This is a genomic window from Mycolicibacter algericus DSM 45454, from assembly GCF_002086455.1.
Taxonomy (GTDB): domain Bacteria; phylum Actinomycetota; class Actinomycetes; order Mycobacteriales; family Mycobacteriaceae; genus Mycobacterium; species Mycobacterium algericum.
Genome location: NZ_MVHC01000011.1, coordinates 57,672 through 112,642, shown reverse-complemented (window position 1 = coordinate 112,642; position 54,971 = coordinate 57,672). Strand labels below are relative to the sequence as shown.

The window sequence follows — 54,971 nt, the reverse complement described above, 5'->3', positions numbered from 1 at the left end:
GTCTTTCCGCCCGGTTGCTCGGTGCGGGCGGCCCAGGTCACCGGCAGCCCGTCGAGCGCACCGCTGCTGCCGCTGCCAGGACCGCCCCGGGCCGCCGGGTCCGCGATCGCCGTTCACCTGGCCAATCTACGCACTCGGGACCTGCGCGGCGGCTCGTGCCGTGGTGTGGCGTCTACACGAAAAAATCGCCCCCGAATGGGTGACAAACACCATTGGCGACGACCGGTCCGCACCCCGACGATGGTTTTACCCACACAACAACGTCGAGCCGACCCGGATCGACGACAGCCCGCCGACCACGGAAGGACCGCGAGCTGAACGGATCGGCATCGAGCCCGGTGTGTCGATCCTTCCCGATTCCTGCTGGACCCGGAGTTGATTTCGCCTCCGGTTGGTGACGGCCGTTTCAGGCCGAGCGCGACGGCAGCGAACCGATCCGAAATGGATGGAAGGAACCCCCAGGTGCCCGATGAAAGCGCTGGCGAGCAACGCACCGAATCGCCTGACACCGGCAAACTACGCATTCGCAAGCTGTACGACAGCGAGACGAAATTGTCCTGGGTTCTGGCCGGCCTGGCAGGACTGCTGGGAGCTACGGCGTTCACCCATTCCGCCGGCTACTTCGTCACCTTCATGACCGGCAACGCGCAGCGCGCGGTGATGGGCTACTACGCCGAGGACGACTGGGCCGCGTCATCGCCCTGGCTTGCGGTTTCGGCCGCCCTGCTGCTGGTGGCCTTCGTGGGCGGCGTGATCAGCGCGTCGCTGTGCCGGCGCTACTTCTGGCCGACCCGACCGCATTCCACCACGGTATTGACCACGCTGGCGCTGGTACTCGCCACGCTGCTGGACGGGTTCCTGCTCGGCGGACCGGAGCTTCCGCTGCCGTTCTTCCCGATCATCTTGATGACGTTCGGCATCGGCGCGTTGAACGCGACCTTCATCGACAAGAAGGGCGAGGTGTCGATCCCGCTGAGCTATGTGACCGGCACCCTGGTGAAGATGGGCCAGGGCATCGCGCGGCACCTCCTCGGGGTAGACGAGATCACCGCCTGGCTGGGCTACTTTCTGCTGTTCGGGTTTTTCGTGCTCGGCGCCGGGATCGGTGGGGCTATCGGTATGGTCGCCGGCGGTACCTACATGCTGGCGATCGCCAGCCTGATCTGCGCGCTGACCACCGTATACACCTACTTCTACGCCGACCGTCGTCAGATCTTCCAATAAGTCGCAACCAAACCCGGTACGTCGCACCCAAACCCGGACCTCACATTTTCTCAGGTGACGTTAGCGGTATTCCCATCAACTTGTTATGTTGAACGCGCCAGTTCGGCCACTGTCGCGGAAAGAGGTCTACCCACGATGACTCGTGCGCCCAGTCGGAGGCTAAACCGTGGTGTTGTCGGTCTGGGTGCGGCGGTGGCGGCGTTTCTGGCGTTCGGCGTGACACCGCTGGCCGCGGCGCCGGCGGCCGCCGCCGACAGCTTCGACGACGTGTTCGAGCTGGCATGGGCGCCGTTCCTCGATGAGGCCACCGGCGGCACGGACTGGGCTGCGGTCTTCGACCCGGCGTCGTGGGAGGCGTTCTTCGGGCAGCTGAACTTCGATGGCGTGCTGCCCGGCGCGGCAGCTGCGGAGCCGAGCCTGTTCGCCCCGGACCTCACGGCGTTGATGCACGACTGGGTTTACACCCCGCTGTACACCGGTATCGACGACCTGGTAGGCAGCTCCTGGATGGCGCCGGTCGTCGACGGGCTGAACCAGCTCAGCGGGGCGCTGGGGCTGGGCCTGATGATCGGTGACGGGACGGCCGGCACGGCGGAGTCCGCCGCCGGTGGAGCGGGCGGCTGGTTGTTCGGTGACGGTGGGGCCGGCTGGGACAACAGCGAGGTCAACGGCGTCGGTGGTGCCGGTGGCGCGGCCGGGTTCTTCGGCAACGGTGGCTCCGGTGGCTCCGGTGGCGAGGGCGGAGCCGGGGGCGTCGGCGGGGCCGGCGGCTGGTACATGGGTGTCGGCGGCGCCGGCGGCTCCGGTGGCGACGGGCTGATCGGCGGTAGCGGTGGCGACGGTGGTCTGGGCAGGGGATGGGCGCTGGGCGTCGGCGGGGTCGGTGGCGACGGTGGCGACGGCACCCACATCGGCGGCAACGGTGGCGACGGCGGCAACGGCTCGATCTGGTTCGGCGGCGGCGGCGACGGCGGCGACGCCGGCAACGGCGTCTACCACGGTCCGGGTGATCTGCCCGGCCTGGGCGGGGCCGGCGGCCTCGCCGGCGCTTTCGGCACGCACGGCGCGGTCGGCAACTTCGGCACGCTGGACGACGCCCCGGAGCGGGGCCCGGCCGAACTCGCCACCGCCGGCAACTGGATCGTCGACCACGACGGCCGGGTGGTCATCCTGCAGGGCGTCAACCAGGTGTATAAGTCGCCGCCGTTCTCACCCGGCGGCAACGGCTTCGACGACGACGATGCGGCGTACCTGGCCGCCAACGGCTTCACCGCGGTGCGGCTGGGCATCTACTGGGCGCAGATCGAACCGCAGCCCGGGGTCTACGACATGGAGTACCTGGAGTCGGTCAAGGAGACCATCGAGACCCTCAAGGCGCACGGCATCGTCAGCATCCTCGACATGCACCAGGATCTCTACAGCTCGGAGATCGGCGGCAACGGCGCACCGGACTGGGCGACGATGTTCAACCCGGACGACAACGACACCAGCGCACCGTTCCCGTTCGGCTACGCCCTCAACCCCGCGCAGAACCAGGCCTGGGATGCGTTCTGGGCCAACGAGAAAGTGGACGGCGTCGGGCTGCTGAACCACTATTCCCGGATGTGGCAGACCGTCGCCGACTACCTGGGCGGTACCCCGGGTGTCGCCGGCTACGAGATCATGAACGAGCCGTGGCCGGGCACCCCGTGGCTGGGCAGCTTCCTCGGCAACGCGCACTTCGACCGCGAGACGCTGACCCCGTTCTACGACCAGGTGACCTCGGCGATCCGGTCGGTCGACCCGAACACGACGGTGTACTACGAGCCGAATGTGCTGTTCGGCAACGCAACCGCGGTGACCCACATCGGTCCGGTCGACGACGACAACACGGTGTTCGCGTTCCACGACTACTGCATCTTCGACGCCCTGGGTGGTGGCAGCTCCTTCGGCTGCTCGCTGTGGGACGGGATGATGATGAGCGGCGCCCAGCACTACATCGACCGCTACGACGTCCCGGGGATGGTCACCGAGTTCGGCGCCACCCGCAACCTCGACACCATCGCCAGTCAGCTGAACTCGATCGACCCGCACAAGTTCGGGTGGCTGTACTGGGGCTACACCAACGAGGCGGGGTCACTGGTGCACAACACCAACGTGGCGCCGACCGGGGACAACGTCGACGAGGCCGTTGTGGCGACGCTGGCCCAGCCGTACCCGCAGGTGATCGCCGGCGTTCCGAACAGCTGGTCGTTCGCAGACGGCGTCTTCTCGTTCAGCTACTCCACGGCGATGGCCGACGGCTCGGGCAGCTTCGGCGCCGGGTCGGAGACACAGATCTCGATCCCGCAGATCCAGTTCCCGAACGGCTACCAGGTCAGCGTCACCGGCGGCACGGTGGCGTCGGAGGACAATGCTCCGGTGCTGGTGATCGAATCGGTCGCCGGTGCCGGCACCGTCACCGTCACGGTGACGCGCGTCGCGGGGGCATAGCCGGCATCTTCCCCCGCCGAGATTGCAACCATGGAGGAAAAAGCCGCGAATTCCCTGCATGGTTGCAATCTCGCGATGGGAGGGCGGGGAGCGAGGGGCGGGGAGCGGGGCGTCAGCGCAGCCAGCCCAGCTGATCGGCGAACAGCGAGTACCCGACGAAGGCGACGGTGTCGATCAGGCCGTGGGCCAGTACCAGCGGCCACAGCCGGCCGGTGCGCTGCCAGGCGTAGCCGAACACCAGACCCATCGCGACGTTGCCCAGCCCCGCGCCGAACCCCTGATAGAGGTGATAGGCACCGCGCAGTAGCGCCGACCCGGCCAGCGCCACGGTCGGGGGCACCCGCAGCTGCCGCAACCGGGTCAGCAGGTAGCCGACGACGATCACCTCTTCGGCGAAGCCGTTGGCGAAGGCGATCACGATCAGCATGGGGGCGCGCCACCAGGTGTCGTCGACCGCCGCGGGGACGACATCGGCGTTGAGACCCAGCGTCCGCGCCAGCAGATACAGGCCCAGTCCGGGCAGCCCGATCAGGGCAGCCAGTCCGAGGGCGCCGGCCAGATCGGTGCGGCGGGGCAACCGATCCAGCCCGATACACCCCGGTCGGTAGCCGCTGCGCCACAACAGATACAGCGCCAGGGCGCCCCAGGCGAACAGCTGCGCGGCCCAGGCCGCGTTGAGGCCGAAGTCGATGAAGTCGAAGTACGATCGGCGCGGGTTCAGCGGGATCCGCTGGGCGCTGAGGTCGCGCAGCACCGCGTCGGTGAGCTGCAGGATCGCGGTGACGGCGCTGAGCCCGAAGGTGACCGCCAGCACCACGGCGACCTCCAGGCGCAGTGCGCGTCGCTGGTCCGCCGGCTCGGTCACCCCGACACGGTATAACCGCTACGGACGACGGGGCTGCAGTCCGTTGAGGAACGGGCAGCCCATCAATGCGCGCACCGCCCGGTTCAGGCTCAGTACGTCCTCGACCGGACGCGGGAAGCTCAGCCGCACGTCGTGGTCACCATCGGCGGCCTCGATCCGCAGCCACATCCCATAGCGGTCTACCGCGAGGGGGCGGGGCCGCCCGCGGCGCAGTTGCGGCGGCAACTTGGTGGTGGCCAGCCGGGCTAGCAGTTCGGGGTGCGCCGAATCCAGGTGCTGCAGCCAGTGCGCCTCGATCGCGCAGAACGGGTCGGGGCGGGCGGCCAGCAGCTCATCGACGGCGACCGACTCGGCGCCCGTCGCATCGGCCAGCACCGCCGAGTCCGGCGTGAGCCGCAGCAGTGCGTAGCTGACGTCCGTGGGGGCCGCGACCGCGGACGGCCGGGCCGTCGAACGCGGGGAGATCACCTGCAGCAGAGCTGGATTGGGGTTGACCGCGGCGATACGGTCGAGCAGTGCGGGGATCTCGGACTCGGGGACCGTCAGCAGTCGGCCGCGGATCCACGCCAGCGCGCGGACCCGTTCACGCAGCCGTAGCGGTGCGTGGTCGGTCAGCTCCAGCATCGCCGCCACCCCGGTGCCGGCGGCCTCGGCGACCGGATCGCCGACGGGGACCGCCACCACCATGGATCCGTCCGGCAACAGCTGGCACACCGGCGCGTTGACCGGCGCGGCGTCGGTGGAGTCGGCGATCGCAAGCAGTGCCTGGCCCCGGACACAGGCGCTGCGGATCCGCTCCGCGGACGTCGGGACGGTTACCGCTGTGGTGGTGGCCATCGATCACCCTTTCCGTAAGTGAGGTAAGCCTAACTTAATTAACGGTCGGGTCCGGCGCAACCGTTTCGCGGATTCCTTCTCCACGCCGCGCTCGGGGCGACCGCCCCGAACCGCCGCGGCCGATAGGGTTGAGCGGTGACCCGCATCAGCTATCTCGGCCCGGCGGGGACCTTCACCGAAGCGGCGCTGCTCGCGTTGACCGGCGCCGGATTGGTTCCCGGCCGTGGCCATCAAGACCATCAAACGGTGCCGGCCGAGACCACCCCGGCCGCGCTGGACGCCGTGCGTACCGGCGTCACCGAGTACGCCTGCGTGCCGATCGAGAATTCGATCGAGGGCGGTGTGACGCCCACCCTGGACGGCCTCGCGGTCGGCTCGCCGCTGCAGATCTTCGCCGAAACCACCCTCGATGTCGCGTTCTCGATCGTGGTGGCGCCGGGGCGGGCGCCCGGTGACATCCGCACGGTGGCCGCCCACCCGGTGGCCGGCTCCCAGGTGCGACGCTGGCTGGCCGAGCACCTCCCGCGGGCCCATGTCGTGCCGGCGAACTCCAATGCGGCTGCCGCCCAACAAGTCCGCGACGGACAGGCAGACGCCGGGGTGAGCACCGCGCTGGCGGCGCAGCAGCGCGGGCTGGTCACGATGGCCGACGGTGTCATCGACGAACCCAACGCGCGGACCCGCTTCGTGCTGGTGGGCGCGCCCGCGCCGCCGCCGCGGCGCACCGGCGCCGACCGGACATCGGTGGTGCTGCGGCTGGACAACGCACCGGGCGCCCTGGCGGCCGCGCTGACCGAATTCGGCAGCCGCGGAATCGATCTGACCCGGATCGAGTCCCGCCCGACGCGCACCGAGCTGGGCACCTACCTGTTCTTCCTGGACGCTGTGGGACACATCGACGATCCCGCCGTCGAGGCCGCGCTGCAGGCGCTGCGTGGCAGCTGCGCCGACGTGCGGTACCTGGGCTCCTGGCCCGCCGAGCCGTGCGGCGGAGTGGAGGCGAGGACATGAGCGGCCGGCTGGTGCTGCTGCGGCACGGTCAGTCGTACGGCAACGTCGACCGTCGGCTTGACACCCGGCCGCCCGGGTCCGAACTGACGCCGTTGGGCCGGGATCAGGCCCGGGCGTTCGCCGGGAACGGTCTGCACCGTCCGGCGTTGGTCGCCCATTCGGTGGCGGTGCGCGCGGCCCAAACCGCCGCGGAGGTCAGTGGACCGTTCGGCGTGACCGCCCGCGCCATCGAAGGCATTCACGAGGTGCAGGCCGGCCATCTGGAGAACCGCAACGACGACGACGCGATCGCCGAGTTCAACGCGATCTATCAGCGGTGGCACTGCGGCGAGACCAGCGTCGCGTTACCCGGCGGCGAGACCGCCGAGCAGGTGCTGGACCGCTACCTGCCCGTGGTCACCGAGCTGCGGATGCGTTACCTCGACGACGACGACTGGATCGGGGACATCGTCGTGGTCAGCCATGGCGCGGCGATCCGGCTGGCAGCCGCCACACTGGCGGGGGTGGACCGCAGCTTCGCGCTGGACCACCACCTCGGCAACGCCGAGGCGGTGGTGCTGTCGCCGATCACCGACGGCCGGTGGAGTTGCGTGCAGTGGGGCTCGCTGACGCCGCCGTTCTATCCCGAACCCGATGCCGACCCGGTCGGCGACGCGCTGCGCTCCGACACCGACCCGATGGGCTAGACCAGCGCTAAATCGCCAGCGCGTAGACCTCGGCGCAGCGGCAGCCGACCGCCTCGCAGTCGAGCGCGAACGAATGCGCCATCAGCTCGCCGGGACAGCCGTCCTCGGTGCACTCGGCGGTGTACAGCACATGGTGGATGAGCGTGCCGTGGCAGTGCTCCAGCCCCGCCCGGCAGGCTCGGCAGTGGTCATCCATGGGTCGTTCATAGCACTGCCTGCCGACAGCATCGTTCCGCCGCGCCGCGGCCGCGCCCTTCAACCCCAGCCGAGTTCGTGCAGCCGGTCGTCGTCGATGCCGAAGTGGTGGGCGATCTCGTGGATCACGGTGATCCGCACCTCCTCGACGACCTCGTCATCGGAGCCACACATCTCCAGCAGCGCGTCGCGGTAGATCGTGATGGTGTCCGGCAGCGACCCGGCGTAACTGGAGTCCCGCTCGGTCAGCGCCACCCCTTCGTAGAGCCCGAGCAGGTCGGGCTCCTCGTCGTTGCGGCCCTCTACCAGGATGACGACATTGTCGAAGGCGGCGGCCAGTTGGGCGGGAATCAGGTCCAGCGCGTCGGAGACGAGTTCGTCGAACCGGCGCGGGTCCATCTGCACACTCACCGCGGCTGGCTACCAGCGGGCAATTGGTTCAGCCGCTCCGCGGGAATCGACGGCGGCGGCACCGGGGGCTGGCCGTTGATCAGCAGCGGCCCGCGAGCACTGTTGAGCAGGGCCGCCCAGCCGCCGTTGCCCAGCGTGGCGCCGAGGCTGCACGCCACCTCGCGGCTGCCCGCCGACCAGCTCGGCAGGGAGATGGTGGCGTAGGTCAGCGTCAGCGTGGTGTCGCGCAGCTGCACCGGCGCCAGGTAGGCATCGGTGAGCCGGGTGCAGGTCTCCTTGATGAACGCGTCCTGCTCGGGTTCGGGAGGCAGCGCGTCGGGGAACCGCTCCGCCAGATTGACGGTGCCGGTGACCTCTTTGGTGTGGGGTGCGGCGCAGTCCACCGGAACGTCGTTGGGCTGATTGGTGGCCGGGTCGATGCCCAGGCAGGTGCCCGGCGGCCAGACCTTGGACTGGTCGATGTCGGCGACCTTGCCGGTGAAGGCGATCTGTTGGCCACCCACGCCGGGAAGCTGCAGGCCGCACAGCATTCGGCGCTCACCATGCTGCCGCCAGGCCCGCTCGCCGGCCCACAGCATGCTGGCGACGAACTTGCTGTGCGGGTCGAATTTCGCGCCGAGGTAGCGGCGCACCGAGGACTCGCACTGCTCCTGGGTGATCTGCTCGATACGGGCCGTCGACGGCGGCGGGGCCTCCGGGCCGTACTCGGCGCCGGGGAACATCTTCATGTCCACCGGCCCGGCGACCTCGAACTTGTGCTCCTCGGCACAGCTGACCACCGTCGCGCCGTCCAGGTCGTCCTCCGGCCAGTTCAGGCAGTCGCCGGCGACCGCGCGGTCGATCGCCTCGTTGCCCTTTCCGACACCGATCCCCAGGCCGGGCCCGGGGCCCTTGCCGCCCGCACCGGGTGGCGGCTCGGCGCTCAGATGGCCGAGCAGCCCGCCGGGCCCCTCGCCCAGTACCGGAACAACGGTGACCAGCCCGGCGATCAGCAGCCCGCCCAGCGCGGTCAACAGCAGGGTGCGGCGGGTTGCGGCGGCATGTAGCGTGCGCAGCCAAGACACCCGCTTGGCGGGTGGATTTTCCTGGTCGGCTGCCTTCGACATCCGGTCCATTCTGACAGGCAGCCGCCAGCACGTGACAAATGATGCGAAAGTGATGCCGCTGACCGGGCTGGGCCTGGTTGTAGGGTTGCGCCGTGATCGACCTGAGCTTGCTGCGTGAAGACCCCGACCGCGTCCGCCGCTCCCAGCTGGGCCGCGGCGAGGACCCGGCCCTGGTGGATGCCCTGCTGGCTGCCGACACCGCTCGGCGCACCGCGATCTCGGCGGCCGACACCATGCGTGCCGAACAGAAGGCGGCCAGCCGGTCGGTCGGCGCGGCGTCGCCCGAGGAGCGTCCCGTGCTGCTGGCCCGGGCCAAGGAGCTGGCCGAGCAGGTCAAGGCCGCCGAAGCCGCCCAGGCCGAGGCGGAGGCGACGTTGCGCGACGCGCACCTGGCGATTCCCAACGTCGTCATCGACGGGGTGCCCGCCGGCGGGGTGGACGACTACACGGTGCTCGACGTGGTCGGTGAGCCGCCGGCGATCGAGAACCCTCGGGACCATCTGGAGCTCGGCGAGTTGCTGGGCGTGATCGACATGGGCCGCGGCGCCAAGGTCTCCGGGTCGCGGTTCTACTTCCTGACCGGCGCCGGGGCGCTGCTGCAGCTGGGCCTGCTGCAGTTGGCGCTGCGGCTGGCGGTTGAGAACGGATTCACGCCGATGATCACCCCTGCGCTAGTGCGGCCCGAGATCATGTCGGGCACCGGGTTTCTCGGCGCGCACGCCGAGGAGGTGTACCGGCTCGAGGCCGACGAGCTGTACCTGGTCGGCACCTCCGAGGTGCCGCTGGCCGGCTACCACGCCGACGAGATCCTGGACCTGTCCGGGGGGCCGCTGCGCTATGCGGGGTGGTCATCGTGTTTCCGCCGGGAGGCCGGCAGCTACGGCAAGGACACCCGCGGCATCATCCGGGTGCATCAATTCGACAAGGTCGAGGCGTTCGTCTACTGCCGGCCCGCCGAGGCCGAGGCGGAACATGAGCGGTTGCTGGGCTGGCAGCGCGAGATGCTGGGCCGCATCGAGGTGCCCTACCGGGTGATCGACGTCGCCGCGGGCGATCTCGGCTCGTCGGCCGCGCGCAAGTTCGACTGCGAGGCCTGGGTGCCGTCGCAGGGCACCTACCGGGAGCTGACCTCGACGTCGAACTGCACGACGTTCCAGGCGCGCCGGCTGGCCACCCGCTACCGCGACGACAACGGCAAGCCGCAGACGGCCGCGACGTTGAACGGCACGCTGGCCACCACCCGGTGGCTGGTGGCGATCCTGGAGAACCACCAGCAGCCCGACGGCAGCGTGCGGGTGCCGGCGGCGCTGGTGCCCTACGTCGGCGTGGAGGTGTTGGAGCCGTCCGGCTCCTGACCGGCGTCGGCGTCAGGCGGTGAAGAGCCGGCGCGAGCAGTCCAGCAGCATCCGGTGCAGCTCGTCGTTGGCGACATCGGCGACCGTGGGGTCGGCGGCCGCCCCGAGGATGCCGGGAACCAGCATGGCGATCGCGATGAGCGTCGCGGGGTCGGGCTCAGGTCCGGCCAGGATTGCCTGCAGGCGTCGGGAGGCGTCCCGGAATTCCCCGGTGGCCTCGACCACGCCCACCACGGCCGGGTCGGTATGGGCCAGGGCGGTGGTGCGGCGATGGCGGACCGCCAGCTCGATGAGGCCGCTGATGGTGGCCTCGCGCTGAACCTCGCGGGACTGGATCGCCTCGGCGATATTGACGACCCGGGCGATGTCGTCGAACACTGGACGGAAGACGGCGACGACGATGTCGTCCTTGGAGTGGAACTGGTAGTACACCGCCGACTTGTTGACGCCCAGGCGGTCGGCGATCATCTGCAGGGTCGTGCCGCTGACCCCGTGTTCGGCGAACAGCGCCTGCGCCGCGTCGAGCACGCGGTCTCGTGCGAAACCGCGCGGAGCCAACGTCTTCGCCACCGCGTACCTCCCGGCCACCCAGAGTGAGCCACACCGGCCAATTGAACTAACTACTCGCTTGAATCTACTTTACTGTTCGTATAACTTCACCTTCGACGATTAAGACTGCAGGCCAGGGGAGGGAGCGTCGCCGATGCTGAAACCACAGGTCCACGAGTCGGCGGAACGCGCCCGATGCAAGCGCTGAAGCGCGGCTGGCTGCCACTGCTCATCGTGGTGGTGCTGGTGCTCGGCACGCTGACCGTGCTGCGGCTGCGCACCTTCTTCGGCGGTGAGGATTCCAGCCTGATCAGCACCAAGGTCGACGACACCAAGCCCTACAACCCGAAAGTCGTCACCTACGAGGTCTTCGGCGAGCCCGGTGCGACCGCCGACATCAGCTACCTCGATCTCGACAGCAGGCCGCAGCGCGTCGACGACGCGGTGTTGCCGTGGGCGGTGACGTTGAGCACCACCTTGTCGGCGGTGTCGCCCAACCTGTATGCGCAGGGCAAGGGCTCCACGCTGGGGTGCCGCATCAGCATCGACGACGAACTCAAGGACGAACGAACCGCCACCGGCGCCAGCGCCATGACCTTCTGTCTGGTCAAAGCCGCATGAGCGCGCGGCCGAACCCGCATGCCGCCGAGCGCGGTCGGATCGCCAAATGGATTCGGCGCCTGGCCATCCCGATCATGCTCGGCTGGATCGGGATCATCGTCCTGGCGAACGCGACCGTTCCGCAGTTGGAGCAGGTCGCCGAGACGGCCGCCGTGCAGATGACGCCTGAGGAGGCGCCGTCGATGATCGCGGTCAAACGTCAGGGCCAGCTGTTCGAAGAGTTCAGCTCCAACAGCTCGGTCATGCTGGTGCTCGAGGGCGACGAACCGCTGGGCGCCGACGCTCATCACTACTACGACGAGATCATCGCCAAGCTCAAGACCGACACCGTCCACGTCGAACACATCCAGGACTTCTGGGGCGATCGCCTGACCGCCGCCGGGGCGCAGAGCCCCGACGGCAAGGCCGCATACGTGCAGATCTACACCGCCGGCAACCAGGGCGAGGCGTTGGCCAATGAGTCGGTCAAGGCCGTACAGCAGGTGGTCGACAGTGTGACGGCGCCGCCGGGCGTCACCGCCTATGTGACCGGTGGTGCCGCGCTGGCGGCCGATCAGGACAAGGCCGGCACCCGCAGCATGCACGTGATCGAGGGCCTGACGTTCGTGGTGATCATCACCATGATGCTGCTGGTGTACCGATCCATCACCACCGTGCTGCTGGCGCTGTCGATGGTGGTGACCGGTCTGATGTCGGCCCGCGGCATCGTCGCGTTCCTGGGCTATCACGGGCTGATCGGGCTTTCGCCGTTCGCGACCAGCTTGCTGGTGACGCTGGCGATCGCGGCCGCCACCGATTACGCGATCTTCCTGATCGGCAGGTACCAGCAGGCTCGCGCTGCCGGCGAGGACCGGGAAAGCGCCTACTACACCATGTTTCGCAGCACCGCGCATGTGGTGCTGGGCTCGGGGATGACGATCGCGGGGGCCACCATGTGCCTGCACTTCACCCGGCTGCCGTACTTCCAGTCGTTGGGTATCCCACTGGGTATCGGCATGACGGTCGTCGTCATCACCTCACTGACGATGGGGTCTGCCGTCATCTCGGTGGCCGGCCGGTTCGGGACGCTGCTGGAACCCAAGCGGGCCAGCCAGGGCCGAGGCTGGCGCAAAATCGGTGCGGCCGTGAGCCGTTGGCCCGGGCCGGTGCTGATCGCCGCTACCGCGGTCGCCATGGTCGGCATCCTGGCACTGCCCGGTTATGAGCCGGGTTACAACGACCGCGCCTACATGCCGGCCGACCTGCCCGCCAACCAGGGCTTCCTGGCCTCCGACCGGCATTTCCCCTCGGCGCGGATGAACCCCGAGATGCTGATGATCGAAACCGACCACGACGTACGCAACTCGGCCGACTTCTTGATCATCGAGCGAATCGCCAAGCGGGTCACCGCCGTGCCCGGCATCTCCCGGGTCATGTCCATCACCCGGCCGCAGGGCATTCCGATGGAGCACTCCACGTTCGGCTATCTGCTCGGCATGCAGTCGGTGAGCCAGGAGATGACCCGGAAGTTCAACGAAGACCGCACCGCCGAGATGCTGGCGCAGGCCGAGGACATGCAGGTCAACATCGACACCATGACCAAGATGATCGAACTCATGGAGCAGATGAACGCCACCATGGGCCGCATGGTCGGCAAGATGCACTTGATGGTCTCCGACATCGAGGAACTGCGCGACAAAATCGCCAATTTCGACGACTTCTTCCGGCCGATGCGCAGCTACTTCTACTGGGAACCGCACTGTTTCGACATTCCGGTCTGTTATGCGCTGCGGTCGGTCTTCGATGCCATGGACGGCGTCGACACCATGACCGACGCCTTCAAGGGGATCCTTCCGGACATGGACGCGATGGCCGCGCAACTGCCGCAGATGCTGGCGTTGATGCCGCCGATGATCCAGATGATGAAGAACGCCAAGGCCATGATGGAGTCCACCTACGCCACCCAGAGCGCACTGGCCAAGCAGCAGGAGGAGGCTCAGGGGGATCCCGCCGCGATGGGGGAGGCCTTCGACAAGGCCCGCAACGACGACTCCTTCTACCTGCCGCCGGAGATCTTCGACAACGAGGAATTCCAGCGCGGCATGAAGATGTTCATCCCCCCCAACGGTCACGGGGTGCGGTTCATCATCACCCACGAGGGCGACCCGCTCAGCGCCGACGGCATCGAGCACATCGACGCGATCAAGCTCGCGGCCAAGGAGGCGATCAAGACCACGCCGTGGGAGGGCTCCAAGATCTACGTCGGCGGCACCGCCGCGATGTTCAAGGACATGCAGGAGGGCTCCGATTACGACCTGATGATCGCCGGAGTGGCGGCGCTGTGCCTGATCTTCATCATCATGCTGATCATCACCCGTGCCGTGGTGGCCGCGCTGGTGATCGTGGGCACCGTGGTGGTCTCGCTGGCCGGCGCCTTCGGTATGTCGGTGTTGGTGTGGCAGCACATCATCGGGCTGCCGGTGCACTGGATGGTGCTGGCCATGGCGGTGATCATCCTGTTGGCCGTCGGCGCCGACTACAACCTGCTGCTGGTGTCGCGGCTGCGGGAGGAGATCCACGCCGGGCTGCACACCGGCATGATCCGGGCCATGGGTGGCAGTGGGTCGGTGGTGACCGCCGCCGGACTGGTGTTCGCCTTCACCATGATGACGATGGCGGTGAGCGAACTCCGGGTCATCGGACAGGTCGGCACCACCATCGGTATGGGGCTGCTGCTCGACACGTTGATCATCCGCTCGTTCATGACGCCGGCGATCGCCACGCTGCTCGGGAAGTGGTTCTGGTGGCCGCAGGTGCCGCGGCTGCGGCCGCCGCCGTCACCGTGGCCCGCACCGCTGCAACGGGATCCGCATGAGGCGCTGGTGGAATCCGGCGGCGGGTCCCACCGGAAGTGGTGAGCGTCCTCAGGTCAATGGCGCCATGATCCGCCGTGCGGTGTCGAGCAGGATACTGTGCAGCTGCTCGTCGTCGATGTCCTCGAGTTCGGGATCGGCTGCGGTGGTGAAGGTTCCGGCCAGCAGTGTGGTCGTGATGATGCGGTCTTCGGCGGTCGGGGAGGGGCCTTGCAGGAGTGCCGCCGCCGCATCGTGGGTTGCCATGAAGTCCTCGCGCGAGCGCACCGCATATTCCACGGCGCGGTCGTAGAACAGGAAGGTGAGCCGGCGGTATCGCACCGCCAGCTCGACCACGCCGCTGACCGTCACGTCGCGCTTGCCCTGCGCGGTCGGCATCGCCTCGGCGATCTTGATCACCCGCACGATGTCATCGAACATCGGTTCCACCAGGGCCATCACGATGTCGTCGCGGGAGCGGAATTGGTAGTACACGGCCGGTTTGCTCACGCCCAGCCGGTCGGCGATCATCTGCAGCGAGGTGCCGCCCACGCTGTGCTCCATGAACAGGTCCAATGCCGCCTGCAGTACTCGCTCCCGCGCGGAGCCGCGCGGCGCCACCGGCTTGGCCACGACATCCCTCCCGTCGTCGCGGCCAAGCCTAGCGCGCTGGGGTTTTCGGAGCGGGCCTGCTACGTGGTTGCGGTGGCGTGGCGGCGCTGGCGTTCCATGGTCGCGAAGTAGAACGCGTAGGCGAACGCGCAACTGGTGAACAAGCTCGACACGAAGTACAGCCACGGGTGCCGTAGGCCCCGCCGGTAGCCGTCCACGACTGTGAACAGCGGCAGCAGAATGACGTTGATGATGGTGTAGTCCTGGCTGGCCGAGCCGGCCGCCGGGTTGGTGTACATCAGCTGGATGTACTGGGTCCAGCTGCCCGGCCCCCAGATCGGGTTGTGGTTGGGGCCGCCGGCGTACTCGTTGACGAAGCGGATGTTGAAGTACCAGCCCAGCCCGATCGAGGCGATGCCGATCACGTAGTACACCACCTCCATCGGCGAGAACTGTCCGCCCTGAGGCGGTTTCGCGAAGACCGCGCGGTTGGCCGCCACGATCCAGCCGACGGTCGCCAGGCCCAGCACTGCATGCACGAGGAGCGAGATCATGCGCTCAGTGTCACCACGACTCGCGAGTTTTGTCAATATTGTCATTCTGGACGTGCCGGGCGCTGCGGTACGTTTAGCCGCATGCCCCGAGCGCCGCAGACCGCGCGCAGCGAACGCACCCGCGAAGCACTGCGTCAGGCCGCGCTGGTGCGATTCCTGGCCCAGGGCGTCGAGGACACCTCCGCCGAGCAGATCGCCGCCGACGCCGGCGTCTCGCTGCGCACCTTCTATCGGCACTTCACCTCCAAGCACGACCTGCTGTTCGCCGACTACGACGCCGGCCTGCAGTGGTTCCGCAGCGCACTGGCGGACCGGCCTCCGGGCGAGCCGATGGTCGAGTCGGTGCAGGCCGCGATCTTCGCCTTCCCCTATGACGTTGAGGCGGTGACCCGTATCGCCGCGCTGCGCGCCGAGGAACTCGACCCCGAGCGGATCGTGCGGCACATCCGGCAGGTCGAGGCCGACTTCGCCGACGCGGTGGCCGAGCGGTTGCGGGCTACCCAGGGGCCCGCTGACCCGCTGCGGATCGCGGTGACGGCTCGCTGCATCGCCGCGGCGGTGTTCGCCGCGATGGAGGTCTGGATGCTCGACGAGGATCGCTCGTTGGCTGAGCTGGCCCGGATGTGCCGGACCGCACTGGATTCGCTGGCCAACCGCTAGTTACGTCAATATTGACAAAACCTCGCCCGCCGTGTCAGCCTCGGCGCAACGGAAGGCGGGTGCGCGGGTGAGTTTCAAGGCCGATTACGACGCGATCGTCATAGGCGCCGGGCACAACGGGCTGGCGGCGGCGCTCATCCTGCAGCGCGCCGGCCTGCGCACGCTGTGTTTGGAGGCCGGGCGTTACCCCGGCGGGATGGCCTCGACGGTGGAGCTGTTCGACGGCTATCGGTTCGAGATCGCCGGTTCGGTGCAGTTCCCGACGTCGGCCGCGGTCAGTGCCGAGCTGGGTCTCGATGCCCTGGACAGCATCGACCTCGAGGTGATGTCGGTGGCGCTGCGCGGTGTCGGCGACGACCCGCTGGTCCAGTACACCGACCCGATGAAGCTGTTCACCCACCTGTCCGAGGTGCACGGCGCCGATGCGGTCAACGGCATGGCGGGCCTGCTGGCCTGGAGCCAGGCCCCCACCCGGGCGCTGGGCCGCTTCGAGGCCGGCCGTCCGCCGAAATCACTTGATGAGATGTATGCCTGCGCCACAAATGAATTCGAGCGCTCGGCGATCGACGACATGCTGTTCGGCTCGGTCACCGACGTGCTCGACCGTTACCTGCCCGACCGGGAGAAGCACGCCGCACTGCGCGGATCGTTCACGGTGCTGGCCGTCAACACGCTCTACCGCGGGCCGGCCACGCCCGGCAGCGCCGCCGCGCTGGCCTACGGACTCGGCGTTCCCGACGAGAACACCGTGCTGATGAAGAAGCTGCGCGGCGGGATCGGGGCGCTCACCCGGCACTTGTGCGACACCTTCACCGGGTTGGGCGGTGAGCTGCGGCTGCGCAGCAAGGTGGCCGAGATCCTTGTTGGCGATGGGGCGGTGTCCGGCGTGCGTACCGAAGCCGGCGACACGCTGAGCGCCCCGGCGGTGGTCTCGGCCATCGCCCCCGACGCCACCGTCACCGGGCTCCTCGACTCGGCCGCCGTGACCGACGACGTCCGCGCCCGCTACGCGCGCACCGATCACCGCGGCTCGTACCTGCAGATGCATTTCGCCCTCGACGAAGCCCCGGAGTTCGCCCCGCCTTACCAGGCGCTCAACGACCCCGCCATGCAGGCCTCGCTGGGGATCTTCTGCACGCCCGAGGAAGTGCAGCAGCAGTGGGAGGATGCGCGGCGCGGCGTCGTGCCGGCCGATCCGACCGTCGTATTGCAGATCCCGTCGCTGCACGACCCCGATCTGGCCCCGCCGGGCAAGCACGCCGCGTCGGCGTTCGCGCTGTGGTTCCCGATCGAGGGTGATGGCAACTATGGCGAGATGAAGGTCGAGATGGGTCAGCGGGTGATCGACAAGATCACCCGGCTCGCACCGAATTTCGAGCGCAGCATCAGCCGGCACACCACCTTCACCCCGCGCCATATGGGCACCATGTTCGGCGCCCCCGGCGGGGATTACTGCCACGGCCTGCTGAACCCGGACCAGATCGGGCCCAACCGGCCCGGCGCCCGCGGCTTCCTGGGGCAACCGCTGGTCGACGGGCTGTACCTGGGCAGCGCCGGCTGTCACGGCGGCCCCGGCATCACCTTCATTCCCGGCTACAACGCCGCGCACGCGGTGCTGGCCGACCGTTGAGCGCACGCTGGACGCGAAATACCCTTCAGCCGGCCAGCAGTTCGTCGAGCAGCTCCTGGAACGCCGTCGGATCCACCGGGGTGAACGCCGGCTGCGGCCAGCCGGCGTCGGCGAGATCCAGGGTGATCAGCGTGCTGCGCAACGGCCGCTTGACGTCCAGCGGCAGCCAGCGCCGCAGGTCCGAACTGCCCCACAGCCGGAACCGGTGCGTCAGCATGCCCAGCGGCTCGGCGCGATAGCCGCGGATCGCCGACAACGGGATCACCTTCGAGGTGCCGGACGGAAAGTGGTAGCGGCGCAACGTGATCGCCCGGCCGTCCAGGGCGACCAATCCGTCGTCGTAGGAGCCGGTCACAGCTTCTCGCAGCGCAACTCGTGCCCCTTGGCGGTCAGGCAGCGCCCGGTGCGCAGGTCCCATTGCCAACCGTGCTGATTGCAGGTCAGCGTCTCGCCGTCGACCACCCCGAACTTCGACAGGTCGGCCTTCATATGGGGGCAGCGGCGCTGAATCTGCCAGCCGGCCAGGGTGATGGTCGCCGAGTCGTCGTGGCTCTCGCCGAACCAGCCGTCGGCGTAGACGATCCGGTCGGTGGTGAGGCACTTGAAGAACGTGTAGAGGTACTCGTTGTAGCCGCCGACCCGCCAAGCCTTGAACCGGGTCGACAAGAAGATGGTGTTGACCCAGTCGGGTTCGTCGTCACGCAGCACGGTGCGCACCAGCTCGGGTGGGATGGCGAAGCCGTACCGGAACTTCTCGCCCGGAACCGGTTCGCGCACCATGCGTTTGGGAAAGTCCAGCACCACCGTCTCGGTATGCCCGGGACCGTCGAGCACCAGCTCGACCGGATAACCGATGCCGTCGCAGATCTCGTTGCTGCGGCCCATGATCGGCTCGAACAGGGCGCGCAGCCCCTCGAGCATCGCCGGGCCGGCCGCCGGCGCCCAGGACGCCTTCTCGGCGGCCAGCACCGGCGCCATCCGATCGGCGTAGGCGGCGATGTAGGCCGCCTTGCCGGCTGTGAAGATCGTCTCGACGTCGTCGGCCGGATGGGTCAGCGAATCCAGTTGCGCTCCGGTGAAATCCGCCGTGGTGCCGGGAACCATCAGCAGCCCGCCGTCGTGGCCGTTGCGCCGCAGCTGATCCAGGAACACCAGCTGGTCGGGGAAGATGTTGGCCGGATCGCCGTGATCGTCGTTGAGATGGCGCAGCTCGGAATCCAGAAAGCACGGCGGGCCGGCCGAGGGCACCACCCATCGGGCGCCGACGTGGGCGACGTACTGCCGGGCGCGGTCCATCTGGCGTTGCCGCTTCTGGGTGCCGAACGCCTGCTTCGCGCGGGCCGGCATGTCGTAGACCATCGGGTACCAGATCGCCCCCGAGTACTGCAGCAGGTGCACGTCGATGCCGTCGAACTCGTCGAGCACGTCCAGGTCGATCGGCCGCGAGTCGTTCATGTTGAAGACGGTGGTCACCCCGTCGCAGACCACCAGCCCCGAGTCGCCGATCGGGCCGTCGGCCGGGGCGCGCAGCGCGATGATCATCACGTCCAACTCGCCCTTGGGGCCCGTCACGGTGTGCCGCACCGAGTCGGAGGTCTCGAAGAACCGGTGAAAACCCAGCGCCTCCAACTCCCGGCGCAGGTCCGGCACCGGATAGTCGGGCAGCAGCACCGTCGCATCCTTGTTGACGTGGGCCGCCAGGTGGCGCGGGTCGAAGTGGTCGTGGTGCAGGTGCGAGATGTAGAGGTAGTCGCAGTCGCCCAGGGCGTCCCAGTCCAGCGCGGAGTTGTCGGGAAACGGGAACCACGACGCGAAGTAGGCCGGGTTCACCCACGGATCGCACAGAATGCTCCCCGCGGCGGTGTCGATCCGGAAGCCGGCGTGTCCGACGCTGGTGACCCGCACTTGCACCTTCCCGACGCTGTAACCGATACCTCCCGAGCTTAACGGCGGCACGCCCGCCGGCATCGCCCAGGCGATCGCAACCGCGGCGGAGCCGGACGAAGCGGGCCGCCGTATGACCTAGGCTGGACGACTGTGGAGCCGTGGTACGGGAGTGTCGCTACCGTTGCGCGCACGTTGTGGCGCTTTCAGGGTGTGAAGATCACCGTCACCGGTGCGGAGCACGTCCCCCCCAGTGGCGGCGCCGTGGTGGCGATCAACCACACCGGCTACCTCGACTTCACGTTCGCCGGGCTGGCCGCCTACCTGGGCAAGCCGCGCCGGCGGTTGCGGTTCATGGTCAAGAAGGAGATGTTCGACAACCGGTTCGTCGGCCCGGTCATGCGCGGCTGCCGGCACATCGCGGTGGACCGCGGCCAGGGAGCGGACGCCTACGCCGCCGCCGTCGAGTACCTCAAGGCCGGCGAGCTGGTCGGGGTGTACCCGGAGGCGACCATCAGCCGCAGCTTCGAGCTCAAGGAGTTCAAGAGCGGCGCCGCCCGGATGGCGGTCGAGGCGCAGGTGCCGATCATCCCGCACATCGTCTGGGGCGCCCAGCGGATCTGGACCAAGGATCACCCCAAGCGGCTGGGGCGCACCAAGGTGCCGATCTCGGTGGCGATCGGCGAGCCGATACCGCCGACGCTGCCGGTCGAGGATCTGCGGGCACTGCTGCAAACCCGCATGCAACACATGCTCGAGCAGGTGCAGGACGCGTATCCCGAGCATCCGGCCGGGGCGTATTGGGTGCCGCACCGTCTCGGCGGCGGTGCCCCGACCCCCGCCGAGGCACTGCGGCTCGACGCTGAAGAGGCCGCCCGCAAGGCCGCGAAGCGCGACGCCCGAAATCAGCAGCCCCCGACCGCGACGGGCGGCTCGGAGTAGCCCTGGCATGCAGCCGGTTTTTCGTGCGCTGGAACTGGCAGCGGTGACCATGGTGAAGGTCTCCGCCACCCGACTGGATTTCGAGGGCCTGGAACACATCCCGGCCACCGGCGGCGCGGTGATCGCCATCAACCACACCGGCTACGTCGACTTCCTGCCGGCGGCACTGGCGGTGTATCGGCGGAAACGTCGGATGCGGTTCATGATCAAAGCCGAGATGCAGCGGGTGAAGGTGGTGAATTACCTGATCAACCACACCGGGACCATCCCGGTCGATCGGGGCGCCGGGTCGCACGCCTACCGGCATGCGGTGGCCGCGCTGCGCTCCGGCGAGGTGGTCGGGGTGTACCCGGAGGCGACCATCAGCCGCAGCTTCGAGCTGAAAGACTTCAAGTCCGGGGCCGCCCGGATGGCCCTCGACGCGCAGGTGCCGATCGTCCCGCTGATCGTGTGGGGCGCTCACCGGTTGTGGACCAAGGATCACCCGAGGGCGCGGCTGGTCGCCAGCAAGATACCGATTACCGTCCTGGTGGGCCCGCCGCTGGCCCCGGCAGGCGACGCGGCCACCCTCAGCGCCCGGCTCCGCGCGGCGATGGTGCCGATGCTGGACCGGGCACAACGGGAGTATCCGCACCCGGCGGGTGAATACTGGGTGCCGCGACGACTGGGCGGCAGTGCGCCCACTCCGCAGGAGGCTAGGGTTCTCGATGAGCGGGAGCTGGCTGAACGGATGCGCAAAGGGGCGGGTCAGGGCCGACCGGACGCATCGAGCACGGAGTAGTAGCGCATGGCCGAACCACTGTTCCGAACCCTGGAGATGGTCATCCCGCCGCTGGTCAGGGCCAACGGGCCGCATCCGACGTTCGAGGGGCTGGAGAACGTTCCCGAATGCGGCGGTGCGGTGCTGACCCTCAACCACACCAGTTACCTGGACTGGTATCCGGCCTCGATCGCGGCGCTGCGGCGGAACCGGCGGCTGCGGTTCATGATCAAGTCCGAGATGACCGAGGTGCCGGTGATCGGCTACGTCATCAAGCACATCAAGCTGATCCCGGTCGACCGTTCCGCGGGCGCAGGCGCCTACGACGTGGCGGTACAGCGGCTGCGCGAGGGCGAGCTGGTCGGGCTGCACCCGGAGGCCACCATCAGCCGCAGCTTCGAACTGCGTGAGTTCAAGTCCGGCGCCGCGCGGATGGCCCAAGCGGCCGGTGTCCCGCTCATCCCGGTGATCGTCTGGGGCATCCACCGGGTCTGGACCAAGGACCACCCGAAGCAGCTGTGGCGCAACCACGTTCCGGTGCTGGTGAAAATCGGTGAGCCGATGGCCGCCTCCGGCGATGCCGAGGCGACCACCGCCGAGCTGCGTGGCACGATGGCCGCGATGCTTGAACAGGCGCAACTGGAGTATCCGCACCCCGCCGGCGCGTACTGGGTGCCGCGGCGGCTCGGTGGCGGCGCTCCCACCATTGCCGAAGCACTGGCGATGCGCGAAGCCGAGCTGGCCGAGCGCGACCGCCAACGCATGGCGCAGCCGCACGGTGGCCGGCTGCGGCGGGCGCTGGCCGGCCGGGGGCGGCATTGATGACACGGCCGGCGCTGCCGCAGCACCCGATCCCCGCGCTGATCGCCAGTGACGTCGACGGCACCCTGCTCGACAACGCCGAGAACATCACCGAGCGCACCCGGGCGGCGGTGCATGCGGCCATCGACGCCGGCGCCGGCTTCATTTTGGCGACCGGGCGCCCGCCGCGCTGGATCGCACCGGTCGTCGATGCGCTCGGGTTCGCGCCGCTGGCGGTCTGTGCGAACGGGGCGGTGCTCTACGACCCGAACACCGACCGGGTGATCTCGGCGCGGACGCTGTCGGTGGACAGCCTGGTCAAACTGGCCGAGGTCGTCTACCGCGTCATCCCCGGCGCCGGCCTGGCGGTGGAGCGCATCGGTGAGCGTGCGCACGATGCGGTGACGCCGCAGTTCGTCAGCTCGCCGGGCTACGAACACGCCTGGCTCAACCCGGACAACACCGAGGTGTCCCTGCAGGATCTGCTGTCGCGGCCGGCGATCAAGTTGCTGGTCCGCAAGGCGGGCGCCGCCAGCGCCGACATGGTGGCGGAGTTGGCGGACCACATCGGCAGCGCCGCGGAGTTGACCTATTCCACCAACAACGGGCTGGTGGAGGTGGTGCCGGCGGGCATCACGAAGGCCAGCGGCATCGAGGAACTGATCACGCCGCTGGGGATCGGCATCGAGCAGGTGGTGGCGTTCGGGGACATGCCCAACGATCTGCCGATGCTGGTGCAGGCGGGCCACGGCGTGGCGATGGGCAACGCTCATCCGGAGGTGCTGGCGGCCGCCGCGGAGATCACCGCGCCCAACACCGAGGACGGCCTGGCGCGGGTGCTGGAACGGATTTTCCCCGGTTGACGCCGCGGCGCGGCTTTCTCGCAGTCTTCCGCCGTACCCGCAGCGTGAACGGCGCTAGTTGACGCCGATCACCCGCGAGAAGCGCTCCAACTGCACCGGCGGGCCCTCCGGCGGGGGCGGCGGCAGTTCTTCGGCATTGCCGTCGATAACCCGGATGACGCTGCCGTCGGCCCGGTTGTAGTTCAGCGTGCCGTGCTGGAAGTTCTGCCCGATCCACTCCGGTTCGGGGATCTCGGCGCTGGTCGGCAGCCCGAGCATGCCGCGCTCGTAACCCAATGCCGCCCAGGCGTCGTAGATCGCCCCGGTGATCGGCTGGGCGCCGGTCTCCGGTGACCAGTACACCGCGCCGCGCTCGAAGGTCGCGTACTTGGTGGAGCCCTCGCCGATCGCCTCGGGCGAGGTGGGGGCACCGAGCAGGCCCGCCGCGCCGCCCAGCTCCAGCCAGCGGGCGTGGATGGCGCCGCCCTGCATGGTCCTGACGAGGTCTTCGGGGCCCGGCGGATCGCCGAAACGGGCGGCGATATCCCGGATCTCGTTGAGCGCCACGTACCCGTGCTCGCCGGGGCACTCCGTCTCGTCGAGGTCGCGGTGGCCGATGATCGCCGGCAACGACAACGCCGAGCCGCGCGGAAAGTGGGTGAAGGAGCCGCCGCCGGAGGTCAGTTGGACGGTGCTGCGCGGGTCGGTGCGGTCCAGCCCCAACCGCCAGCCCAGCAACCGGCCGACGGTCTCGAGCTGAATCGGCGGTGGCGGCGCGTCGTCGAAGGTGCCGATCATCGACACCCCCCAGGTGTTCTTGTTGAACCCGCCGGCGTGGCTGCCCACGATGCCCTTGGTGATGCCGCCCGCCCGGCCCTCGAACACCTGGCCGTACTTGTCCACCAGCGCGTTGTAGCCGATGTCGCACCAGCCCAGGGCGCGGGTGTGGTAGGCGTAAATGGCCCGGATGATCGCCGCCGAGTCTTCGGGGGAGTAGTCGTTGGAGCCGGCGGTGTGATGCACCACCGCGGCTTGGACCGGGCCGCTCTCGGCCGGCTTGCCGCAGCGGCCGCGGGCGCCGGCACCCCATTGACTGCGGGGAATGATGTTGGGCGGCTGTCCCGGTGCCAGCGCGGCGCTCGGCGGGGTCCATTGCGCGTCGACCGGGGCTTTGGGCGGGGTGATCAGGACCGCGGAGATGTTCTGGGCGAACGGCTGCGCGGCGGTGGCCGGCACATAGCCGAGGTCGGGCTTGGGTGTGGACTGCGGCTTCGACCCGGGCCCCGCCTTGGCCCCGGTCTTGGGATCCGGCTTGGCCTTGGATTCGGGCTTGGTGTCGGCGGATTCGGGCCGGGTGAGCGCGATCTGGACCGCGGTGGTCCGGCCGACGAACACCGGTTCGGTCCCGTCCGGTCCGGGAGCGGGCGCATCGGCCGGCCGAGGCTGCGAGGACGCGTTATTGACCTCGTGGGCGGTGGCATACCACGGGCCCCACGACCCGTCGGCGCGCCTGGCGCGGACTTTCGCCGAGGTGCCGCTGAGATCGCCGCCGGTGAGCGCCACCATGGTGAAGGGCTCGTCCTGGGTGATCTCCCGGACCGTGACGCCCGGTCCGAGGTCGGGCAGTGGTTGCTGGTTCAGCTTGGTTGCCGCGGCGCTCGGGGGAGCCGGTGTGGTCCCTGCCGACTTCGACCCCGGCCCGGCGTCCAGTGCCCACGGCAGGATCAGCACGGTCGCGACGGTAGCGGTCAGCTTGATCGTCGGCGGAGGACGACGTGTTGGCACGTGCTGATGTTACGTATGTGTCTGTTGTTGTTTGTGATGCGACACGCGCCTGACCGAAGTGGGCGAACGTCAAACGACACCGCAGAGTCCCACGTTGCCCGGCGGTGCGGGCTGACTCTGCGGTGCCGTTTAGGGAAACAGGCTTCGTTGTTACGGAGCCGGCACGGCAGCGGGAGCCGCCGCGGCGGCCGGACCGGCGCCCTGCGCGGCTTGCGCGATGGACGGGATCACCACACCCTTGAGCAGGTCGATGGCCTGCCCGGCGCCCAGCTGGTTGGCCGCGCTCATCAGGTCGCTGACGACGCCGCCGCTACCACTGCTCTCCGGCATGCCCAGTGAGGGGTCGCCGAGGATCGGGTAGGTGCCGTCCAGGCCCGGGTCGAGGCCCACCGGCGAGGTGAGCGGCATGCCGTCGGAGCCCAGCAGACCGGTGTCCGGGCTGGTCAACCCGGGGCTGGTCAATCCGGGGCTGGTCAGCGACGAGTCGGACAGCGACGGGGTGGTCAGACCGGGCGAGGTCAGCCCCGGGGTGCCCAGCGACGGTGTGGTCAAACCCGGCGAGGTCAGGCCCGAGGTGGTCGACACACCGGGTGTGCCCGCCGGCGGCGTGGCCAGCGACGGCGTGGTCAGCGACGGGTCGGTGAGCCCCGGTGAGGTCAGGCCAGGCGAGGTCAGCCCCGGCGAGGCGGGGTAGAGCCCCGGTGAGGTCAGGCCAGGCGAGGTCAGGCCGGGCGAGGCGGGGTACATCCCCGGCGAGGCGGGATACATCCCGGACCCTGCCCCGTTGCCGAAGCCGCCCGGCACCGGCGGAAGATTCACGCCGAACTGGGACAGGCCCTGGGTGAGGGCGGAGATCAGCTCGTTGGGCAGGTCGGCCACCGATGCCGCCGCGACGAAGTCACGGTGCTGCGGAGCGTCCTGGTGGGCGGCCAGCTCGGATACTGCGACAACTGCAAACGGACTCGCGACTGCCAGGGCGGCGACTGCGCTCATGGTGGTCGAGAGCCTGCGTCGACGTCGGTTCGGCACGGAAGTCTCCTCAATGTGTTTTGCCCTTCAGTCCCGAGGGGCTGTAGAGCGTTTACTGCCTACCTGAACGACGGTACGCGTGTGATTAGTGTGAATAGAGTGACGAGATCGAATCGTGAGGAAACCGCGATCAACCCTTCCCCGGCGTCGGTGTCCTGGGGTGCGCACCGAGATTGCACTGGTGCGCGGAATGGGCGCGTTTTGCCTGCGTAGGCGCAATCTCGCGGTGCCGCCGGCGCCACGAGGGACCGGCCGGCCGGCTGGGCAGCGGAAATGGCGGGGCGCCGACGCTGCTCGCGGCCGCTGTTCAGCTACCCTTGGCGCCGATGACTTCACCTGCTAGTCGCTACGACCTCTATGTTGTGGGTTCTGGATTCTTCGGCCTGACCATCGCCGAGCGCGTGGCCACGCAGCTCGACAAGCGCGTCCTGGTCCTCGAGAAGCGCCCCCACATCGGCGGTAACGCCTACTCCGAGGCCGAGCCGAAGACCGGCATCGAGGTCCACAAATACGGCGCGCACCTGTTCCATACCTCTAATAGGCGGGTCTGGGACTACGTACGGCAGTTCACCGACTTCACCGGCTACCAGCACCGGGTCTTCGCCATGCACGACGGGCAGGCTTACCAGTTCCCGATGGGCCTGGGCCTGGTCTCGCAGTTCTTCGGCCGCTACTTCAGCCCCGATGAGGCCAGGGCGCTGATCGCCGAGCAGGCTGCCGAGGTGGATACCAAGGAGGCGAAGAACTTCGAGGAGAAGGCGATCAGCCTGATCGGCCGCCCGCTCTACGAGGCCTTCGTCAAGCACTACACCGCCAAGCAGTGGGAGACCGACCCCACCGAGCTGCCCGCCTCCAACATCACCCGGCTGCCGGTGCGCTACACCTTCGACAACCGCTACTTCAACGACACCTACGAGGGACTGCCGGTCGACGGCTACACCGCCTGGCTGCAGAACATGGCGGCCGACGAGCGCATCGAGGTCCGCCTCGACACCGACTGGTTCGACGTCCGCGAGGAACTCCGGGCGGCCAGCCCCGAGGCGCCCGTCGTTTATACCGGCCCGCTGGACCGCTACTTCGACTACGCGCAGGGCCGGCTCGGCTGGCGCACCCTGGACTTCGAACTCGAAGTGCTTGAGGACTGCGGGGATTTCCAGGGCACCGCGGTGATGAACTACAACGACGCCGACGTGCCCTACACCCGCATCCACGAGTTCCGGCACTTCCACCCCGAACGGTCCTACCCGACCGACAAGACGGTGATCATGCGGGAGTACGGCCGGTTCGCCCGCGACGACGACGAGCCGTACTACCCGATCAACACCCCGGACGACCGCGCGATGGTTGAGGCCTATCGCCGGCTGGCCAAGGCCGAGATGGAGTCGGCCAAGGTGCTCTTCGGCGGGCGGCTGGGCACCTATCAATACCTCGACATGCACATGGCGATCGCCAGTGCGCTGAGCATGTACGACAACGTCCTGGCGCCGCACCTGGCCGAGGGTGTGCCGCTGCACGAGAACAACAGGGAAAACAACCGATGACCAAACCCAAGAGTTCGCGTGCGGTGAGCCGGCTTTCGCGGATCATCTTGCCGCGCCACGGCGAGCCGCTGGACGTCCGCAAGCTCTACGTCGAGGAGTCGGAGACCAACAATCGCCGGGCGCACCCGCTCACCCGGACCAGCCTGGAGATCGGCGAGGAGTCGGAGGTGTCGTTCGCGACGTACTTCAACGCCTTCCCGGCCTCCTACTGGCGGCGCTGGTCGGTGGTCGAATCAGTGGTGCTGCGCCTGGAACTGACCGGTTCCGGCCGCGTCGACGTCTACCGCTCCAAGGCGACCGGGGCGCGAATCGCCGTGGAAGGAAAGCCGTTCGGGTCCGTCGATGGCGACGGCACGCCGACGATCGTCGAGTTCGAGGTCGGTCTGCAACCGTTCGAGGATGGCGGGTGGATCTGGTTCGACATCACCACCGACAGCGCGGTCACGCTGATCGGCGGCGGCTGGTACGCGCCGACCGAGGCCCCCGGGCGCGCCGACGTGGCGGTGGGCATCCCGACCTTCAACCGGCCCGACGACTGCGTCAACGCGCTGAGCGCGCTCACCTCGGACCCGGACGTCGACGCGGTGATCAGCGCAGTGATCGTCCCGGATCAGGGCACCCGTAAGGTGCGCGACCACCCCGGCTTCGCCGCGGCCGCCGCCGCGCTCGGCGACCGGCTGTCGATCCACGACCAGCCCAACCTCGGCGGGTCCGGCGGTTACAGCCGGGTGATGTACGAGGCGCTGAAGAACACCGGCTGCGAACAGATCCTGTTCATGGACGACGACATCCGCATCGAACCCGACTCGATCCTGCGGGCGCTGGCGCTGAACCGCTTCGCCAAGACACCGACCCTGGTCGGCGGGCACATGCTCAACTTGCAGGAGCCGTCGCACCTGCACATCATGGGCGAGGTCGTCGACCCCGGCGTGTTCATGTGGACCAACGCCCCGCACACCGAGTACGACCACAACTTCGCCACCGACTCGCTGGCTGAGACACCCGATTTGCACCGCCGCATCGACGTCGACTTCAACGGCTGGTGGATGTGCATGATCCCGCGCGCCGTCGCCGAGGAGATCGGTCAGCCGGTGCCGTCGTTCATCAAGTGGGACGACGCCGAATACGGGCTGCGGGCCGGCGAGCACGGCTACCCCACGGTGACCCTGCCGGGCGCGGCGATCTGGCACATGGCCTGGAGCGACAAGGACGACGCGATCGACTGGCAGGCCTACTTCCACCTGCGCAACCGGTTGATGGTCGCGGCGCTGCACTGGGACGGCAACATCGCCGGCCTGATCCGCAGCCACCTCAAGGCGACCCTGAAACACCTTGCCTGCCTGGAGTATTCGACGGTCGCTGTGCAGAACAAGGCGCTGGACGATTTCCTGGCCGGCCCCGAGCACATCTTCGCCATCCTGGAGTCGGCGCTGCCGGACATCCACGCGCTGCGCAAGACCTACCCCGACGCGGTGGTGTTGCCGGCGGCCAGCGAACTGCCCATCCCGTCGCAACGCCGCAAGCCGATGCGCCCGCCGGTCCAGCCGCTGACCATCGGCTACCGGTTGGCCCGCGGCATCCTGCACAACCTGAAGGCCACCGCGCCCGAGCATCACGTGCGCCCGCAGCTCAACGTGCCCACCCAGGACGCCCGGTGGTTTCTGCTGTGCACCCAGGATGGGGTCACCGTCACGACCGCCGACGGCCGCGGCGTGGTCTACCGGCAACGCGACCGCGAGCAGATGTTCACCTTGCTGCGCGAGTCGCTGCGCCGCCAGTACCAGTTGTCGCGTCGCTTCGACGACCTGCGCCGCGCCTACCGCCGGGCACTGCCCATGCTGTCCAGCAAGCAGCAGTGGGAGACCGTGCTGCTTCCCGACGGTGCCAAGTCGGCATGACCGAATTCGCGCCCTCTGGAGATCCCGATGCGGTTCCGCCGCACGGGGAGGACGCCGTGCTGGTCGCCGTGCAGTCGGCGCTGGCGGGCCGGACCGGCGTGTTGCCGACGGCGCGGTCGCTGTCGCACTTCGGTGAGCACAGCCTGGGCTGGCTGATGGTGTCGGCGCTCGGCGCACTGGCGTGGCCGCGCCGGCGCCGGGCCTGGCTGACCGCGGGGGCCGGGGCGTTCGTCGCCCATGCGGCCGCCGTGGTGATCAAGCGGGTGGTGCGACGCGAGCGCCCGCACCACCCGGCGATCGCGGTCAACGTGGCCACCCCGAGCCGGCTGAGTTTCCCCTCCGCGCACGCCACCTCCACCACCGCGGCGGCGATTCTGCTGGGACGAGCGGCCGGACTGCCGGCGAAGACACTGCCGGCGATACTGGTGCCGCCGATGGCGTTGTCCCGCCTGGTGCTCGGAGTGCACTATCCCAGCGACGTGGCCACCGGCGTCGTCGTCGGAGCCGCGGTCGCCGCGGCCGCGATCCGCCTGGACAACTCGGGAGGCGCCGGATGAGTGCAGCGACCGAACACCGCGCGCCGGAGGCCCGTCCGCCGGCAAACCTGGTGACCGGGATCGTCAAGGCGATGCGGCCCCGGCAGTGGGTGAAGAACGTCCTGGTGCTGGCCGCGCCGCTGGCCGCCCTCGGCGGCGACGTGCACTACGACTACGCCGATGTCGCCGGCAAGGCGCTGATCGCGTTCGTGGCGTTCAGCCTGGCGGCCTCGGCGGTGTACCTGGTCAACGACGCGCAGGATGTCGAGGCCGACCGCGCGCACCCGACCAAGCGGTTCCGGCCGATCGCCGCCGGGGTGGTGCCGGTCGGCATGGCCTACGGCCTGGCGGCGCTGCTGGGAGCGGCGTCGCTGTTCATCTCGTGGTCGCTCAGCCTGAGCCTGGCGTTGGTGATGGCCGTCTATCTGGCGCTGCAGCTGGCGTACTGCTTCGGGCTCAAACACCAAGCGGTCCTTGATATCTGCATCGTGTCGTCGGGCTTTCTGTTGCGGGCGATCGCCGGCGGTGCGGCCGCCAACATCTATCTGTCGCAGTGGTTCCTGCTGGTTATGGCGTTCGGGTCGCTGTTCATGGTGGCCGGCAAGCGCTACGCCGAACTGCAGCTCGCCGAGCAGACCGGCGCCAAGATCCGCAAGTCGCTGGAGAGCTACACCAGTACCTACCTGCGTTTCGTGTGGACGGCCTCGGCCACCGCGATGCTGGTCTGCTACAGCCTGTTCGCCTTCGAGCGCGACAACGGTTCCGGCTCCTGGTACGCGGTGACCATCATCCCGATCATTGTCGCGATTCTGCGCTACGCGGTCGACGTCGACGGCGGCATGGCCGGCGAGCCCGAGGACATCCTGCGGCGCGACCGGGTGCTGCAGCTGATGGCTCTGCTCTGGATCGGAACCATCGGTGCTGCCGTCGTTTTCGGCTAGCCGAGGGCTGCGGACGCCGGACCCCCGGGTCCGGCCGCTGGGCTGGCCGGCGGTCGCCTACACCCCGTCGGTGCGGCTGAGTTCGTGGGCGGCGGTGGCCGTCGTGCTGCTGCTGTTCGGGGTCGGGGCATGGCGGCGGCGCTGGATCTCCGATGACGGGCTGATCGTGTTGCGCACGGTGCGGAACCTGTTGGCCGGCAACGGCCCGGTGTTCAATGCCGGCGAACGGGTGGAGGCCAACACCTCCACGGCCTGGACCTACCTGATGTACCTCGGCAGCTGGCTCGGCGGGCCGATGCGCATGGAGTACATCGCGCTGGTGTTCGCCCTGGCACTCAGCCTGGCCGGGGTGGCGCTGCTGATGCTGGGCACCACCCGGCTGTACGCCCCCAACCTGCAGGGCCGGCGCGCGCTGCTGCTGCCGGCCGGGGCGCTGGTCTACATCGCGGTGCCGCCCGCCCGCGACTTCGCCACCTCCGGGCTGGAGAGCGGGCTGGTGCTGGCCTACCTGGGCCTGCTGTGGTGGATGCTGGTCTGCTGGTCGCAGGCGCTGCGGATGCCACGGTCGCGGGCCCGCGGCCCGCTGTTCACCGGGTGCCTGGCCTTCGTGGCCGGCGCCAGCGTGCTGGTGCGCCCCGAGCTGGCGCTCATCGGCGGCGGCGCACTGATCATGTTGCTGATCGCGGCGCCCCGGCAGTGGCGGCCCCGGGCTTTGATCCTGGTGGCCGGCGGCGCGCTGCCGGTGGCCTACCAGATCTTCCGGATGGGCTACTACGGCTTGTTGGTGCCCGGTACCGCGCTGGCCAAGGACGCCGCCGGCGACAAGTGGTCGCAGGGCATGATCTACCTGGCGAACTTCAACGCGCCCTACGCATTGTGGGTGCCGGCCGTGCTGTTGACGGCGCTGGGGGCAGCGCTGTGGGTGGGTGCTGCGGTGCGCCACCGGCCGCGGCGCCCGGTGCCGCGCGGTGTCGGCAGGTGGGCGCGGCTGGTGCAGAGCCCGGCGGCGGTGGTCTGCTTCTTCGTGATCAGCGGACTGCTGCAGGGCGCCTACTGGATTCGCCAGGGCGGCGACTTCATGCACGGCCGGGTGCTGCTGGCGCCGCTGTTCTGCATGCTGGCCCCGGTGGCCGTCATCCCGGTGCTGCTGCCCGACGGTGCGCGTTTCCACCGGGAGGCCGGCTACCCGCTCAGCGGCGCCGTCGGCCTGCTGTGGCTGGCGGTGGCCGGCTGGGCGCTGTGGGCGGCCAACTCGCCGGGGATGGGCTACGACGCCACCCGGGTCACCTACTCCGGGATCGTCGATGAGCGCCGGTTCTATTCGCAGGCGACCGGCCACGCCCACCCGCTGACCGCCGCGGACTATCTCGGCTATCCGCGGATGCGCGCGGTGCTGGCCACCATCGAGGCCACCCCCGACGGTGCGCTGCTGCTGCCATCGGGCAACTACGACCAGTGGGACGTCGTCCCGGTCATCCTGCCGCCGCCGCCGGGTATCGGCGTGCCCACCGATCCCCAGCCCGGTGACACCGGACCGCACACCGTCTTCTTCACCAACCTGGGCATGTTGAGCATGAACACCGGCCTCGACGTCCGGCTGCTCGACCAGATCGGCTTGGCCAATCCGATTGCGGCGCACACCGAGCGGCTCGACCACGGCCGGATCGGCCACGACAAGGACCTGTTCCGGGACTTCGTGGTGGCCGACGGCCCGTGGGTCAAGTGGTACCCGCTCATCCCGGGCTACCTGGACCAGGACTGGGTCGCGCAGGCCGAGGCGGCGTTGCGCTGCCCCGACACCGCGGCGGTGCTGGGCTCGGTGCGCGCCCCGATGGGCCCGCGCCGGTTCCTGTCCAACGTGCTGCACGCCGCGAGCTACACCCGGTACCGCATCGAGCGGGTGCCGCGCGACGAGCTGATCCGATGCGGCCTGGCCGTGCCCGAGCCGACCCGCCCGCCCTACACCGGGATGCCGCCCGACGTGCCGTGACGGTATGTGCTCGGCGGCTGGCGAAAATGTGACCGACGTCATGCCGAGTCGGCCGCAGCTACCCCGCGCGGCCGGTCCCACCGGCTCGTATGGTGGCGCGAGCGCAATACGGCGGTCGCCGCAGAAACCGGTGTCCGGCCCATTCGGCGCATGGTGGCAGAACTCTAAGAGCTCGATCTCGGCCTTCTGTGGTTGACTACACCGGCACTGTCGCGCACGCGCGCGCAGAATCTGGCCCGACTCGGGCCCACGTTATGAGCACGGCAACGAGACGAATGAGGATGCCCAGGATGAAGTTGCTTGACAGGTTGATGGTCGCCGCCTCCGGCGCGGCCCTGCTTGCGGGGTTGGTTGGTGCCGCCGGTGGTACCGCGGAGGCCAACGCCTTCTCCCGGCCGGGTCTGCCGGTCGAGTACCTCCAGGTGCCCTCGGCGGCGATGGGCCGCGACATCAAGGTCCAGTTCCAGCCCGGTGGCTCGGACTCCCCTGGGCTGTACCTGCTCGACGGCATGCGCGCCCAGGACGACTTCAACGGCTGGGACATCAACACCCCGGCGTTCGAGTGGTACCTCAACTCGGGCATCTCGGTGATCATGCCGGTCGGTGGCCAGTCCAGCTTCTACAGCGACTGGTACAAGCCGGCCTGCGGCAAGGCGGGCTGCTCCACCTACAAGTGGGAGACCTTCCTGACCCGTGAGCTGCCGGCCTACCTGGCGTCGGAGTACGGCGTGAGCCAGAGCCGCAACGCCGCGGTCGGGCTGTCGATGGCCGGTTCGTCGGCGATGACGCTGGCCATCTACCACCCGAACCAGTTCACCTACGCCGGTTCGCTGTCGGGCTACCTCAACCCGTCCACCGGGAAGGGCTGGATCGGCCTGTCGATGGGCGACGCGGGTGGCTACAAGAAGAACGACATGTGGGGCGACGACAACGACCCGGCGTGGCTGCGCAACGACCCGACCGTCAACGTCGACAAGCTGGTCGCCAACAACACCCGGCTGTGGGTCTTCTGCGGCAACGGCAAGGCCAACGAGCTGGGCGGCGACAACATCCCGGCCGTCTTCCTGGAGCAGAACTTCATGATCGGCGCCAACAAGAAGTTCCAGGAGCTCTACACCGCTGCCGGCGGCAACAACGCGATCTTCAACTTCCCCGAGTACGGCACGCACTCCTGGGAGTACTGGGGTCAGCAGCTGCAGGCGATGAAGCCGGACCTGCAGAGCCACCTGGGCGCCACCCCGAACAGCGGCGAGAGCACCAGCTCGGGCGAGTAGTCTCCCAGCAACGATGTACCGCCGACGGCGGCGACCTGCGGGTCGCCGCCGTCGACCGTTTTCTGTCCTGCCCGCCGGTGCCGTGTGATTGACTACCTTCCGGAGTCAGGGCGCGCGACCAGCGGCGGGTGACACCACGAAATCTGTGCCGACGAGCGAGGTGGGTATGAGCGGACTGTCGAAGTTGTGGCGGGCACTGTGCGTGACCGTGCTGATGCTGGGCATGTGGGGCGGCGGCGCGATCGTCGGTTCCAGCGCTCAGGCCGCACCGTACGAGAGCCTGATGGTGCCGTCGCCGTCGATGGGCCGTGATATCCCGGTGGCGTTCCTCAACCAGGGCCCGCACGCGGTCTACCTGCTCGACGCCTTCGACGCCCACCCCGAGGTGAGCAACTGGGTGACCGCGGGCAACGCGATGAACACCTTGGCCGGCAAGGGCGTCTCGGTGGTCGCCCCGGCCGGCGGGGCCTACAGCATGTACACCAACTGGGAGCAAGACGGCAGCAAGCAGTGGGACACCTTCTTGTCCAGCGAGCTGCCGGACTGGCTGGCGGCCAACCGGGGCCTGGCGCCGGGCGGTCACGGCGTGGTCGGCGCGTCCCAGGGCGGCTACGGCGCGCTGGCGCTGGCCACCTTCCACCCCGACCGGTTCGGCTTCGCCGGCTCGATGTCGGGCTTCCTGAACCCGTCGCACACCACGGAAAGCGGTGTCATCAGCGCCGGCCTGGAGAACTTCGGCGGCGTCGACCCGTACGGCATGTGGGGCGCGCCGCAGCTGGGCCGCTGGAAGTGGCACGACCCCACCGTGCACGCCACCCTGTTGGCGCAGAACAACACCCGGGTCTGGGTCTACAGCCCCATGGGCGGCGCCTCCAACCCGGCCGCGATGATCGGCGACCCGGCCGAGGCCGCCGGCAGCGGGCGGTTCTTCAACATGCAGTACCGCCAGGCGCGCGGCCGCAACGGGCATTTCGACTTCTCCGGCGGTGACAACGGCTGGGGTTCGTGGTCATCGCAGCTGGGGGCCATGGTCGGCGACATCGTCGGCGCGATCCGTTAATTCGGCGTTGACGCTGCACTCAGGGCGCAAAAGTGCGAGTAAGCAACGCCCTCAGTGCAGCGTCAACGTGTTCCAGGCGGCCCTGACGCGGCGCAGGACGTCGCCGCCGCGGTGTTCCTTGAGCACCTTGATGTGCGTCCAGCCCAGCTGCCGGATGTACTCGAGCCGGGTGGCGTCCCAGACGTACTGCGGCCGGTCGGTGAGGTGGTGCTCGCCGTCGTACTCGACCGCCAGCATGAGGTCTTGCCACCCCATGTCCAGAAAGTACTTGGGGCGGCCGTCCGGCCCGGGGACCGGGATCTGGGTGGTCGGGCGGGGGAAGCCGCCGCCCATCAGCAGCAGCCGCAACCAGGTCTCCTTCGGCGATTCGGCGCCGGCGTCGACGAGGTCGAGCGCAGCCTCGAGCTGACGCAGCCCGCGGGTATGACGGTGGCGCCGGGCCAGTTCGAGCACATCGGCGGTGCGCAAGCCGGTGGCGTTGGCCAGTGCGTCCAGCCGGGCGACCGCCTGACCCAGGTGCCCACGTCGGCCGAGGTCGAACGCCGTCCGCGCCACCGTGGTCACCGCCATCCCGCGGCGGTGTTGCTGCTCGCCGGGGAGCAGTAGGTCATTGCGGGTCAGCACGCCGGCCGGAGGGTGGGTGTTGCGCCAGATCAGTTCGATCGGAACGGTGGCATCGACCCATTTCGCGCCGTGCAGTGCGGAGGCGGCGGCCCCGGCGACCACCGCCTGGCCGCCCGACCACAGCCAGGCGGCGACCGTCCGCTGCTGCAGGCTCGGGCGGGTGCGTGCCGGCAGGTACACGTTCGGTAGCACCGCCACGTAATGGCGACGCAACTCGTAGCGGGTCAGGTTCCCGGCCGCCAACGCCGCACTGCCGAGAAAAGGCATCTCGGAATCCGTCATGCCCAGATGATGGCCGCGGCGGGTCCCAGCGCGTCGACGCTGATCCACAACACCAGTTGACGCTGCGTCCAGGGCGTAAAAGTGCGAGTAAGCAGCGCCCGCAGTGCAGCATCAATGGCCTTAGCCAGCGAAAGCCGCCGATCTGTACCGTTATAGGCGATATGGCCAAGAAAGCACGCAAGTCCACCGCGAAATCCCCACGTAAATCCCCGGCGAAAGCGCTGCGCAACCGGCGCCGCGTGCTGGCGTGGGTGGCCGCCGGTGCGATGGCCCTGGTGGTGGCGCTGGTGGCGGTGGTCGTGGTGATCTGGATCCGGCACCCGGGCTCGCCGCCGATCGCCGATCAGCCGTCGGAGGGCGTCCCGCCGACCAGTTCGGCGCCGCCGCGGGCCAAGAAGCCCCGTCCGGCCTATCAGGACGCCAGCTGCCCGGACGTGCAACTGGTCTCGGTGCCCGGCACCTGGGAGACCTCGCCCACCGACGACCCGCTGAACCCCACCCAGTTCCCCATTGCGCTGCTGCTCACCGTGACCCGCCCGATCGCCGAGCAGTTCGACGCCTCCCGGGTGCAGACCTACACGGTTCCCTACACCGCGCAGTTCCACAATCCGCTCTCTGCCGACAAGCAGATGAGCTACAACGACAGCCGCGCCGAGGGCACCCGCAACACCATCAAGGCGATGACCGAGATGAACGAGAAGTGCCCGTTGACCAGCTACGTGCTGGTCGGCTTCTCGCAGGGAGCGGTGATCGCCGGTGATATCGCCAGCGACATCGGCAACGGCCGCGGCCCGGTCGACGAGGACTTGGTGCTGGGTGTGACGCTGATCGCCGACGGCCGCCGCCAGGAGGGACCCGGCGGCGGGATCGATGTGCCGCCGACCCCGCCGGGGCAGGGCGCCGAGGTGACCCTGCACGAGCTGCCGATCCTGTCCGGGATGGGGCTGACCATGACCGGCGCCCGCGACGGCGGTTTCGGTGACCTCGATCAGCGCACCTACGAGATCTGCGCGCGCGGGGATCTGATCTGCGCCGCCCCGCAAGAGGCGTTCAGTATCGGTAAGCTGCCGGCCACCCTGGAGACGCTGGCCGGCGGCGCGGGTCAGCCGGTGCACGCGTTGTACGGCACCACCGCGGTCTGGAGTCAGGACGGCCTGTCCGCCACGCAGTGGACGCTGAACTGGGCGCGGGAGCTGGTGGACAATGCGCCGCATCCGCCACACGGCTGAATCCGGCGTAGTCGGGACGCCGCGTAGACCCGGCGGTTTAGCGAGGCTCGACGGAGGAGAGGCGAAGCTGGGACCGCCGCGTAGACCCCGCGGTTTAGCGAGGCTCGACGGAGGAGAGGCGAAGCTGGGACCGCCGCGGGAACCCCGAGATAGCCGTCACACGCGGTACCGTTTGATTTGGCACACGCCGCGCCGACCTCTAACATTAAGAAGAATTTAAGAGCATGCGGCTCGTGGCCGCGGGGCCAGCAGCAGGCGTCGAGGGGTATCGGAATCCCGCTACCATCTGTGAGGTCCCGGGCCCGCGCGACGGACCACACCACGCGGCCGGCCGCGCCCGGCAGCCGATGAGAACGTAAGTTCGCGACAGGAGATTTTGCATGGCCCCGGCACCAGCACAGGCCTCTTACCACAACCCCTTCGTCAAAGACGGCAAGATCCGGTTCCCCGACAACGCCAACCTGGTGAAGACGGTTGAGCGCTGGGCCGCACTGCGCGGTGACAAGCTGGCCTACCGGTTCCTGGACTACTCCACCGAGCGTGACGGCGTGGCCCGCGACATCTCCTGGGCGGACTTCGGCGCCCGCAACCGGGCGGTGGCGGCCCGGCTGCAGCAGGTCACCCAGCCCGGTGACCGGGTGGCGATCCTGTGCCCGCAGAACCTGGACTACCTGGTGTCGTTCTTCGGCATCATGTACTCCGGCCGGATCGCGGTGCCGCTGTTCGACCCGGGCGAACCGGGCCACGTGGGCCGGCTGCACGCGGTGCTCGACGACTGCACCCCGTCGGCGGTGCTGACCACCACCGATTCCGCCGAGGGGGTGCGGAAGTTCTTCCGCAGCCGCCCGGCCAACGCCCGGCCGCGCGTCATCGCCGTCGACGCGGTGCCCGCCGAGGTGGGCTCGACCTGGGTGATGCCGGAGGCCGACCGGGACGCGATCGCCTACCTGCAATACACCTCCGGGTCCACCCGCACCCCGACCGGGGTGAAGATCACCCACCTGAACCTGCCCACCAACGTCGTCCAGCTGCTGGATTCGCTCAAGGGGCGCGAGGGCGACCGCGGGGTGACGTGGCTGCCGTTCTTCCACGACATGGGCCTGGTCACGATTCTGCTGTCGTGCGTGTTGGGCCAGCAGTTCACCTTCATGACGCCGGCCGCGTTCGTCCGCCGGCCCTACCGGTGGATCAAGGAGATGTCGCGCAAGGAGGGCGAGACCGGGGAGTGCTTCTCGGTGGCGCCGAACTTCGCCTTCGAGCACGCCGCGGCGCGTGGCCTGCCCAAGGAGGGTGACCCGCCGCTGGACCTGAGCAACGTCCGGGCGATCCTCAACGGCAGCGAGCCGGTGTCGGCCGCGTCGGTGCGCAAGTTCAACGAGGCGTTCGCGCCGTTCGGCTTCCGCGAGGAGGCCATCAAGCCGTCCTACGGCCTGGCGGAGGCCACGCTGTTCGTGTCCACCACCCCGCCCGACGAAGGGCCGCGGATCATCTACGTCGACCGCGAGGAGCTCAACAACGGCAACCGGTTCGTCGAGGTGCCCGCGGACGCCCCCAACGCGGTCAGCCAGGCCTCGGCCGGCCGGGTCAGCGTGGACCAGTGGGCGGTGATCGTCGACTACGAGACCGGGGCCGAGCTGCCTGATGGCCAGATCGGCGAGATCTGGTTGCAGGGCAACAACATGGGCGTCGGCTACTGGAACCGCGACAAGGAGAGCGCCGACACCTTCAAGAACGTGCTGAAGTCACGGACCAGCCCGTCGCGCGCCGAGGGCTCCGACGAGGACGGCTTCTGGGTGCGTACCGGCGACTACGGCGCCTACTTCGACGACGACCTCTACATCACCGGCCGTGTGAAGGACCTGGTGATCGTCGACGGCCGCAATCACTACCCGCAGGACCTGGAGTACTCCGCGCAGGAGGCCAGCCGGGCGCTGCGGGCCGGGTACGTCGCGGCGTTCTCGGTGCCGGCCAACCAGCTGCCGCAGGCGGCGTTCGACAACCCGCACTCCGGGCTGAAGTTCGACCCCGAGGACAGCTCCGAGCAGTTGGTGATCGTCGCCGAGCGCGCGCCCGGCGCCCACAAGCTGGAGTACCAGCCCATCGCCGACGACATCCGGGCGGCGATCGCGGTGCGCCACGGCGTGACGGTGCGTGACGTGCTGCTGGTGTCGGCGGGCACCGTGCCGCGCACCTCCAGCGGCAAGATCGGCCGGCGCGCCTGCCGGGCCGCCTATCTGGACGGCAGCCTGCGCGGCGGCACCACCGGCCCGAACGCCTACCCCGACGAGGTCTGACCCCAGATGAGCGAGGCACCGCAGATGACCGGCGACGACGCAGCATTGCGCGGCACCAGCCGCACCGACCTGACCGTCGCCGACATGCGGGCCTGGCTGCGCAACTGGGTGGCCAACGCCACCGCGCAGCCGCCGGAGAAGATCAACGAGACCGCCCCGCTGATCGAGCTGGGCTTGTCCTCGCGCGACGCGGTGGCGATGGCTTCCGACATCGAGGACTACACCGGGGTGACGCTCTCGGCGACGGTGGCATTCCGGCACCCGACGATCGAGGCGCTGGCCACCGTGATCATCGAGGGCGAGCCGGTGGTCGTGGACCATTCCGGCGACGAGGACTGGTCGCGCGAGGCCGACGTCGACGACATCGCGGTGGTCGGCCTGGCCACCCGTTTCCCCGGCGACATGAACTCCGCCGAGGAGACCTGGACCAAACTGCTGGCCGGCATCGACGCGATCACCGACCTGCCGGAGGGCCGCTGGAGCGAGTTCCTGTCCGAGCCGCGCATCGCCGAGCGGGTCGGCAAAGCGCGCACCCGCGGCGGCTACCTGTCCGACATCAAGGGTTTCGACGCCGAGTTCTTCGCGCTGTCGAAGATGGAAGCCGACAACATCGACCCGCAGCAGCGGATGGCGCTCGAATTGACCTGGGAGGCATTGGAACACGCCCGGATCCCGGCGTCCTCGCTGCGTGGCGAGCCGGTCGCGGTGTACATGGGATCCTCCAACGCCGACTACCAGAACCTGGCGCTGTCCGACCCGAGCGTCACCCACCCGTATGCCATCACCGGCAACGCCAGCTCGATCATCGCCAACCGGGTGAGCTACTTCTACGACTTCCGCGGGCCGTCGGTGGCCGTGGACACCGCCTGCTCGTCCTCGCTGGTGGCGGCACACGCGGGGGTGCAGGCGCTGCGCAACGGTGAGGCCGATGTGGCGATCGTGGGTGGCGTCAACGCACTGATCACCCCGCTGGTGACGGTCGGCTTCGACGAGGTCGGCGGGGTGCTGTCACCAGACGGCCGGATCAAGTCGTTCTCCTCCGACGCCGACGGCTACGCGCGTTCCGAGGGCGGCGGCGTGCTGGTGCTCAAGCGGGTCGAGGACGCCCGCCGCGACGGCGACCAGATCCTCGCGGTGATCGCCGGGTCCGCGGTCAACCACGACGGCCGCTCCAACGGCCTGTTGGCGCCCAACCCGGACGCGCAGGAGGCCGTGCTGCGCAAGGCCTACAAGAACGCCGGCATCGACCCGCGCACCGTGGACTACATCGAGGCGCACGGCACCGGCACCATCCTGGGTGACCCGATCGAGGCCGAGGCGCTGGGCCGAGTGGTCGGACGCGGCCGCGCCGCCGACAAGCCGGCGCTGCTGGGCGCGGTGAAATCCAATGTGGGACACCTGGAATCGGCGGCCGGGGCGGCCAGCCTGGCCAAGATCGTGCTGGCGTTGCAGCACGACAAGATCCCGCCGTCGATCAACTACGCCGGCCCCAACCCCTACATCGACTTCGCGGCCACCCACCTGAAGGTCGCCGACACCGTCACCGACTGGCCCCGCTACGGCGGTTACGCGGTGGCCGGGGTATCCGGCTTCGGGTTCGGCGGGGCCAACGCGCACCTGGTGGTGCGCGAGGTGCTGCCGCGTGACGTGGTCGAGAAAGAGGTCGAGGAACCCGAAACGCCTGCGCCGGTGGAGGATCCGGTGCTCGAGCACGAGGCGCCCCGCTTCGACGAGTACGGCGAGTTCATCGGGCCGGAGGGCTCCGCCGACGAGCCCGAGTACGAACTACCCGGCCTGACCGAGGAGGCACTGCGCCTCAAGGAGGCCGCGCTGGCCGAGCTGGCCGACCGGGCGCCGGCTCCGCTCATCCCGCTGGCTGTCTCGGCGTTCCTGACATCACGCAAGAAGGCCGCCGCTGCCGAGTTGGCCGACTGGATCGACAGCGACGAGGGCCGGGCCACCCCGCTGGAGTCGATCGGCCGGGCGCTGTCGCGGCGCAACCACGGCCGGTCCCGTGCGGTGGTGCTGGCCCACGACCACGACGAGGCCATCGCCGGTCTGCGGGCGGTCGCCGAGGGCAAGACGAAGCCGAACGTCTACTCCGCCGACGGCCCGGTGACCAACGGCCCGGTGTGGGTGCTCGCCGGATTCGGTGCGCAGCACCGCAAGATGGGCAAGGACCTCTACCTGCGCGATGAGATCTTCGCGGAGTGGATCGACAAGATCGACGCGCTGATCCAGGACGAGCGTGGCGTCTCGATTCTGGAGATGATCCTCGACGACGCGGTCGACTACACCGCCGACACCGTCGAGTACCCGATCGAAGCGGTCCAGCTGGTGATCTTCGCGATCCAGATCGCGCTCGGCGAACTGCTGCGCGCGCACGGCGCCAACCCGGCGGCGATGATCGGCCAGTCGCTGGGTGAGCCGGGTGCGGCCTACTTCGCCGGCGGGTTGTCGCTGCGCGACACCGTCCGGATCATCGTGCCGCGCGCCCGGCTGATGGGCGAGGGCGAAGCCATGCTGTTCGGCGAGTACATCCGGCTGATGGCGCTGGTGGAGTACTCCGCCGAGGAGATCAAGACCGTGTTCGCCGACTTCCCCGACCTGGAGGTCTGCGTCTACGCCGCACCGAGTCAGACCGTGATCGGCGGCCCGCCCGAGCAGGTCGACGCGATCATCGCCCGCGCCGAGGCCGAGGGGCGCTTCGCGCGCAAGTTCGCGACCAAGGGCGCCAGCCACACCGCCCAGATGGACCCGCTGCTCGGCGAATTCACCGCGGACCTGCAGGGCATCGAGCCGATGCCGCTGAACTGCGGCTACTTCTCCACCGTGCACGAGGGCAGCTATATCCGTCCCGGCGCCGAGCCGATCCACGACGTCGACTACTGGAAGAAGGGGCTGCGTCACTCGGTGTACTTCACCCACGGGGTGCGCAACGCCGTCGACAACGGCTACACCACCTTCCTGGAGTTGGCGCCCAACCCGGTGGCGCTGATGCAGGTCGGCCTGACCACCGCCGACGCCGGACTTCCTGACGCGCAGCTGATCGCCACGCTGGCCCGCAAGGCCGACGAAGTCGACGCGATGACGATGGCGATGGCGCAGCTCTACGTCCACGGCCACGACCTGGACATGCGCACGCTGTTCCCGCGCCACACGCAGGGCCCGGTCGGCCCGGAGGAGTTCGCCAACATTCCGCCGACGCGGTTCAAGCGCAAGCCGCACTGGCTCGACGCCCGCTTCTCCGGCGATGCGACCGGCGTCATGCCCGGCTCGCATGTGGCGACCCCGGACGGCCGGCACGTCTTCGAGTACGCCGCGCGCGGTGAGGCCGATCTGGCCGCGCTGGTGAAAGCCGCTGCGGCGGTGGTGATCCCGGACGCCTCGTTGGTGGCGTCCGAGCAGCGGGCGGTGCCGGCCGAGGGTTCGCGGCTGGTGACGACGCTGACCCGGCACCCGGGCGGCGCCGCGGTGCAGGTGCACTCCCGCATCGGCGAGTCCTTCACGCTGGTCTACGACGCGCTGGTCTCGCGCGGCGGTGCGGGCGGTGTGGCGCTGCCCGTGGCGGTCGGCGCCGGCACGTCGGTGACGTCGGAATCCGTTGCGGCACCGGTCGACAACGGGGTGGCCGACGATACTGACGACGCAGCGATCCTGCATGACAACCTCACCGCCGGCGCCGGACTGGCCGCCGGTTTCGCCAAGTGGTCACCGGATTCCGGTGAGACCATCGCCGACCGGCTCGGTGCGATCGTCGGCGGCGCAATGGGTTACGAGCCCGAGGATCTGCCGTGGGAGGTGCCGCTGATCGAGCTGGGCCTGGATTCGCTGATGGCGGTGCGCATCAAGAACCGGGTCGAATACGACTTCGACATACCGCCGATCCAGCTGACCGCGGTCCGCGACGCGAACCTCTACAACGTCGAGGAGATGCTGCGCTACGCGGTCGAGCACCGCGACGAGGTCGAGGCGCTGCACGAGCATCAGAAGACGCAGACACCCGAGGAGATCGCCGCCGAACAGGCCGCGCTGATCTCGGGTGCCACCGCGACGACGGTGGCCGCACCCGCGCCGGACCCGCAGGCCGAGCCCGACACCGATGTCGCGCCGCCTGCTTCGGACATCCCGATCCCGCCGCCGCCGACCGATCCGGCCGGACCGGCGATCCCGACGCCGCCCACCGATCCGTCCGGACCGACCGGCGTCAGCAAGCAGACGGCGGCAGCCGCGGCCGCCAAGGTGCTCACCTCCGAGGCGGTGACCGAGGCGCTGGGCGCCGACGTGCCGCCGCGGGATGCCGCCGAGCGGGTCACCTTCGCGACCTGGGCGATCGTCACCGGCAAGTCCCCGGGCGGCATCTTCAACGAGCTGCCCGCACTCGACGACGACACGGCGGTCAAGTTGGCCGAGCGGCTGTCCGAGCGGGCAGAGGGCATCATCACCGTCGACGACGTCACGTCGGCCGCCACCATCGAGGCGCTGGCGACCATCGTCCGCGACCACCTCGAAGAAGGTGTGGTGGACGGGTTCGTCCGCACCCTGCGGGCACCCGCCCAAAACTCCGAGGGGGCTTCGAAAATCCCGCTGTTCGTCTTCCACCCGGCGGGCGGCTCAACGGTGGTCTACGAACCGCTGATGAAGCGGCTGCCCGCCGACACCCCGGTCTACGGCATCGAGCGGGTGGAGGGCTCCATCGAGGAGCGTGCCGCCGAGTACGTGCCCAAGCTGCTGGAGATGCACGACGGCCCGTTCGCGCTGGCCGGCTGGTCACTGGGCGGGGCGCTGGCCTACGCCTGCGCGATCGGCCTGACCCGGGCCGGTGCCGACGTGCGCTACGTCGGGCTCATCGACCTGGTGCTGCCCGGCGAGCCGATCGACCAGAGCAAGGAGGGGATGCGGGCGCGCTGGGACCGCTACGCGCGCTTCGCCGAGCGCACCTTCAACGTCGAGGTGCCCGAGATCCCCTACGAGGAGCTGGAGAAGCTCGACGACGAGGGCCAGGTGCGCTTCGTTCTCGATGTCGTCGCGCAGAGCGGCGTGCAGATCCCGGGCGGGATCATCGAGCACCAGCGCACATCATACCTGGACAACCGCGCCCTGGACACCATCGAGATCCAGCCGTATGACGGGCACGTCACGTTGTACATGGCCGACCGCTACCACGACGACGCCATCGTCTTCGAGCCCGCGTATGCCACCCGCAAGCCCGACGGCGGCTGGGGCGAGTACATCTCCGACCTGGAGATCGTGCCGATCGGGGGCGAGCACATCCAGGCCATCGATGAGCCGTACATTGCCAAAGTGGGCGCCCACATGAGCGAGGCGCTCAACCGCATCGAAGGAGAGCAGTGACCACCGAGCTGCCGCCGCCGAAATCCAAGACCACCGCCGAACTCCTGGCTGAGCTCCGCGAGAAGCTGGAGATCGCCAAGGAGCCCGGCGGTGAGAAGGCCGTCGCCAAGCGGGAGAAGAAGGGCATCCCCAGTGCCCGCGCCCGGATCAATGCGCTGCTGGACCCGGGCAGCTTCATGGAGATCGGCGCGCTGTGCAAGACCCCCGGCGACCCGAATGCGCTCTACGGCGACGGCGTGGTGACCGGCCACGGCCGGATCAACGGCCGGCCGGTCTGCGTGTTCAGCCACGACCAGACGGTGTTCCAGGGCTCGGTGGGGGAGATGTTCGGCCGCAAGGTGGCGGCGCTGATGGAGTGGGCCGCCAAGACCGGCTGCCCGATGATCGGCATCAACGACTCCGCCGGCGCCCGCATCCAGGACGCGGTGACCTCGCTGGCCTGGTACGCCGAGCTGGGCCGTCGCCACGAACTGCTGCGCGGCCTGGTGCCGGAGATCTCCATCATCTTGGGCAAATGCGCTGGCGGAGCGGTGTATTCGCCGATCCAGACCGACCTCGTGGTGGCGGTGCGCGACCAGGGCTACATGTTCGTCACCGGTCCGGACGTCATCAAGGACGTCACCGGTGAGGACGTCACCCTCGACGAGTTGGGCGGCGCCGACGCGCAGGCCCGCTACGGCAACATCCACCAGGTGGTCGAGGACGAGGCGGCGGCGTTCCAGTACGTCCGGGACTACCTGTCGTTCCTGCCCGCCAACACCTTTGACGACCCGCCGATCGTCAACCCGGGCCTGGAACCGGAGATCACCCCGCACGATCTGGAGCTGGATGCCATCGTGCCCGACTCCGACAACACCGCCTACGACATGCACGAGATCCTGCTGCGGATCTTCGACGACGGCGACATCTTCGAGGTCGGTCAGCAACGCGGCCAGGCGATGATCACCGCGTTCGCCCGGGTCGACGGTCATCCGGTCGGGGTGATCGCCAACCAGCCGATGTACATGTCCGGTGCCATCGACAACGAGGCCTCGGACAAGTCGGCCGGCTTCATCCGGTTCTGCGACTCCTACAACCTGCCGCTGGTCTTCGTCGTCGACACTCCGGGGTTCCTGCCCGGTGTGGAGCAGGAGAAGGGCGGGATCATCAAGCGCGGCGGCCGGTTCCTCAACGCCGTGGTGGAGGCCGATGTGCCGAAGGTGACCATCACCATTCGCAAGTCCTACGGCGGCGCCTACGCGGTGATGGGTTCCAAGCAGCTCTCCGCCGACCTCAACTTCGCCTGGCCGACCGCCCGGATCACCGTGATCGGGGCCGAGGGCGCGGCGCAGCTGCTGATGAAGCGCTTCCCGGATCCCACCACGCCGGAGGCGCAGAAGGTCAAGGCGGACTTCATCGCCGGCTACAACGAGAACATGGCGATTCCGTGGGTGGCCGCCGAGCGCGGTTACATCGACGGGGTGATCCAGCCGCACGAGACCCGGCTGCTGCTGCGCAAGTCGCTGCGCCTACTCGTCGACAAGCAGAACACCCGCAAGGTGCAGCGCAAGCACGGCCTGCTGCCCATCTAGGCGCGGCGGTTTTGGCGCGAGCGTGCGGGTCCCCGGCCGACACGCCGAGCGGTCGGCCGGATCCACGCACGCTCGCGCCCGGCTTGGCGCTGCTTGTGGCGACGGCCGCCGCTGTCCTGGCCTGCACCGGCCGGCGGACTGTCCACGCATTAAGTTAACGTTCAGCGTTTGGTGCCGGGCGACTGGGGCGCGCTGTTATAACGCCTGGTCAAGACGCGGATCGCCGCTCGGCGATACTAAATTTGACATAACAGAGTGTGATTGGAATCATCCAGTCGACAACGGTCCGTTGATCTGCGGACGTGCGAGCGCGGCGAGGAAGTCGGGATGTTTGATGCAGTCGCGGCACGCTCCGGGCGCCGCACACCAGGCCTGCTAGCCGCACTAGGCGCCGTCACCTTGGTCTCCGGACTCACCGGCGCCCCGCAGCTGACGCCGCCGGCGCCTGCTCAGGCCGGCGTGCTGCTGTCCGCCGGCACCGATTCACTCGCGGAATCGAACATTGCGCTGATCATGGGGCCCAGCATGATCCCGACGCCGAGCCAGCAGTACGCCGACATCGTGAACGACCTCTTTTTGCAGCCGCGCGGTTTCGCCGGCGAACTCGAGGTACTGACCACGCCGCAGGCACCCTATTTGCTGGATGACTCCATGGCCGAGGGCGCGCAGGCTCTGGTCGAGCGGGTGCAGAGCCTGATCGCGGACGGGCAGGCCGGCGCCGATAACCCGGTGACGGTCTTCGGCTACTCGCAGAGCGCCGCGCTGACCACGCTGGCCATGCAGCAACTCTATGACGCCGGGGTGTCGACTGACGCCGTGCGCTTCGTGTTGATCGGCGATTCGGCGAACCCGAACGGCGGCCTGCTGGTCGGTTTCGAAGAGATGCAGGACTTCTACGACGCCATGCGAGATGCCGGCGTCACGTTGGGCAACCCGACGCCCAACGATCTGTACGCCACCGACATCTACACCTTGGAGTACGACGGCTACGCGGCCTTTCCGCACTACCCGCTGAACCTCCTGGCCACCCTGAACGCGATCATGGGTATGGCTACGCAGCACATGGCCTACCTCGGACTGACTTCCGAGCAGCTTGAGCAGGCGATCCTGCTGGAGTCCAGTCCCGACAGCCTGATCAACTCCTACATCGTTCCCAGCGAGCACCTCCCGCTGCTGTTGCCGCTGCTGTTCATGCCCGTGTTCGGAAAGCCGCTCTACGACCTGCTGGAACCGACCATGCGGATCCTGGTGAACCTGGGCTACGGCAACATCGAACACGGCTGGTATGACGGCCCGGCCGACCAGCCGACGATGTTCTCGCTCGATTCTCAGGACGTCGACTGGACGGAGTTCAACGCCGCGTTGGCCGTGGCGGCGCAGACCGGCTGGGACAACTTCGTTGCCGGCGTGATGGACCCGGCGACCTACCAGTGGCTGGACCCGGCCGACGATCCCGCCTTCGCGAATCTGATTGCGGCCGGCGAGGCTATGGGCCTCGGCGGAGGTTCGGTGCCGGAGCTGCTCGAGAACCTGACGAACCTGATGTGGGAATCGCTGGTCGGCCAATATCTAGACCCGGCTTACTGGGCAGACGTCTCCTAAGATCCCTTTCGCCGCGAGCTGGGCCCCCGCTCACTGCGAGTCGCGCTACGCACACCGCCGCGCCCGCTGCAGTGAATGACCGGTATCGGGCGGGTAAGTGTTGCGTAACGCTTCAGCAACACCGGCAACTTCTGCCCCAAAGCAATTATCGTTTCCCCCAGGCGATCCCACGCCGGGTTGAACGCCGAGGTCCCAATAGGCCGGGGCCGGAGCGTGATTCCCGGCTGCGCGGTTCGGCTACGGAAACTCCGGTGGTACGACAAGGGGGACTGCGTGTGGCATAGCGACGGACGGCGATGAGCCTGCTGCTGCCGGCGTCGCGGCCACCGGCGCCGGCCAAAGAAAAGCGCCGAAGCACCGCGGAGCAACGCAACCGTGTGCTGCGCAAGGCGATTGTGGCGTCGGCGGTCGGCAATGCCACCGAGTGGTACGACTACGGGGTCTACGCCGTCGTGGCGACCTACCTCACCGGAGCGTTCTTCCCCGACACACTGGGCAATCTCGGCACCATGCTCGGCTTCGCGGTTTCGTTCGTGCTGCGGCCGCTCGGTGGCATGGTCTGGGGCCCGATCGGAGACCGGTTCGGCAGGAAGTCGGTGCTGGTCGCGACCGTTCTGCTGATCGCGGTGGCGACCACGCTGATCGGCGTCCTGCCCACCTACGCCACCGCCGGCTGGTGGGCGCCGGGCCTGCTGATCGCGCTGCGCGTCGTGCAGGGGTTCTCGACCGGCGGCGAATACGGTGGCGCTGCAACGTTCATGGCCGAAAGCGCGCCGGATGCCAAGCGCGGCACCTATGGCAGTTTCCTGGAATTCGGTGCGGTGGCGGGCTTCGTGTTCGGCAGCGCGGTCGTGCTTGCGCTCGAGGCGATGTTCACCCATGAGCAGATGGTCGCCTGGGGATGGCGGATCCCCTTCCTGTTGGCCCTGCCCCTGGGCGTGGTCGGCCTGGTGCTGCGCAGCAGGATGGAAGAGACGCCGGTGTTCACCGAATGCGTTGCCTGCGAGGAGATCACCGGTTCGGCGTGGGACCGCCTGGTAGACCTGCTGACCAACTACACCCGGCCGATCCTGGTGACATTCGCATTGTTTGTCGTGCTGAACATCATCGACTACACCCTGGTGACGTATCAGCCAACCTACCTGCACGCCACGGCCGGACTCGACGAGCGCAGCCGGACGACCGTGGTGCTGATCGGGGAGTTGGCGATGATGGCCTGCATCCCGTTCGCCGGCGCCTGGTCGGACCGGGTCGGACGAAAACCGTTGTGGCGCGCGTCGCTGCTGGGGTTCGCCGTGCTGGCGCTGCCGATGTACTGGCTGATGGGACACGGGTTCGCCTTCGCGCTGGTGGGTTTCACGGTGCTCAGTGTGCTGTTCGCCGCGCCACTGGCAACGGTGTCGGCGACGTTCCCGGCGCTGTTTCCCACCCAGGTGCGCTACGCGGGGTTTGCGATCGCCGACAACGCCGCGGTCGCGGTGTTCGGCGGCACCGCACCGGTACTGGCCGACTCGGTGATCGAACGCACCGGGTGGCAGCTGTTTCCGGCCGCCTACCTGGTGTTCGCCGCGCTGATCGGGCTCGTCGCGCTGCGGTTCCTGCCGGAAACGCTCGGATACTCGCTGCGCGGTACGGGCGTTCCCGGCGTGCCGGGCGAGCTTGAGCGCGAGTTGTCGGTGCTGACTGCGGAGGAATCGGCCCGCGTGCGCCGAAACCCGGCGTTCGACGAGGTGTGGGCCGTCGACAAGTACCTCCGCCCGCAGCAGCGGACACCCGCCGGCTACCGGGGCGTCCCGCAGCTCGCCGGGGTGAGCGGCCCGCGGATCAGGGTGTGATCACCCGCATGCCGTACAGGTAGGTGGTCAGGTACTCCTCGATCACCGGGGCCCGCATCTGTTTGGCATCGGGGATGGTGATGAGCAGGGCGTAAAGTCCGACCAGAAACGAGATGCCGTTGTGCATGACGTCGACGTCGACGGGGATCTCGCCGCGGTCGCGGGCCCGCTGCAGTTCCTCGATGACCGCAACGATGACCGGGTGGGTGGGCCACACCTCTGTCGGCGGCCGGGTGGGCGAGAAGTGCAGCACCAGCAGGTCTTTGAACAGGTGACCGCCGAGGCGGCGTTCTAGCTTCTCCAGCACGTGGACGATCTGCGCGAGAGTGGCCCGCACGTCGTGTTCGCGGGTGAAGAAGCGGGTGAGCTCGCCGGCCATCCGCACCTCCTCGCGGTGCTCCAGCTCCAGCAGGACGTGTTCCTTGGTGGGGAAGTGGAAGAAGAACGTGCCGTGGGCGACGCCGGCCGCCGCGACGACGGCGCCGATGTCGGCGGCGGCCATGCCGGCGCGTTTGAACTCGGCGAGCGCCGCGCCGAGTAACCGCTCGCGGGTCTGCAGACCCTTGCGGCCCCGGCTGTCGGTCTTTGAATTCGGCACTGCGGTCAACTCCGGCTTCGGCGAACTGGTTCGGCCGAGTCTAGACCACCGATGACTGACTTGAATCAGAAATATGCTTGGCAAGTGCGGCCAGGCCCGCTACGGTACGGGTGACGTTAAGGCCGGTGCCGCAACGTGTACTACGGCGGGCGGTGGCAGGCTGCAGGCCAGCGGCAGCGTCACGGAAGCTGACTCAAGTCATCTCGGAGGGGTTCGGTGCAGATTCTCGAGGAAGTCCAAGACCTGCCCAGCGCAGGCAATATCAAGGCCCAGTGGGTCAGCTTGTGGACCGGGCCGGCGGTCGGTGCCGTGCTGGTGGTGGCCTTGTTGGCGTTCCCCGGCTTCTTTCCGCCGATGTCGCCGACCATGACCGCCGAGCAGGTTGCACGGTTCTACACCGAGCACACCGACTGGATCCGGTTCAGTCAGATCACGTTCAACCTGTGCGGGATCATGCTGCTGCCGTTCTTCATGGTGATCGTCGTCCAGATGAAGCGCATGAAGACCCAGAGCCACATCTTCGCCTACTGCTACCTGACCGCGATCGTCAGCGGCGCCACCATCTTTGCGCTGTCCAACGTCTTCTTTCTGGTCGCGGCATTCCGCCCGGACCGCAACCCCGAGCTGACATTGCTGCTCAACGACTTGGCCTGGATCGTGTTCATCGCACCGATCGGCATGGTGTTGGCGCAGTTCCTGTTGTTGGCCGCCGCGGTCCATTTCGACGACGGGCCGGATCCGGTTTTCCCGCGCTGGGTCGGCCCCTATTCGCTGGCGACCGGTCTGGCGATGATCCCGGCAGCAGGCGCGGCGGTTTGGCAGACCGGACCGTTGGCCTGGGATGGGCTGCTGTCGTTCTGGCTGCGCAACGGGGCGTTCGCGGCGTTCGTGGTGGTGATGTTCTTCGTGCTGCGCGGGGCCCTGCTGCGCCAGGCGGCGGCTGAGGGAGTAGTGGCCGGGTGAACCTGCTGACCCCAGACCGGCATGTCGTCACCGCGGCGGGCGTCCCGGCCGGCAAACCCGATGTGCGGTTTCTGACCTGGTTCTTCCCGGTCTGGTACACCGTTTTCGGCATCATCATCTGCGTGTTGACGCGGGTGACACCGCCGCCACGGCCGGACGTCACGACGGCCGGGAAGGTCGCGTTCTTCACCGAACATCAACTGACCATCCAGATCGGGTTCGTCCTGCTGCTGATCCTGCTGGGCGGCGCCCCGCTGACCAACGGCCTGGTCATGTACCACATGAAACGGATGTCGGTGGGGTCGGTGTTCGCCTACGGCTACATCGGCGGCATGAGTGTCGGCGCGCTGCCCGGGTTCCTGCTGGTCGGCGTCTGCTACCTGACCGCGACGTTTCGGCCCGACCGTGATCCGGAACTGATCGGCTGGCTCTACGATCTGGGCAATCTGTCCTACAACGGGTCGCTGGGTTGCTTCACCACCGCCTACGTGGTGCTGGCCATCGCGGTCCTGTACGACAAGAACAATGTTTTTCCGAAATGGTTTGGCTACGTGACGGTTTGGCAGGTCATCACCGAGGTCATCGCCACCCAGTTCTTCCTGTTCTACTCCGGGCCGCTCGCCTGGAATGGTGTGCTCAGCCTCTGGTGGGCGGTCGTGGTGTTCTCGGTGTGGCTGGGTGCGCTGATCTTCGTCCTCCGGTCGGCCACCGTGGCTGAACCGGTCGACTCGCCAGGCCTGGACTGAGGGCCGGAAGGACAACTCTGATGTTGCAACTTGAGGTTCCCACCGCACCGCGGACCCGGCTGCCCGGTGACGGTCACATCTGGGTGATGGTGCTCGGCGATCTGCTCATCTTCACCGGCTATTTCATCATCTTCATGGTCTACCGGACCATGAATCCGGTTGAGTTCCTTGCCGCCCAACAACATCTCAACGTCAACATCGGTGTGATCAACACCGTGGTGCTGCTGACCAGTTCCTGGTTCGTGGCCCGTAGTGTGCTGGCCGCCAGGGCCGGAAACCACCGCTCGGCGGTGCGATTCGTCTATTTGGGGGCAGCCGGCGGGGTGTTGTTCATGATCCTCAAGGGCTACGAATGGGCTGCCAAAATCGGTGCCGGGCACACCAACTCCGACTTGTTCTTCTCGTTCTACTACGTGATCACCGGTGTGCACCTGGTTCACGTGCTGATCGGCTTGATCGCGCTCGGCGTCGTCGTCCGAGAGCTGGGTAACCCGAGCCGGCGTCGGCCCGCGGTGGTCGAGTCGGCAGCAATCTACTGGCACATGGTGGATCTGTTGTGGGTCATCATCTTTGGCCTGCTCTACGTGATGAGGTGAGCATGACGGTTTTCGGCTATCGCGAACATCGGCACGAGACCGAGCGGTCGTTGACCTGGGTTTGGATTGTGCTGGTGGCGATCACCATCGGGTCATGGACCCTGGCGCCGGCGCACCTGACGCACACCGCGCAGGCCAGTGTGCCGGTGACCGCGCTGGTGCTGGTGCTGGCGTTCGTCAAGTCGCGCATGATCATCGGCCATTTCATGGAGGTCAACACCGCGCCGCGCTGGCTGCGGTACGCCACCGACGGCTGGCTGACCGCGTTGATCGCGACGGTCTTCGTGATCTACCTGTTCTGAGTAAACCCCGTCGCGCGAGCGTGCGTAAACCCGGTCCCGGCACGGAGTGTCGGACCGGGGACACGCACGCTCGCGCCAAAAGGGGAGGCGCGCACGCTCGCGCCAAAAAGGGGCTCAGGCCTTGATGCGGATCTCGCCCGGTGTCCACCAGCCGCTGCGGGTGGCGCTGCCCAGCTCCAGCTCGGCCGGCGAGGCCGGGACGACCTCGTCGAACTTGCGCAGCGAGCCCCAGTCGCGGCCCCAGTCGTGGTTGAGATACGTGGCCATCACGTGCGCCCGCAGCAGCATGTCGGAGATGCCCAACAGCCCGCCGTTGACGCCGTCCTGCCAGGTGTCGGTGTCCTGCTTCTTGGCGTTGTAGTCCGGGGTGATCCGGTACTTGGGCACCTCGGTGACGCCGTTGGCGTGCAGCATCGGATGCTGACACGGGAACGCCAGGCCGACGGCCCAGTCCAGCAGCACCGGCTGCTCGGAGCCGATGTACTCCTGGATGGTCTTCACCTCCGGCAGCCGCGGCGGCGTGAACGCGATCCAGTCCCGCGGGTTCAGCGACTTGTCCACGGCGACAATGCGAACCGCGACCGCATCGGCGGGAATCTGCTTGCGCGGGTAGCGCAGGTTGCGCCACATCCGCGGCCACTCGCCGAACAGGTCGTAGGGCACCAGTCGCCCGCCGGGTACCACGGCGCCGTCCGGCCCGGGCAGCCCGTACTCCAGCTGCACGTCCTGGCCGGTGGTGTAGCCCTTGAGCACGCTGTTGCCGGCGATGGTGCCCGCCGCGGTCACCGCCAGCAGCGGATGCACGTCATCGGCCGGCGGCAGGGCGTACCACGCGGAGGTCAGCTTGGACTCCTGCTGGCCGTCGGTCGAGTAGCTGCCGGCCAGCGGGATCCGCGCCGGGTCCAGGCCGTAGGGCAGCGGGACGGTCGAGCCGTTGATGCCGGCCGTCTTGAGCTTCTTCGGGGCGTCCCAGTCGTAGTCGGTGCCGGGCTGGGTGATGCTCATCCGCAGCGACTCGGCCACGATCTTCTCCGGCACCCCGCTGGCGGTGAACCCGACCGGGTCGGCGCCGCCCAGCGGGCCCAGTTCGCCGTAGCTGCCCGGCAGCGGCGTCAGCGCACCGTCATTGGGGTCGGGCTCGACCAGCACGTTGTCGGCTTGCCCGCAGCCGCCGACGAAGGCCCGCACGTTGGCCAGACCGTTGGAGTAGCTCGGGTATTCGCGGACGATGCCGATCGCCATCGAGGCCACGAACACGCACACCATGAAGCCGGCCGCCACCGGCACCGGGGCGGCGGTCAAAGCCCGAGCCACGCGGCCCTCGCCGCGGTCCCGGGGTGCGAAGTGCAGCCAGGCCGCCCACCCCGCCGTGATCGCGAACAGCGCGAAGAAGATCGTGCTGACGGTGACGCCACCGATGCGCGGCATGTCGGCGTTGAACGGCACCCCGTAGCTCGAGACGTACCACCAGCCGTTCGTGGTGGCGAAACACAGTGCCAGCACGAACAGCACCGCCGCGGCGAACGCCATCCGGTTACGCGACCAGCGCACCACCTGCCGGGATACCAGCACCGTGGTCAACGCGGCCATCGCGCCGGCGACCGCGGCGAACAGCCCGAAGTGGTGCACCCACTTGGTGGGGGCGAACATCAGCGAGAACATGGTGGCCAGGATGACGCCCATCAGCCGCCACACCGGCCCGCTGGCCACTCCGGCGATCCGCTTGCGCCGCAACATGATGAACATCGCGGTGAACAGGCACAGCGCACAGATCAGGAACCCGAACCGGCGTGACAGCGAACCGTCGACGGTCGGCAAAACCAGATAGTAGTAGCGCAGGTTCTCGGTGTACCAGGCCTGGCTGGGGCCGATCGCGGTGCGAATCCTGGTGGCCTCCAGCACCGCCCGCACCGTCTGGTCGGCGAAAACCACCGTGAGGATGATGGCGCCGGCGGCCAGTAGCGGCGCCACCAGCGCCCAGGTGCCGTGAATCCGGTGCCGGCGCACCAGGATGCGCAGCAGCGGCCGCCCACCGGCCAGCAGTGCTGCGACCGCGATCAGCCCGGTCGGCT

Annotated in this window: 44 protein-coding genes and 2 pseudogenes (1 of these 46 only partly in view); 30 read left to right on the top strand and 16 right to left on the bottom strand. The window is 68.6% G+C overall.

The window, feature by feature from the left end:
• Positions 1-107, bottom strand: a pseudogene (locus tag BST10_RS24285) (osmotically inducible protein OsmC); the annotation flags it as partial.
• A gap of 415 nt (positions 108-522) precedes the next feature.
• Here BST10_RS24285 and BST10_RS12700 point away from each other — a divergent pair.
• Both BST10_RS12700 and BST10_RS24180 read left to right on the top strand, forming a co-directional pair.
• Entirely contained in the window at positions 523-1,224 is a 702-nt protein-coding gene (locus BST10_RS12700) for a DUF1275 family protein (RefSeq protein ID WP_083038117.1), read from the top strand.
• A gap of 192 nt (positions 1,225-1,416) precedes the next feature.
• Positions 1,417-3,696, top strand: a complete 2,280-nt coding sequence (locus BST10_RS24180; protein WP_109559496.1) for a cellulase family glycosylhydrolase — start codon at positions 1,417-1,419, stop codon at positions 3,694-3,696.
• Positions 3,697-3,808: 112 nt separating this feature from the next.
• Here the strand turns inward: BST10_RS24180 and BST10_RS12690 are convergent, their stop codons facing one another.
• Together BST10_RS12690 and BST10_RS12685 are read right to left on the bottom strand one after the other, a co-directional pair.
• The gene (locus tag BST10_RS12690; protein WP_083038107.1) at positions 3,809-4,561 is read right to left on the bottom strand and encodes a CPBP family intramembrane glutamic endopeptidase; all 753 of its coding nucleotides are present in this window, start codon (positions 4,559-4,561) and stop codon (positions 3,809-3,811) included.
• A gap of 18 nt (positions 4,562-4,579) precedes the next feature.
• Positions 4,580-5,398 (bottom strand): DUF2470 domain-containing protein, encoded by an 819-nt coding sequence (locus BST10_RS12685; protein WP_083038105.1) that lies wholly within the window; start codon positions 5,396-5,398, stop codon positions 4,580-4,582.
• Positions 5,399-5,533: 135 nt separating this feature from the next.
• Here BST10_RS12685 and pheA point away from each other — a divergent pair, with 135 nt between their 5' ends.
• A complete protein-coding gene (gene pheA, locus BST10_RS12680; RefSeq protein ID WP_083038103.1) occupies positions 5,534-6,409 on the top strand; it encodes a prephenate dehydratase in 876 nt (291 codons plus the stop codon).
• Positions 6,406-7,095 carry a histidine phosphatase family protein gene (locus tag BST10_RS12675; RefSeq protein WP_013831068.1) on the top strand — a complete coding sequence of 230 codons (690 nt, stop codon included), beginning with the start codon at positions 6,406-6,408 and terminating at the stop codon, positions 7,093-7,095. The genes pheA and BST10_RS12675 overlap by 4 nt, the downstream gene beginning before the upstream one ends.
• A gap of 7 nt (positions 7,096-7,102) precedes the next feature.
• Here the strand turns inward: BST10_RS12675 and BST10_RS12670 are convergent, their stop codons facing one another.
• The 3 genes and pseudogenes from BST10_RS12670 to BST10_RS12660 form a co-directional block, all read right to left on the bottom strand.
• Positions 7,103-7,291, bottom strand: coding sequence for a hypothetical protein (locus BST10_RS12670; RefSeq protein WP_013831067.1), 189 nt, complete (start codon positions 7,289-7,291; stop codon positions 7,103-7,105).
• A 59-nt stretch (positions 7,292-7,350) separates the two neighbouring features.
• Positions 7,351-7,701 carry a metallopeptidase family protein gene (locus BST10_RS12665; protein ID WP_041319136.1) on the bottom strand — a complete coding sequence of 117 codons (351 nt, stop codon included), beginning with the start codon at positions 7,699-7,701 and terminating at the stop codon, positions 7,351-7,353.
• A gap of 17 nt (positions 7,702-7,718) precedes the next feature.
• Positions 7,719-8,816: pseudogene (locus BST10_RS12660) on the bottom strand (septum formation family protein); the annotation flags it as partial.
• Between the two features lie 83 nt (positions 8,817-8,899).
• On the opposite strand from BST10_RS12660, the gene serS reads away from it, so the two are divergent.
• On the top strand, positions 8,900-10,162 hold the full coding sequence (gene serS / locus BST10_RS12655) for a serine--tRNA ligase (protein ID WP_083038099.1): 1,263 nt from the start codon (positions 8,900-8,902) through the stop codon (positions 10,160-10,162).
• 12 nt (positions 10,163-10,174) lie between these two features.
• Here serS and BST10_RS12650 read toward each other — a convergent pair whose 3' ends face one another.
• The gene (locus BST10_RS12650) at positions 10,175-10,732 is read right to left on the bottom strand and encodes a TetR/AcrR family transcriptional regulator (protein WP_083038097.1); all 558 of its coding nucleotides are present in this window, start codon (positions 10,730-10,732) and stop codon (positions 10,175-10,177) included.
• A gap of 174 nt (positions 10,733-10,906) precedes the next feature.
• Between BST10_RS12650 and BST10_RS12645 the strand changes: the two genes are divergently transcribed.
• On the top strand, positions 10,907-11,332 hold the full coding sequence (locus tag BST10_RS12645) for an MmpS family transport accessory protein (RefSeq protein WP_013831062.1): 426 nt from the start codon (positions 10,907-10,909) through the stop codon (positions 11,330-11,332).
• Positions 11,329-14,229 (top strand): MMPL/RND family transporter, encoded by a 2,901-nt coding sequence (locus tag BST10_RS12640; RefSeq protein WP_083038095.1) that lies wholly within the window; start codon positions 11,329-11,331, stop codon positions 14,227-14,229. Before BST10_RS12645 ends, BST10_RS12640 begins: the two co-directional genes overlap by 4 nt.
• Positions 14,230-14,235: 6 nt before the next feature.
• Here the strand turns inward: BST10_RS12640 and BST10_RS12635 are convergent, their stop codons facing one another.
• Together BST10_RS12635 and BST10_RS12630 are read right to left on the bottom strand one after the other, a co-directional pair.
• Positions 14,236-14,796: a TetR/AcrR family transcriptional regulator gene (locus BST10_RS12635; RefSeq protein WP_083038093.1), complete on the bottom strand. Its 561-nt coding sequence runs from the start codon at positions 14,794-14,796 to the stop codon at positions 14,236-14,238.
• Between the two features lie 59 nt (positions 14,797-14,855).
• The gene (locus BST10_RS12630; protein WP_083038091.1) at positions 14,856-15,329 is read right to left on the bottom strand and encodes a DUF2834 domain-containing protein; all 474 of its coding nucleotides are present in this window, start codon (positions 15,327-15,329) and stop codon (positions 14,856-14,858) included.
• Positions 15,330-15,410: 81 nt separating this feature from the next.
• On the opposite strand from BST10_RS12630, the gene BST10_RS12625 reads away from it, so the two are divergent.
• Positions 15,411-15,989 carry a TetR/AcrR family transcriptional regulator gene (locus BST10_RS12625; protein ID WP_083038089.1) on the top strand — a complete coding sequence of 193 codons (579 nt, stop codon included), beginning with the start codon at positions 15,411-15,413 and terminating at the stop codon, positions 15,987-15,989.
• Between the two features lie 67 nt (positions 15,990-16,056).
• Positions 16,057-17,619 carry a phytoene desaturase family protein gene (locus BST10_RS12620; RefSeq protein ID WP_083038114.1) on the top strand — a complete coding sequence of 521 codons (1,563 nt, stop codon included), beginning with the start codon at positions 16,057-16,059 and terminating at the stop codon, positions 17,617-17,619.
• Positions 17,620-17,644: 25 nt separating this feature from the next.
• Here the strand turns inward: BST10_RS12620 and BST10_RS12615 are convergent, their stop codons facing one another.
• Both BST10_RS12615 and BST10_RS12610 read right to left on the bottom strand, forming a co-directional pair.
• Complete coding sequence (locus BST10_RS12615; RefSeq protein WP_083038086.1) at positions 17,645-17,974, bottom strand: hypothetical protein; 330 nt, start codon at positions 17,972-17,974, stop codon at positions 17,645-17,647.
• Positions 17,971-19,524 carry an MBL fold metallo-hydrolase gene (locus BST10_RS12610; RefSeq protein ID WP_083038084.1) on the bottom strand — a complete coding sequence of 518 codons (1,554 nt, stop codon included), beginning with the start codon at positions 19,522-19,524 and terminating at the stop codon, positions 17,971-17,973. Before BST10_RS12610 ends, BST10_RS12615 begins: the two co-directional genes overlap by 4 nt.
• Before the next feature lie 132 nt (positions 19,525-19,656).
• Here BST10_RS12610 and BST10_RS12605 point away from each other — a divergent pair, with 132 nt between their 5' ends.
• From BST10_RS12605 to BST10_RS12590, 4 genes are read left to right on the top strand one after another with little or no spacing between them, the layout of a single operon-like run.
• On the top strand, positions 19,657-20,445 hold the full coding sequence (locus BST10_RS12605) for a lysophospholipid acyltransferase family protein (RefSeq protein WP_083038081.1): 789 nt from the start codon (positions 19,657-19,659) through the stop codon (positions 20,443-20,445).
• 7 nt (positions 20,446-20,452) lie between these two features.
• Positions 20,453-21,226: a lysophospholipid acyltransferase family protein gene (locus BST10_RS12600; protein WP_083038079.1), complete on the top strand. Its 774-nt coding sequence runs from the start codon at positions 20,453-20,455 to the stop codon at positions 21,224-21,226.
• Positions 21,227-21,232: 6 nt separating this feature from the next.
• Entirely contained in the window at positions 21,233-22,027 is a 795-nt protein-coding gene (locus tag BST10_RS12595) for a lysophospholipid acyltransferase family protein (protein ID WP_083038077.1), read from the top strand.
• Positions 22,027-22,869: a Cof-type HAD-IIB family hydrolase gene (locus tag BST10_RS12590; protein WP_083038075.1), complete on the top strand. Its 843-nt coding sequence runs from the start codon at positions 22,027-22,029 to the stop codon at positions 22,867-22,869. Before BST10_RS12595 ends, BST10_RS12590 begins: the two co-directional genes overlap by 1 nt.
• Before the next feature lie 54 nt (positions 22,870-22,923).
• On the opposite strand, the gene BST10_RS12585 is transcribed toward BST10_RS12590, so the two are convergent.
• Together BST10_RS12585 and BST10_RS12580 are read right to left on the bottom strand one after the other, a co-directional pair.
• Entirely contained in the window at positions 22,924-24,633 is a 1,710-nt protein-coding gene (locus BST10_RS12585; RefSeq protein WP_083038073.1) for an N-acetylmuramoyl-L-alanine amidase, read from the bottom strand.
• A 150-nt stretch (positions 24,634-24,783) separates the two neighbouring features.
• A complete protein-coding gene (locus tag BST10_RS12580) occupies positions 24,784-25,662 on the bottom strand; it encodes a hypothetical protein (protein ID WP_083038071.1) in 879 nt (292 codons plus the stop codon).
• A 326-nt stretch (positions 25,663-25,988) separates the two neighbouring features.
• Between BST10_RS12580 and glf the strand changes: the two genes are divergently transcribed.
• The 7 genes from glf to BST10_RS12545 all read left to right on the top strand — a co-directional run bounded on the left by glf (position 25,989) and on the right by BST10_RS12545 (position 34,902).
• Positions 25,989-27,203 (top strand): UDP-galactopyranose mutase, encoded by a 1,215-nt coding sequence (gene glf / locus BST10_RS12575; RefSeq protein WP_083038069.1) that lies wholly within the window; start codon positions 25,989-25,991, stop codon positions 27,201-27,203.
• The gene (locus BST10_RS12570) at positions 27,200-29,101 is read left to right on the top strand and encodes a glycosyltransferase (RefSeq protein ID WP_083038067.1); all 1,902 of its coding nucleotides are present in this window, start codon (positions 27,200-27,202) and stop codon (positions 29,099-29,101) included. Before glf ends, BST10_RS12570 begins: the two co-directional genes overlap by 4 nt.
• A complete protein-coding gene (locus tag BST10_RS12565; protein WP_083038065.1) occupies positions 29,098-29,658 on the top strand; it encodes a phosphatase PAP2 family protein in 561 nt (186 codons plus the stop codon). The genes BST10_RS12570 and BST10_RS12565 overlap by 4 nt, the downstream gene beginning before the upstream one ends.
• The gene (locus BST10_RS12560; protein WP_013831045.1) at positions 29,655-30,578 is read left to right on the top strand and encodes a decaprenyl-phosphate phosphoribosyltransferase; all 924 of its coding nucleotides are present in this window, start codon (positions 29,655-29,657) and stop codon (positions 30,576-30,578) included. Before BST10_RS12565 ends, BST10_RS12560 begins: the two co-directional genes overlap by 4 nt.
• Positions 30,556-32,568 carry a terminal beta-(1->2)-arabinofuranosyltransferase gene (aftB, locus tag BST10_RS12555; RefSeq protein ID WP_013831044.1) on the top strand — a complete coding sequence of 671 codons (2,013 nt, stop codon included), beginning with the start codon at positions 30,556-30,558 and terminating at the stop codon, positions 32,566-32,568. The genes BST10_RS12560 and aftB overlap by 23 nt, the downstream gene beginning before the upstream one ends.
• Before the next feature lie 290 nt (positions 32,569-32,858).
• Positions 32,859-33,842 carry an esterase family protein gene (locus BST10_RS12550; RefSeq protein WP_109559494.1) on the top strand — a complete coding sequence of 328 codons (984 nt, stop codon included), beginning with the start codon at positions 32,859-32,861 and terminating at the stop codon, positions 33,840-33,842.
• A gap of 166 nt (positions 33,843-34,008) precedes the next feature.
• Complete coding sequence (locus tag BST10_RS12545) at positions 34,009-34,902, top strand: esterase family protein (protein ID WP_083038061.1); 894 nt, start codon at positions 34,009-34,011, stop codon at positions 34,900-34,902.
• 51 nt (positions 34,903-34,953) lie between these two features.
• Here the strand turns inward: BST10_RS12545 and BST10_RS12540 are convergent, their stop codons facing one another.
• Positions 34,954-35,808, bottom strand: coding sequence for a hypothetical protein (locus BST10_RS12540; protein ID WP_083038059.1), 855 nt, complete (start codon positions 35,806-35,808; stop codon positions 34,954-34,956).
• Between the two features lie 161 nt (positions 35,809-35,969).
• On the opposite strand from BST10_RS12540, the gene culp6 reads away from it, so the two are divergent.
• From culp6 to BST10_RS12505, 6 genes are all read left to right on the top strand, one after another.
• Entirely contained in the window at positions 35,970-37,037 is a 1,068-nt protein-coding gene (culp6, locus tag BST10_RS12535) for a carboxylesterase Culp6 (RefSeq protein ID WP_083038056.1), read from the top strand.
• Between the two features lie 380 nt (positions 37,038-37,417).
• Positions 37,418-39,331, top strand: coding sequence for a long-chain-fatty-acid--AMP ligase FadD32 (gene fadD32, locus BST10_RS12525; protein WP_013831039.1), 1,914 nt, complete (start codon positions 37,418-37,420; stop codon positions 39,329-39,331).
• 6 nt (positions 39,332-39,337) lie between these two features.
• Positions 39,338-44,686, top strand: a complete 5,349-nt coding sequence (gene pks13, locus BST10_RS12520; protein ID WP_083038050.1) for a polyketide synthase Pks13 — start codon at positions 39,338-39,340, stop codon at positions 44,684-44,686.
• Entirely contained in the window at positions 44,683-46,257 is a 1,575-nt protein-coding gene (locus tag BST10_RS12515; RefSeq protein WP_083038048.1) for an acyl-CoA carboxylase subunit beta, read from the top strand. Before pks13 ends, BST10_RS12515 begins: the two co-directional genes overlap by 4 nt.
• Positions 46,258-46,584: 327 nt before the next feature.
• Positions 46,585-47,859 carry a PE-PPE domain-containing protein gene (locus BST10_RS12510; protein ID WP_235673658.1) on the top strand — a complete coding sequence of 425 codons (1,275 nt, stop codon included), beginning with the start codon at positions 46,585-46,587 and terminating at the stop codon, positions 47,857-47,859.
• 296 nt (positions 47,860-48,155) lie between these two features.
• On the top strand, positions 48,156-49,694 hold the full coding sequence (locus tag BST10_RS12505) for an MFS transporter (protein ID WP_013831032.1): 1,539 nt from the start codon (positions 48,156-48,158) through the stop codon (positions 49,692-49,694).
• Here BST10_RS12505 and BST10_RS12500 read toward each other — a convergent pair.
• Entirely contained in the window at positions 49,684-50,292 is a 609-nt protein-coding gene (locus tag BST10_RS12500) for a TetR/AcrR family transcriptional regulator (RefSeq protein WP_083038046.1), read from the bottom strand. The two genes, BST10_RS12505 and BST10_RS12500, sit on opposite strands and share 11 nt — an antisense overlap.
• A 216-nt stretch (positions 50,293-50,508) precedes the next feature.
• Here BST10_RS12500 and BST10_RS12495 point away from each other — a divergent pair, with 216 nt between their 5' ends.
• The 4 genes from BST10_RS12495 to BST10_RS12480 are packed head-to-tail and all read left to right on the top strand — an operon-like array spanning position 50,509 to position 52,899.
• Complete coding sequence (locus BST10_RS12495) at positions 50,509-51,255, top strand: hypothetical protein (RefSeq protein ID WP_013831030.1); 747 nt, start codon at positions 50,509-50,511, stop codon at positions 51,253-51,255.
• Positions 51,252-52,001 carry a hypothetical protein gene (locus BST10_RS12490; RefSeq protein WP_083038044.1) on the top strand — a complete coding sequence of 250 codons (750 nt, stop codon included), beginning with the start codon at positions 51,252-51,254 and terminating at the stop codon, positions 51,999-52,001. The genes BST10_RS12495 and BST10_RS12490 overlap by 4 nt, the downstream gene beginning before the upstream one ends.
• 20 nt (positions 52,002-52,021) lie before the next feature.
• Positions 52,022-52,597 (top strand): cytochrome c oxidase subunit 3 family protein, encoded by a 576-nt coding sequence (locus BST10_RS12485; RefSeq protein ID WP_083038042.1) that lies wholly within the window; start codon positions 52,022-52,024, stop codon positions 52,595-52,597.
• A gap of 2 nt (positions 52,598-52,599) precedes the next feature.
• Positions 52,600-52,899: a cytochrome C oxidase subunit IV family protein gene (locus BST10_RS12480; RefSeq protein WP_083038039.1), complete on the top strand. Its 300-nt coding sequence runs from the start codon at positions 52,600-52,602 to the stop codon at positions 52,897-52,899.
• 114 nt (positions 52,900-53,013) lie between these two features.
• Here the strand turns inward: BST10_RS12480 and BST10_RS12475 are convergent, their stop codons facing one another.
• Positions 53,014-54,971 carry the 3' portion of an arabinosyltransferase domain-containing protein gene (locus BST10_RS12475; RefSeq protein WP_083038037.1) on the bottom strand. Its footprint extends 1,201 nt past the window's final position, so 1,958 of the gene's 3,159 nt are visible here — the last part of the coding sequence; its start codon lies beyond the right edge, outside the window — the gene reads right to left on this strand; its stop codon occupies positions 53,014-53,016.

Coding starts and splice junctions, on each gene's coding strand:
- BST10_RS12640 (WP_083038095.1), top strand. CDS start 11,329: ATGAGCGCGCGGCCGAACCCGCATGCCGCCGAGCGCGGTCGGATCGCC.
- BST10_RS12630 (WP_083038091.1), bottom strand. CDS start 15,329: ATGATCTCGCTCCTCGTGCATGCAGTGCTGGGCCTGGCGACCGTCGGC.
- BST10_RS12505 (WP_013831032.1), top strand. CDS start 48,156: ATGAGCCTGCTGCTGCCGGCGTCGCGGCCACCGGCGCCGGCCAAAGAA.
- BST10_RS12565 (WP_083038065.1), top strand. CDS start 29,098: ATGACCGAATTCGCGCCCTCTGGAGATCCCGATGCGGTTCCGCCGCAC.
- BST10_RS12510 (WP_235673658.1), top strand. CDS start 46,585: ATGTTTGATGCAGTCGCGGCACGCTCCGGGCGCCGCACACCAGGCCTG.
- BST10_RS12670 (WP_013831067.1), bottom strand. CDS start 7,291: ATGGATGACCACTGCCGAGCCTGCCGGGCGGGGCTGGAGCACTGCCAC.
- BST10_RS12540 (WP_083038059.1), bottom strand. CDS start 35,808: ATGACGGATTCCGAGATGCCTTTTCTCGGCAGTGCGGCGTTGGCGGCC.
- BST10_RS12600 (WP_083038079.1), top strand. CDS start 20,453: ATGCAGCCGGTTTTTCGTGCGCTGGAACTGGCAGCGGTGACCATGGTG.
- BST10_RS12595 (WP_083038077.1), top strand. CDS start 21,233: ATGGCCGAACCACTGTTCCGAACCCTGGAGATGGTCATCCCGCCGCTG.
- pks13 (WP_083038050.1), top strand. CDS start 39,338: ATGAGCGAGGCACCGCAGATGACCGGCGACGACGCAGCATTGCGCGGC.
- BST10_RS12675 (WP_013831068.1), top strand. CDS start 6,406: ATGAGCGGCCGGCTGGTGCTGCTGCGGCACGGTCAGTCGTACGGCAAC.
- BST10_RS12590 (WP_083038075.1), top strand. CDS start 22,027: ATGACACGGCCGGCGCTGCCGCAGCACCCGATCCCCGCGCTGATCGCC.
- BST10_RS12550 (WP_109559494.1), top strand. CDS start 32,859: ATGAAGTTGCTTGACAGGTTGATGGTCGCCGCCTCCGGCGCGGCCCTG.
- BST10_RS12560 (WP_013831045.1), top strand. CDS start 29,655: ATGAGTGCAGCGACCGAACACCGCGCGCCGGAGGCCCGTCCGCCGGCA.
- BST10_RS12545 (WP_083038061.1), top strand. CDS start 34,009: ATGAGCGGACTGTCGAAGTTGTGGCGGGCACTGTGCGTGACCGTGCTG.
- BST10_RS12625 (WP_083038089.1), top strand. CDS start 15,411: ATGCCCCGAGCGCCGCAGACCGCGCGCAGCGAACGCACCCGCGAAGCA.
- BST10_RS12645 (WP_013831062.1), top strand. CDS start 10,907: ATGCAAGCGCTGAAGCGCGGCTGGCTGCCACTGCTCATCGTGGTGGTG.
- BST10_RS12685 (WP_083038105.1), bottom strand. CDS start 5,398: ATGGCCACCACCACAGCGGTAACCGTCCCGACGTCCGCGGAGCGGATC.
- fadD32 (WP_013831039.1), top strand. CDS start 37,418: ATGGCCCCGGCACCAGCACAGGCCTCTTACCACAACCCCTTCGTCAAA.
- BST10_RS12480 (WP_083038039.1), top strand. CDS start 52,600: ATGACGGTTTTCGGCTATCGCGAACATCGGCACGAGACCGAGCGGTCG.
- BST10_RS12570 (WP_083038067.1), top strand. CDS start 27,200: ATGACCAAACCCAAGAGTTCGCGTGCGGTGAGCCGGCTTTCGCGGATC.
- BST10_RS12485 (WP_083038042.1), top strand. CDS start 52,022: ATGTTGCAACTTGAGGTTCCCACCGCACCGCGGACCCGGCTGCCCGGT.
- glf (WP_083038069.1), top strand. CDS start 25,989: ATGACTTCACCTGCTAGTCGCTACGACCTCTATGTTGTGGGTTCTGGA.
- culp6 (WP_083038056.1), top strand. CDS start 35,970: ATGGCCAAGAAAGCACGCAAGTCCACCGCGAAATCCCCACGTAAATCC.